The 57,671-nt window shown below is 56.2% G+C and carries 44 protein-coding genes (2 of these 44 running past the window's edge); 18 read left to right on the forward strand and 26 right to left on the reverse strand.

What is annotated here, in order from left to right; translation table 11 throughout:
- The 4 genes from pncB to B3041_RS10695 all read left to right on the forward strand — a co-directional run.
- Positions 1-166, forward strand: partial view of a nicotinate phosphoribosyltransferase gene (gene pncB, locus B3041_RS10680; RefSeq protein WP_292972511.1) — the 3' portion only. 1,040 nt of this gene lie to the left of the window's left edge; the window shows 166 of its 1,206 coding nt (coding positions 1,041-1,206); the start codon falls outside the window, past its left edge; its stop codon occupies positions 164-166.
- 212 nt (positions 167-378) lie between these two features.
- Positions 379-1,779: an asparagine--tRNA ligase gene (gene asnS / locus B3041_RS10685; RefSeq protein ID WP_065649684.1), complete on the forward strand. Its 1,401-nt coding sequence runs from the start codon at positions 379-381 to the stop codon at positions 1,777-1,779.
- Positions 1,780-2,079: 300 nt separating this feature from the next.
- Positions 2,080-3,195 (forward strand): porin OmpC, encoded by a 1,116-nt coding sequence (gene ompC, locus B3041_RS10690; protein ID WP_108569208.1) that lies wholly within the window; start codon positions 2,080-2,082, stop codon positions 3,193-3,195.
- Positions 3,196-3,395: 200 nt separating this feature from the next.
- Positions 3,396-4,586, forward strand: coding sequence for an amino acid aminotransferase (locus tag B3041_RS10695; protein ID WP_065649686.1), 1,191 nt, complete (start codon positions 3,396-3,398; stop codon positions 4,584-4,586).
- Positions 4,587-4,640: 54 nt separating this feature from the next.
- Here B3041_RS10695 and B3041_RS10700 read toward each other — a convergent pair whose 3' ends face one another.
- From B3041_RS10700 to cmoM, 7 genes are all read right to left on the reverse strand, one after another.
- Positions 4,641-5,270: an MBL fold metallo-hydrolase gene (locus tag B3041_RS10700; protein WP_292972251.1), complete on the reverse strand. Its 630-nt coding sequence runs from the start codon at positions 5,268-5,270 to the stop codon at positions 4,641-4,643.
- Between the two features lie 36 nt (positions 5,271-5,306).
- Positions 5,307-5,858, reverse strand: a complete 552-nt coding sequence (locus tag B3041_RS10705) for a YcbK family protein (protein WP_039383591.1) — start codon at positions 5,856-5,858, stop codon at positions 5,307-5,309.
- Between the two features lie 187 nt (positions 5,859-6,045).
- Complete coding sequence (ldtD, locus tag B3041_RS10710) at positions 6,046-7,860, reverse strand: L,D-transpeptidase (RefSeq protein ID WP_065649688.1); 1,815 nt, start codon at positions 7,858-7,860, stop codon at positions 6,046-6,048.
- A gap of 155 nt (positions 7,861-8,015) precedes the next feature.
- Positions 8,016-12,482, reverse strand: a complete 4,467-nt coding sequence (mukB, locus tag B3041_RS10715) for a chromosome partition protein MukB (RefSeq protein ID WP_292972256.1) — start codon at positions 12,480-12,482, stop codon at positions 8,016-8,018.
- On the reverse strand, positions 12,479-13,219 hold the full coding sequence (gene mukE, locus B3041_RS10720; RefSeq protein ID WP_065649690.1) for a chromosome partition protein MukE: 741 nt from the start codon (positions 13,217-13,219) through the stop codon (positions 12,479-12,481). Before mukE ends, mukB begins: the two co-directional genes overlap by 4 nt.
- Positions 13,200-14,522, reverse strand: a complete 1,323-nt coding sequence (gene mukF / locus B3041_RS10725) for a chromosome partition protein MukF (protein WP_065649691.1) — start codon at positions 14,520-14,522, stop codon at positions 13,200-13,202. The genes mukE and mukF overlap by 20 nt, the downstream gene beginning before the upstream one ends.
- An 11-nt stretch (positions 14,523-14,533) precedes the next feature.
- Positions 14,534-15,304, reverse strand: coding sequence for a tRNA uridine 5-oxyacetic acid(34) methyltransferase CmoM (gene cmoM / locus B3041_RS10730; protein WP_292972261.1), 771 nt, complete (start codon positions 15,302-15,304; stop codon positions 14,534-14,536).
- Between the two features lie 124 nt (positions 15,305-15,428).
- Between cmoM and elyC the strand changes: the two genes are divergently transcribed.
- Positions 15,429-16,214 (forward strand): envelope biogenesis factor ElyC, encoded by a 786-nt coding sequence (gene elyC, locus B3041_RS10735; protein WP_065649693.1) that lies wholly within the window; start codon positions 15,429-15,431, stop codon positions 16,212-16,214.
- A 63-nt stretch (positions 16,215-16,277) separates the two neighbouring features.
- On the opposite strand, the gene kdsB is transcribed toward elyC, so the two are convergent.
- From kdsB to serC, 10 genes are all read right to left on the reverse strand, one after another.
- On the reverse strand, positions 16,278-17,027 hold the full coding sequence (gene kdsB, locus B3041_RS10740) for a 3-deoxy-manno-octulosonate cytidylyltransferase (protein ID WP_065649694.1): 750 nt from the start codon (positions 17,025-17,027) through the stop codon (positions 16,278-16,280).
- Positions 17,024-17,206, reverse strand: coding sequence for a Trm112 family protein (locus tag B3041_RS10745; RefSeq protein WP_039383570.1), 183 nt, complete (start codon positions 17,204-17,206; stop codon positions 17,024-17,026). Before B3041_RS10745 ends, kdsB begins: the two co-directional genes overlap by 4 nt.
- A gap of 62 nt (positions 17,207-17,268) precedes the next feature.
- Complete coding sequence (gene lpxK, locus B3041_RS10750; protein WP_065649695.1) at positions 17,269-18,252, reverse strand: tetraacyldisaccharide 4'-kinase; 984 nt, start codon at positions 18,250-18,252, stop codon at positions 17,269-17,271.
- Positions 18,249-19,997: a lipid A ABC transporter ATP-binding protein/permease MsbA gene (msbA, locus tag B3041_RS10755; RefSeq protein WP_065649696.1), complete on the reverse strand. Its 1,749-nt coding sequence runs from the start codon at positions 19,995-19,997 to the stop codon at positions 18,249-18,251. The genes lpxK and msbA overlap by 4 nt, the downstream gene beginning before the upstream one ends.
- A 34-nt stretch (positions 19,998-20,031) precedes the next feature.
- A complete protein-coding gene (locus tag B3041_RS10760) occupies positions 20,032-22,290 on the reverse strand; it encodes a DNA internalization-related competence protein ComEC/Rec2 (protein WP_292972267.1) in 2,259 nt (752 codons plus the stop codon).
- Between the two features lie 202 nt (positions 22,291-22,492).
- Positions 22,493-22,777, reverse strand: coding sequence for an integration host factor subunit beta (gene ihfB, locus B3041_RS10765; protein ID WP_010618275.1), 285 nt, complete (start codon positions 22,775-22,777; stop codon positions 22,493-22,495).
- Between the two features lie 88 nt (positions 22,778-22,865).
- On the reverse strand, positions 22,866-24,539 hold the full coding sequence (gene rpsA, locus B3041_RS10770; protein ID WP_052246478.1) for a 30S ribosomal protein S1: 1,674 nt from the start codon (positions 24,537-24,539) through the stop codon (positions 22,866-22,868).
- Positions 24,540-24,660: 121 nt separating this feature from the next.
- On the reverse strand, positions 24,661-25,341 hold the full coding sequence (cmk, locus tag B3041_RS10775) for a (d)CMP kinase (protein WP_065649698.1): 681 nt from the start codon (positions 25,339-25,341) through the stop codon (positions 24,661-24,663).
- Positions 25,342-25,538: 197 nt separating this feature from the next.
- On the reverse strand, positions 25,539-26,825 hold the full coding sequence (gene aroA / locus B3041_RS10780) for a 3-phosphoshikimate 1-carboxyvinyltransferase (RefSeq protein ID WP_065649699.1): 1,287 nt from the start codon (positions 26,823-26,825) through the stop codon (positions 25,539-25,541).
- A 79-nt stretch (positions 26,826-26,904) separates the two neighbouring features.
- Positions 26,905-27,990: a 3-phosphoserine/phosphohydroxythreonine transaminase gene (gene serC, locus B3041_RS10785; RefSeq protein WP_065649700.1), complete on the reverse strand. Its 1,086-nt coding sequence runs from the start codon at positions 27,988-27,990 to the stop codon at positions 26,905-26,907.
- Between the two features lie 312 nt (positions 27,991-28,302).
- Between serC and ycaO the strand changes: the two genes are divergently transcribed.
- From ycaO to pflA, 4 genes are all read left to right on the forward strand, one after another.
- Positions 28,303-30,066, forward strand: a complete 1,764-nt coding sequence (gene ycaO / locus B3041_RS10790) for a 30S ribosomal protein S12 methylthiotransferase accessory factor YcaO (protein WP_292972285.1) — start codon at positions 28,303-28,305, stop codon at positions 30,064-30,066.
- Between the two features lie 258 nt (positions 30,067-30,324).
- Positions 30,325-31,185: a formate transporter FocA gene (gene focA, locus B3041_RS10795; RefSeq protein ID WP_292972288.1), complete on the forward strand. Its 861-nt coding sequence runs from the start codon at positions 30,325-30,327 to the stop codon at positions 31,183-31,185.
- Between the two features lie 61 nt (positions 31,186-31,246).
- Positions 31,247-33,529, forward strand: coding sequence for a formate C-acetyltransferase (pflB, locus tag B3041_RS10800; protein WP_292972291.1), 2,283 nt, complete (start codon positions 31,247-31,249; stop codon positions 33,527-33,529).
- 147 nt (positions 33,530-33,676) lie between these two features.
- On the forward strand, positions 33,677-34,417 hold the full coding sequence (gene pflA, locus B3041_RS10805; protein WP_292972294.1) for a pyruvate formate lyase 1-activating protein: 741 nt from the start codon (positions 33,677-33,679) through the stop codon (positions 34,415-34,417).
- Positions 34,418-34,459: 42 nt separating this feature from the next.
- Here pflA and B3041_RS10810 read toward each other — a convergent pair whose 3' ends face one another.
- Positions 34,460-35,611, reverse strand: coding sequence for an MFS transporter (locus B3041_RS10810; protein ID WP_292972297.1), 1,152 nt, complete (start codon positions 35,609-35,611; stop codon positions 34,460-34,462).
- Between the two features lie 13 nt (positions 35,612-35,624).
- Between B3041_RS10810 and B3041_RS10815 the strand changes: the two genes are divergently transcribed.
- On the forward strand, positions 35,625-35,753 hold the full coding sequence (locus B3041_RS10815; RefSeq protein ID WP_292972300.1) for a hypothetical protein: 129 nt from the start codon (positions 35,625-35,627) through the stop codon (positions 35,751-35,753).
- 175 nt (positions 35,754-35,928) lie between these two features.
- Here B3041_RS10815 and serS read toward each other — a convergent pair whose 3' ends face one another.
- The 5 genes from serS to lrp all read right to left on the reverse strand — a co-directional run bounded on the left by serS (position 35,929) and on the right by lrp (position 43,613).
- Complete coding sequence (gene serS / locus B3041_RS10820) at positions 35,929-37,221, reverse strand: serine--tRNA ligase (RefSeq protein ID WP_292972302.1); 1,293 nt, start codon at positions 37,219-37,221, stop codon at positions 35,929-35,931.
- Positions 37,222-37,318: 97 nt separating this feature from the next.
- Positions 37,319-38,665 (reverse strand): replication-associated recombination protein A, encoded by a 1,347-nt coding sequence (locus B3041_RS10825; protein WP_292972305.1) that lies wholly within the window; start codon positions 38,663-38,665, stop codon positions 37,319-37,321.
- Between the two features lie 7 nt (positions 38,666-38,672).
- Positions 38,673-39,284 (reverse strand): outer membrane lipoprotein chaperone LolA, encoded by a 612-nt coding sequence (gene lolA, locus B3041_RS10830; protein ID WP_065649708.1) that lies wholly within the window; start codon positions 39,282-39,284, stop codon positions 38,673-38,675.
- 178 nt (positions 39,285-39,462) lie between these two features.
- Positions 39,463-42,999, reverse strand: a complete 3,537-nt coding sequence (locus tag B3041_RS10835; RefSeq protein WP_292972308.1) for a DNA translocase FtsK 4TM domain-containing protein — start codon at positions 42,997-42,999, stop codon at positions 39,463-39,465.
- A 119-nt stretch (positions 43,000-43,118) separates the two neighbouring features.
- On the reverse strand, positions 43,119-43,613 hold the full coding sequence (gene lrp / locus B3041_RS10840; protein WP_006118610.1) for a leucine-responsive transcriptional regulator Lrp: 495 nt from the start codon (positions 43,611-43,613) through the stop codon (positions 43,119-43,121).
- A 519-nt stretch (positions 43,614-44,132) separates the two neighbouring features.
- Here lrp and trxB point away from each other — a divergent pair.
- The 5 genes from trxB (at position 44,133) to infA (ending at position 50,015) form a co-directional block, all read left to right on the forward strand.
- The gene (trxB, locus tag B3041_RS10845) at positions 44,133-45,098 is read left to right on the forward strand and encodes a thioredoxin-disulfide reductase (protein WP_292972327.1); all 966 of its coding nucleotides are present in this window, start codon (positions 44,133-44,135) and stop codon (positions 45,096-45,098) included.
- A 143-nt stretch (positions 45,099-45,241) separates the two neighbouring features.
- Positions 45,242-47,023, forward strand: a complete 1,782-nt coding sequence (gene cydD, locus B3041_RS10850; protein ID WP_292972330.1) for a heme ABC transporter permease/ATP-binding protein CydD — start codon at positions 45,242-45,244, stop codon at positions 47,021-47,023.
- Positions 47,011-48,726, forward strand: a complete 1,716-nt coding sequence (cydC, locus tag B3041_RS10855) for a heme ABC transporter ATP-binding protein/permease CydC (RefSeq protein ID WP_292972333.1) — start codon at positions 47,011-47,013, stop codon at positions 48,724-48,726. The genes cydD and cydC overlap by 13 nt, the downstream gene beginning before the upstream one ends.
- Positions 48,727-48,758: 32 nt before the next feature.
- Positions 48,759-49,451, forward strand: a complete 693-nt coding sequence (aat, locus tag B3041_RS10860; RefSeq protein ID WP_065649713.1) for a leucyl/phenylalanyl-tRNA--protein transferase — start codon at positions 48,759-48,761, stop codon at positions 49,449-49,451.
- A 345-nt stretch (positions 49,452-49,796) separates the two neighbouring features.
- On the forward strand, positions 49,797-50,015 hold the full coding sequence (infA, locus tag B3041_RS10865) for a translation initiation factor IF-1 (protein ID WP_002211347.1): 219 nt from the start codon (positions 49,797-49,799) through the stop codon (positions 50,013-50,015).
- A gap of 88 nt (positions 50,016-50,103) precedes the next feature.
- Here the strand turns inward: infA and clpA are convergent, their stop codons facing one another.
- Together clpA and clpS are read right to left on the reverse strand one after the other, a co-directional pair.
- Positions 50,104-52,383: an ATP-dependent Clp protease ATP-binding subunit ClpA gene (clpA, locus tag B3041_RS10870; protein WP_065649714.1), complete on the reverse strand. Its 2,280-nt coding sequence runs from the start codon at positions 52,381-52,383 to the stop codon at positions 50,104-50,106.
- Between the two features lie 55 nt (positions 52,384-52,438).
- On the reverse strand, positions 52,439-52,759 hold the full coding sequence (gene clpS, locus B3041_RS10875; protein WP_039385772.1) for an ATP-dependent Clp protease adapter ClpS: 321 nt from the start codon (positions 52,757-52,759) through the stop codon (positions 52,439-52,441).
- A 323-nt stretch (positions 52,760-53,082) separates the two neighbouring features.
- On the opposite strand from clpS, the gene cspD reads away from it, so the two are divergent.
- Positions 53,083-53,304: a cold shock-like protein CspD gene (cspD, locus tag B3041_RS10880; protein ID WP_065649715.1), complete on the forward strand. Its 222-nt coding sequence runs from the start codon at positions 53,083-53,085 to the stop codon at positions 53,302-53,304.
- A gap of 75 nt (positions 53,305-53,379) precedes the next feature.
- Here the strand turns inward: cspD and B3041_RS10885 are convergent, their stop codons facing one another.
- On the reverse strand, positions 53,380-55,008 hold the full coding sequence (locus tag B3041_RS10885; RefSeq protein ID WP_292972342.1) for an ATP-dependent nuclease: 1,629 nt from the start codon (positions 55,006-55,008) through the stop codon (positions 53,380-53,382).
- A 141-nt stretch (positions 55,009-55,149) separates the two neighbouring features.
- Here B3041_RS10885 and B3041_RS10890 point away from each other — a divergent pair, with 141 nt between their 5' ends.
- Positions 55,150-56,046, forward strand: a complete 897-nt coding sequence (locus tag B3041_RS10890) for a lysine exporter LysO family protein (protein WP_292972345.1) — start codon at positions 55,150-55,152, stop codon at positions 56,044-56,046.
- A 112-nt stretch (positions 56,047-56,158) separates the two neighbouring features.
- A protein-coding gene (gene poxB / locus B3041_RS10895; protein WP_292972348.1) for a ubiquinone-dependent pyruvate dehydrogenase crosses the window boundary here: on the forward strand, positions 56,159-57,671 show its 5' portion. Its footprint extends 209 nt past the window's final position; the window shows 1,513 of its 1,722 coding nt (coding positions 1-1,513); the start codon lies at positions 56,159-56,161; its stop codon lies beyond the right edge, outside the window.

The following is a 57,671-nucleotide window of genomic DNA, read 5'->3' on the forward strand; positions in this document are numbered from 1 at the left end:
TCCGGGCGTAACGCCGCTTAATATCGTGATCAAACTGGTCAGCTGCAACGGCAAACCGGTGGCTAAACTCTCTGACAGCCCGGGTAAAACGATTTGTCAGGATAAAGCCTTTGTCCGTGCGCTGCGCAAAGCATTTGACCTGCCGCTGGTGAAACGCGCCAGCTGACCTGCCCCGGGCAGGGTCCGCTACCCTGCCCGCCGCCATTAAAATCACTCGCTTCCCGCAATTTTGCTTGTTTCCTGATGGCTCACAAGTAACATAGCAACACCCCTGAACGTGGGAGAATTGGCTGTTTCTGCCAGCACTGTGTGTCACCTGTGACGATAGCAAAGTGCGGCGGGACACCTGTTATTTCATCTATATATAGAGAGATTTTTATGAGCGTAGTGCCTGTAGCGGATGTACTGCACGGCCGGGTCGCGGTTGACAGTGAAGTCACCGTACGCGGCTGGGTGCGTACCCGAAGAGATTCCAAAGCCGGTCTTTCCTTTATCGCCGTTTATGACGGTTCCTGCTTTAATCCCGTTCAGGCTGTCGTCAATAATTCTCTGAATAATTATCAGGATGAAGTGCTGCGTCTGACCACCGGCTGCTCGGTCATTGTCACCGGCACCGTGGTGGAATCACCGGGCCAGGGTCAGGCATTTGAGCTGCAGGCCACCCGTGTTGAAGTGACCGGCTGGGTTGACGATCCCGACACTTATCCGATGGCCGCCAAGCGTCATAGCATTGAATATCTGCGCGAAGTGGCTCATCTGCGCCCGCGTACTAACCTGGTAGGCGCCGTCGCGCGCGTACGTCATACTCTGGCGCAGGCGCTGCATCGCTTTTTCCATGAGAACGGCTATTTCTGGGTTTCCACGCCGCTGATCACCGCGTCAGATACTGAAGGCGCTGGCGAGATGTTCCGCGTATCAACGCTGGATATGGAAAACCTGCCGCGCGATCCGCAGGGCAAGGTGGACTATGACAAAGATTTCTTTGGCAAAGAGGCGTTTCTGACCGTATCGGGTCAGCTGAATGCTGAAACCTACGCCTGTGCGCTGTCAAAAGTCTACACCTTTGGCCCGACGTTCCGTGCGGAAAACTCCAACACCAGCCGCCACCTGGCAGAATTCTGGATGCTGGAGCCGGAAGTGGCGTTTGCCACGCTGGATGACGCTGCAGCGCTGGCTGAAGCGATGCTGAAATATGTCTTTAAAGCGGTACTGAACGAACGTGCCGATGACATGGCGTTCTTTGCTGAGCGCGTGGATAAAGACGCCGTGGCGCGCCTTGAGCGTTTTGTTACCACCGATTTTGCTCAGGTAGACTATACCGATGCGGTTGACATTCTGCTGAAGAGCGGTCAGAGCTTCGAAAACCCGGTTTCATGGGGTGTGGATCTCTCTTCTGAACATGAGCGTTATCTGGCCGAGAAACACTTTAAGGCGCCGGTCGTGGTGAAGAACTACCCGAAAGATATTAAAGCGTTCTACATGCGTATGAATGATGACGGTAAAACCGTGGCGGCAATGGATGTCCTGGCACCGGGCATTGGCGAAATCATTGGCGGATCACAGCGTGAAGAGCGACTGGATGTGCTGGATGCCCGTCTGGCAGAAATGGGGCTGAACAAAGAAGATTACTGGTGGTATCGCGACCTGCGTCGTTACGGCACCGTACCGCATGCCGGCTTTGGTTTAGGGTTTGAACGTTTGATCGCCTATGTCACCGGCGTACAAAATGTAAGGGACGTTATCCCCTTCCCGCGTACCCCACGCAACGCGAATTTCTGATATCTGGTATTAAATATAAGAAATTCATATATATACCGAGGTCGGCACTGCCGGCCTTTTTTTATTTTTGTAAATCTTGAGATATCTCACAAAGTTCCGTAATTATTACAAATTGTCACACAATTTTTCTTTTTGATACTCAATTAGGAGATTTGAATCATTTTCGGGCTAGAAATAGCAACTGCGGAGTGAAAAGATGCGTGCAGACATATGAGACACCAAACTTCTTTCAGGGTTCCTGTAAAGTTTTCCTGACGGCAGTGGCAGGTGTCCAGATAACTCCAATGAGGGTAATAAATAATGATGAAGCGCAACATTCTTGCAGTGGTTATCCCTGCTCTGTTAGCTGCCGGTGCAGCAAATGCAGCAGAAATCTATAACAAAGATGGCAACAAACTGGACCTCTACGGAAAAGTTGACGCACGCCACACATTCTCTGACGACGCTGGCAACGATGGCGACGCCTCTTATGTGCGCTTTGGTTTCAAGGGTGAAACGCAGATTACCGACCAGCTGACCGGTTACGGCCAGTGGGAATACAACATCCAGGCAAACGTTGCTGAATCTCAGGGTACCTCAGGTTCCAAAACCCGTCTGGGCTTTGCCGGTCTGAAATTTGGCGACTACGGCTCATTCGACTACGGTCGTAACTACGGTGTAGGCTACGATCCACTGGCGTGGACCGACGTTCTGCCAGTATTCGGCGGCGACTCTGGCCGTTCTGACAACTTTATGCTGGGTCGTTCTAACGGTCTGGCGACCTACCGCAACAGCAACTTCTTTGGCCTGGTTGATGGCCTGGCGTTCGCTGCGCAGTATCAGGGTAAAAACGACGAAGCTGATACCGGACGCGATATTAGTAATGCGAACGGCGACGGCTGGGGTACTTCTTTAACCTATACCTCTGAGATCGGCGTAGGCATCTCTGCTGCGTACACCTCTTCTGACCGTACCAACGGCCAGCAGGCTAACTTCTACGGTAACGGCAGCGAGAAAGCTGACGCCTGGTCAACCGCGCTGAAATATGACGCGAACAACGTGTACCTGGCTGCGATGTACGGTGAGAGCCGTAACTCAACCTGGATCAGTACTTCTGTTGCTACTCCAGCTGGCGACCTTGATCGTGCAGGCGCAGTAAACAAAGAGCAGAAGTTTGAAGCCGTTGCTCAGTACCAGTTCGACTTCGGTCTGCGTCCATCCCTGGCTTACGTCCAGTCTAAAGGCAAGGACATCGAGACCTGGGGCGATCAGGACCTGTATAAGTACGTTTCAGTGGGTACTTACTACTACTTCAACAAAAACATGTCTACCTATGTTGACTACCAGATCAACCTGATGGATGAAAATGACTTTACCCGCGCAGCTGGCATCACTACTGATGACACCGTTGGCGTAGGCCTGGTTTACCAGTTCTGATCCTGCGGATCAGCACGGTTTAACCACGTAAAACGGAGCCTGATGGCTCCGTTTTTCTTTTCAGTGATCCACCTCGCAATTAGCAGTGCTTATATCCGCCACTGGCACAATTCTTTTTGAGATGGGCGGTTGGCAAGCCCCGCGTCTGACGTTAACCTGATAGCTCATTTCGCTAAAGTTCACCCAAACGGAACTGACTCATGTTTGAATCTATCTCTGCCGCACCTGCCGACCCTATTCTGGGGCTGGCCGATCTGTTTCGCGCTGATGACCGTCCGCATAAAATTAATCTGGGCATTGGCGTATACAAAGATGAAACCGGAAAAACGCCGGTGCTGACCAGCGTGAAAAAAGCTGAGCAGTATCTGCTGGAAAATGAGACGACTAAAAACTATCTGAGCATTGACGGGCTGCCCGACTTCGCCCGCTGCACTCAGGCATTGCTGTTTGGCAACGACAGCCCGCTTATCGCCGCGGGCCGCGCCTGCACGGCGCAGACGCCAGGCGGCACCGGCGCCCTGCGCGTCGCAGCGGATTTTCTTGCCACGCAGACCGGTGTTAAACGCGTCTGGGTGAGCAACCCAAGCTGGCCAAACCACAAAAACGTGTTTAACGCTGCCGGTCTTGAGGTGTGCGAATATCAGTATTACGACGCTGCAAACCATACGCTGGATTTCGATGGCATGCTGGCGGCGCTGCAGCAGGCGCAGGCGGGCGACGTGGTTCTGTTCCACGGCTGCTGCCACAACCCGACCGGCATTGACCCGACCCGCGAGCAGTGGCAGCAACTTGCAGCGCTGTCACAGGAAAAAGGCTGGCTGCCGCTGTTTGACTTTGCCTATCAGGGCTTTGCACGCGGCCTGGATGAAGATGCGGAAGGCCTGCGCATTTTTGCCGCCACCCATCAGGAGCTGCTGGTTGCCAGCTCTTACTCTAAAAACTTTGGCCTCTATAACGAGCGCGTCGGTGCCCTGACGCTGGTGGCGGCCAGCAGCGACACGGCTAAAACCGCGTTCAGCCAGGTAAAATACAGCATTCGTGCCAACTACTCTAATCCGCCGTCGCACGGTGCTGCTGTTGTCGCCACTATCCTCAGCAATGAGGCGCTGCGTACTATCTGGGTGCAGGAGCTGACCGATATGCGTCAGCGCATTCAGCGTATGCGTCAGCTGTTTGTGAACACGCTGGCGGAGAAAGGCGCACGCCAGGATTTCAGCTTCATTATTAAACAGAACGGCATGTTCTCATTCAGCGGTCTGACCAAAGATCAGGTAGTGCGTTTGCGTGACGAATTTGGCGTGTATGCGGTGAACTCAGGTCGCGTCAACGTGGCAGGCATGACGCCGGATAATATGTCGGCGCTGTGTGAAGCGATAGTCGCGGTACTGTAAGCGGAATGCGTGAACAGGCGGCGGGCGAAGTACTCACCCGCCGCTTTTTTATGGCTACTGCAGGAAAGGATTGCTCAGACGCTCACGTCCCAGCGTGGATACCGGCCCGTGCCCGGGCACAAAAGCAGTCCCGTCGCCCAGCGGCAGCAGTTTGGTTTTTATCGCGTTGATCAGATCGCTGTGGCTGCCCTGCGGGAAGTCGGTTCGCCCGACGCCGCCGCTGAAGATCACGTCTCCTGAGATCAGCAGCTTCCCGGCCCGATCAAAAAACACGATGTGCCCCGGCGTATGCCCCGGACAGTGCAGCACCTCCAGCGCCACGTTGCCCAGTTCCACCACCTCACCCTCTTCCAGCCAGCGATCCGGCGTCAGCGGAGCGCACTCCGGCAGACCAAACATCCGGCTCTGCGTGGGCAGATTATCGAGCCAGATCTTGTCCAGCTTATGCGGGCTCGTCACCGGTATCTGAAAATGGGCCGCCAGCTCTGCCGCCGCGCCGGCATGGTCGAGATGGCCATGCGTCAGTAAAATCTGCGCCGGCTTCAGGCCGCGCTCCGCCAGCACCGCTTTGATGGTTTCCGCGTCGCCGCCGGGATCGACCAGGGCTGCAACCCCTGTCTCTTCATCCCAGATCACTGAGCAGTTTTGTGAAAAGGCGGTAACCGGAATAATGTGATAATTCATAACGCTCCATGGCCGGCACACGCAGCGCTGCCGGCGTCAGGACCAGTGCCTTGCAGGCCCGGTATCGATGTGTACGAAGTTGCTGCGTGGATAATATCCTACACCACCCGCGCGCATAGATAACGCCGCTTTACGCACATTGCTCAGGGCAATGCCCTCAATATGGAAATCCATCGCCTGACCTTTGGTGTGGTAGCTATGCTTCGCCACGCCGGGGCCTGATTCACGCAGCATGTTGTTGGTCGACAGCGTGCGGTAGCCTGAAATGAGCTGTACCGGTTTGCGGGTATCCAGCAGCGCCTGCAGCCGATAGAGCTGGTCAAACAGATGCGGATCGATGCTTTTTACTTTATTTGCGCGGTAGTCGCGGAAAAAGTGATTAAGGCGCGCCAGCTCGTCGCGGTCGTAGCTTTTGCCGTTGAAAAACTCGGTTTTGAGGGTTTCACCGGTATGCATGTTGCTGAGCGTCAGAATACGCGGACGTGACGTTGACACAGAGGCCAGCGCTGAACCGGGAAGCAGGGAGAGGCCTGCTGCTGCGCCGCCAAGCAGCAGTAAGCGGCGACGCTGAGAATCGATATTAGCCATGAAACGAGGTTACCTGAATAAAACACAGTGAATGTGTAAAAAGTACACAAGGCCGCACAGTAACGGCAGCGTGGATATCAGTCAACCCGGAATCTGTCTCAGAATGTACAAAACCCGACCAGAAGCAAATTTCTGGCCGGGTCTGGTTTGCGTTTCACGCCCCGACAATCTGGCGAAAATCAGCACGCTACAGCAGGAGCTGCCCCGCTCTGGCCAGTACCTGGCTGCCGGAACGCGCCGTATTATCATAATTGTAAATATCTGTACGATATTGCGCCTGTCCATCATCGCTGACCCAGGCGGTCAGATAGTAAAGATTTACCGGAATACGATGCCGAATCGGCACATAGCGCGTATCACCCTGTTTCAGGGTGCTGGAGATGCGGCTGTCGTTCCAGCCGGCGTCCTGCAGCAGCAGGTTAGCCAGATCGGACGCTTTATTCACGCGTACGCAGCCGGAGCTGAGCGCACGGATATCGCGCTGAAACAGCCCATGATTAGGGGTATCGTGCAGATAGATGGCGTCTGAGCTCGGCATATTAAATTTATAGCGCCCCAGTGAATTGGTGGCGCCCGGCGCCTGACGGATGCGATACGGGAAACTGGCAGCAGAGACCATCTGCCAGTTGATCATGGTCGGATCGATCACTTCAGCGTCAGCGCTCCAGCCCGACAGCAGCGTATAGCCGTGCCGGTAGAGGTAACCGGGATCCTGCTTCACCTTCGGTACAATATCCTGACGCACCAGCGTGGTCGGCACGTTCCATGGTGGATTCAGCACCACATTGTTCAGCGCGCTGCGCATCAGCGGCGTTTTGCGATCGGGTCGCCCGACAATAACCCGCGATGAGAGCACCGTGCTGCCGTTGTTATAATAGGTCAGCGAATAGTTGGGAATATTCACCATTATTCCGTTATGCATATCATCCGGCAGCAGCCGCAGGCGCTGTATGTTCAGCGCCAGCAGTGAGGCGCGCATCTGCGGTGAGACATTCAGCCACTCGCGGGTGCGCGGACCAATTGCCCCGTCATCCGCCAGCCCCTGCCAGTGCTGAAAGCGCTTGACGCCTTCAACCAGTTCAGCGTCATAAACATTGCTGGCTGCAGGAGGCGTATTGGCCAGAATATTTCCTGCCGGCTGCGGCGCCGGCGTCGGGAGATCGGTCACGCTGGTGGCGGACGGACTCACTGCCACCGGCTGGTTGCTTTCACTGACCGGCACGGTGCCCGCCGGTACTGCATCCTCATCAGGCGCAGGGGTGGTGGTGTGACCGGATGCGGTCAGCATACCGGTTCGCTGGAGAATTTCCCGCAGCGCCGGCACATCATCACTGACCTGCCCCGGACGCAGCGTCGCTTTATCGCGCAGCTGCGGCCAGGGACGGTTATCTGTCAGCAGCGTCTTCAGCGCCGCATGCATCGGCTGATACTGCGGATGCTGCGGCTGCAGTGAGGCCACAAACGCGCGGCTGCCGCCTGCGTTGACCGCGTTCTGCCACTGATTGATCGCTGACAGCGACGGCATGGTGAGCCGGTAGGGCACATTGCTGTAAAGCCAGGTTTCACCCTGCGCCGGTACGCCCGCCACAAACTGCAGGTAACCCAGCATGGCATCGCTCAGCACCACATCGCGCGCAAAGCCTTTAATGTCCGGATCGGTCAGCCGCTCAACCCAGCGGCTGAACTGTGGCTGCACGCCTGAAAGCGCGACCTCAGCCAGCTGCTGCTGAAACGCCTGTACCGCATCGCGGTCCTGCCAGAGCGGCGCCATTCCGCGCGCTGCATAAAGACCCGCCAGACCCGGCAGGTAAAAAGGGCGATCGCTGGCACTGAATGCCTGCAGGATCTGCTGCTGGCTGGCCGCCACTGACGTGGTGCCGTGCCCGCCGGCTGTCATGCTGGCGGTTTGTGCAGCCTGCCCTGAGGCCAGCGGCACGCCTGCCAGCACAACGCTAAACACCAGCGCCATGCGATTAAATCTGAACATTTTACTCAGCAACATCCCTGCCCCCTTGTTACCTGAGACGCAGCCTGCCCTGTGCGCTGCGTACAACCTGACTTTCATGATGAGTATATAAAGAAAAAACGGCATTCGCCTCTCAGGGCCAATGCCGTTTACAGATTAACGCTGGTTGCGCGGTTTAACCAGACAGGCGCTTAGCTATTTTGCGTTTCCAGCCCCAGCTCGCTTTGCGCCGTTTTTACCGGTGCCGGATCGGCGGAAAAACCACGCAGACCTACCACGTGGACATGCTCCGTATTGTTAAATACTTTACGAACCAGTTTGTACGTGGTGCCCTTTTCCGGACTGATATTTTCCGGGGCGGCGATCACCAGCTGCATCTCCAGGCGCTCACAGAGTTCAAACAGCGTCGCGATTGAGCGGGCATCCAGACGCGCCGCTTCATCAAGGAACAGCAGGCGGCACGGTGAGATATCTTTGCCGCGCAGACGACGCGACTCCTCTTCCCAGCTCTGCACCACCATTACCAGAATCGACATCCCGGTACCAATCGCCTCGCCGGTTGAGAGCGCCCCGCTTTCCGCACGCAGCCAGCCGTCAGAACCCCGGTTTACCTCCACTTCCATCTCCAGATAGTTGCGGTAATCCAGCAGCTCCTCACCAATGGTCTGCGGCGTACGCTGGCCCATATCGATCTGCGGATTAAGACGCTGATAGAGTTTGGCCAGCGCTTCTGAGAATGTCAGCCGGTTACTGGTAAAGAGATCCTGATGCTGCTCGTGCTCTTCGGAGAGCGTGTCCAGTAGCGTGGCGTGCGTTTCACGTACGTTGACGTTAAGCCGCACGCTTTTCACCTGACCAAAACTCACCGTCTGCAGCCCCTGGTTAAGCTGCCGGATGCGGTTCTGTTCGCGCTGAATAGTCTTGCGAATAATGTTGGCCGCACTGCGTGAGCTGATCGCCAGCGTCTGCTCACGCGCCGTCAGCTCTTCGGTCAGACGGTTGAGTTCAATCTCCATCTGCTCAATCGCCTCGACCGGATCGTCGGTGCGGATAATATCCTGACGGATACGTTCGCGCAGATGCTGATAGACGGCGATAAAGAACTGAATTTTACGCTCCGGACGTTTGGGATCTTCTGACATACGCAGAACATCACGCAGGTGCTCATTATCCGCCACCGCAAGGCGCAGCGCGCCCAGGGCTTTATCGGACATCGAGCGCAGCTCGTCACCGCTCATATAGGCCAGCTCGCGCCGGTGCAGCCGTCGCTCCACGCCGTTGTCTTTCACCAGACGCAGCACGGAGCACCAGCCCGCTTTGGCACTGACCACCTGCTCACGCAGTATGCGGTAATCGCGTTCCAGTTTGCGCAGCTTTTTCTGCAGGCTGTCCATTTCTGCTTCGCAGAACGTCAGCTGTTTTTCCAGCTGGTTACGCCGGGCGCGGTTATGACTGAGCGCGGTATAGAGCTCATCGCGCCGGATACGCGCCCGCTCTTCCGCGCTGGCATCGGCATGAACGCCGATATCCTGCATCTCCTGCTGCAGCTCTTTCAGCATGTCGCGTTTGGCATCGTGCGAACTGCGCAGCGAGGCCAGTACCTGCGAGTATTGCGTCAGCTGCGCCTGATGTTCACGCAGGCGTTCACGGGCGCGGCTGCGCTCACCTTCAGCCTGCTCCAGACGCTGCCGCAGCTTCTCAGAGAGATCGTTGTTGCCGGTCAGCATACCGGCTGAATCGGCATAGCTGAAGTGGGCGCGGCGCTGTACCACTTCCGTCAGCGCAAACGCCTGCTGGCGTGCACTGAGCTGCTGCGCCTGCGCCTGCTGGTAGTCGCGCTGCAGCTGGTCGTGCTGCTGCGGATCGTTCTGCAGCACCGCCACCAGCGACTCCAGCTTGCTGAGTTTGCTGCCGTGCTGGTGCAGGAAGCGTGCCGCCTCCTGCGCCTCTTCGACCCGCTCGCGGATCTCTTCGCAGCGATCCGGCAGGGTGTCATCCAGCAGCAGGTTTACGCGCGGCAGCAGGCGGTTAAGCTGGGCGACGCCGTCGCGCGCCTGTTCAAACTGCGCGCGCTGCTGCTGATTATTACTCTCATGCTGCGCCAGCCCGCGCTCCAGCTCACTGCGCCGGCTATTAAGCTGACGGATTTGCGCTTCCGGATCGTCATCAAACGCAACTGCCAGATGGCTGCCGATAAAGCGGCTGAAAGACTGATGCAGACGCTGCGTTTTCTGTACGTCAAAAGAGAGCGTCGCGTAGCGTTCTGCCAGCCTGTCGCGTTCAATGCCCAGCAGTTCAAGCTGATTTTCACGCGCGGCACGGCCAAACAGCGGCACCTTAGGAAAACGCGAATAGCGCCACTGACGTTCTGCGACTTTCACCACAACGGCCTTATCCAGCTCCTCTACGCTGAATACGCTGTCATCAAAGGATTGCGGATCGCCTTCAATCAGATAGAGATCTTCCGGGCACTCTTCCAGCCCTTCCAGCTGCTCGCGTATCAGCGCGAGATCCGGCACCACGATGGCGTGGCGCGAAGGCCCATAGAGCGCAGAGAAATAGGGTGCATCGTCCAGCGTGACATCGTCATAAATTTCTGACAGCAGCACGCCGCCAAACCGTTCTGCCAGCTGGGTGAGACGCGCATCTTCCGCGCCGCCAGGCTGACTGAGGCGTTCAATCTGCTGCTCAATCTCGCGTTTACGCGCCGCAACTTCATCGCGCTCGACGGTGGTTTCACGCTCGCGCTCCAGCAGCTGCTGCATAAAGGCGGTCACCTGCTGACTGCTGCTCAGCTGCTCACCGGTCTGTTCACTGAGCTGCGTCAGGATTTCCTGAGCGGCCAGCCAGTGCGGTGCGCGGGCCGTCAGCGTTGCGATACGTTCGCGCAGCTGCTCCAGCTCCTGACGCATCTGCATGCGCTGTTCACCAGCTTCTGCAACGGTCGCGCTAAGCTGCTCAATCTGCGCTTCCAGTTCGCGCTGAAGCCCTTCCAGCGCGTCTGCTTCATAATGCTGGCCCTGACGCTTGCAGAACTCTGCCAGCAGGCGTTCAGCCTCATGCTGCTCGCGCAGGCGGCCTTCGGATTCGTTCAGGCGCAGGCGCAGTGACGCCAGCTGGTCAGCATAGTGGCGCTGATTCGCGGCGTCGCGCAGCAGCTGACGGCCCACCTGCCAGGCGTCCTGACGGCTGACATCACCGGCAATACTGGTCACCAGCGCCAGCGCCTGCTCGAACTGGCTGTGCGCGGCTTCCGCCATGCTCAGTTTCTGCTCCAGACGCAGCAGCTGGCTGGTCGCCTCTTCGTCGCGTGCCTGGAACGTCTCCAGCCAGTCAGCGGCGTTATCAATGGTCAGATCCGGCAGCTGACAGCGCGTACGCGCTTTTTCCAGCGCCTGCAGCGCCTGCTGATACTGAATAGAGCGCGTCTGCTGAACATCCAGCGCCTGCTGGAAATCAGCCAGCTGACTTTTCAGCTCATCCACTTCAATCTCTGCCGCTTCGGCGCGCGCCTCATTCTCTTCCTGAAGCTCACGCGCTTCAGCAACGACCTCATTCTGCTCTTCCAGCCGGTAGCTCAGCTCTTCCAGATCGGCATCATAACGCGCGATTTTCTCCTGCTGGCGCATTGCGGTCTGTACCAGATTGAGATGATCGCTGGCCGCCTGATAATCGATCTCCAGATCGCTTTCCGCGGCGCTGTGCTCAGCCAGCTCACGCGCCATTTCCACGTGACGATACTGCTCCGACACCAGCTGATTGCGGCTGCTGAACAGCTCATTACGTAGCTGCAGCGCCCCGTCCAGATGCACACGCCGTTCGTTTGCATGGCGCATATAGTCAGCTGAAACGTAGCTGGTTGCTTCGGAGATCAGATGTTTAAACAGATCGCGATCGGACTGGGTGACGCGAATCGCTTCCAGCGTCATGCGGTTTTCACGCAGTGCCGCTTCCATATCCTGAAACGCTTTACGCACGCCGCCGTTTTCCGGCAGCAGATAGTCGCGCAGCGAACGGGTGATGGCGCTGGAGATACCGCCGTAGAGGGACGCCTCAATCAGCCGGTAGAATTTACTGCGATCGCTGGCAGAACGCAGGCGACGCGGCACCACGCCGAGTTCAAACAGCATCGCGTGATAGTCAGTAATGGAGTTGTACTGACGGAACTGCACCCCTTCCTGCGCCTCAACGCGATCCTTAACCTCGGTCAGCGGCAGCACGCGCGCCTGACGGCTGTTGAGGATCTCGGTCAGCATGTCTGTGGGCAGCGCATCGGCGGGCAGACCATGAATACTGAACGGTTTGATATCCACTTTCTTATCGCGTCCGGCAACCTGCTGCAGACGCACCCCGACCACAACGCGCTGGTGGCGTGAATTGACCACATCCAGCACCGAATAGCAGACGCCGGCGCGCAGCTTGCCGTGAAGCCCCTTGTCGCGGGAGCCTGAAGTAGCACCCGCTTCCGTTGTATTACGGAAGTGCAGCAGGGTTAAATCGGGGATCATCGCCGTAACAAATGCGGCCATGGTGGTGGATTTACCGGCACCGTTACCGCCGGAAAGCGTGGTGACCAGCTCATCGAGATCAAAGGTGCGGGCAAAAAAGCCATTCCAGTTGATCAGTGTCAGCGAACGAAACTTACCGCGTTCAATCATGCCTGCTTCTCCTCCGCGTTATCGGTCGCATCACCTGTGTCCGCATGTTCATTCTCCTGATCCGCCTCATCGGCTGTAGCAGAAACGGCAGCCTCTTCGGGCGTCATCGCTTCACCGACCCGGATCAGACGCAGCTGCGCCTCGCGCGGATCGTCGCCGCTGCGGACGTCAGCACCAAAGCGAAAGACTGATTCCATAATGCGAAATTTGCTGCTGTCGTTACCCATAAACCACACCATCCCCAGGCGGCGCAGACGGCTCAGCGAGGCGCGCATCTTCTCCTGCAGACGGGTGCGATCGAGATCGGAACCGGTCGAACGCTGATTAACCAGCTTGAGCAGCTTGTGTTCATCCGCCAGCGACAGCAGCTCATCATAGAGCTCCTGCTGGGTAAAAATCCCCTCGTTTGCCAGGCGCTCCGGGCTCAGATAGAGATAACAGAGAATTTTGCCTACCATCATATCCAGCTCGGAGAGCACCGAGCGTGGAATCAGCGTGGTTGAGCGCGGCCGCAGATAGAAAAAGCCTTCTGGCGCGCGGATCAGCTCCACGTTATAGCGGGCATAAAACTCTTCGAGATAGTTTTGGTAATCCATCAGAAAAGCGTGATTATCCAGCTCTTCGATACCGATATGCCGGCCCGCGCGCAGCTGACTGTCGAGCGCCGGAAAAAGAGGGTTGGCCAGCGCCAGTGCCAGTTTAACCGGCATCACTTGTTCAATATTTGTCGATGACATGCGCCTGCACCTTGGCTCCGTAATCATTAATGGTCTGCCATTCTGCTGGCAAACCGGCTAAATCTGCTTCAGCAACGCCCAGCCGCACCGCCTGATCGATCACGATACGCGCCAGATCGAAATGGCGCGCACGCGGATATTGCGCAAGGTATTCACGCATGACGGTGGCAAGGTGCAGCGGTTTTTGCTCACGGCGATACACAGCCAGCGCCTCTTCAATCATGGCGGCCAGCTGCTCGCGGATCTCGTTAAACTCTTCATACTCCATTTCCGGCGGAAGCTCGCCCATGACCTCGTCGTTACGCAGCGTCATCTCTTCATCGCGCATATCGAGCAGGCGGTCAGCGCTGGCGTAAGTCAGCATCCACGGCCGATCAAAATAGTTCTGTACCGACTGACGCAGTCGCTGAGCAAAGACCCGGTTCTTATCCATATCAATCGCAGTACGGATAAACTTGTGTACGTGACGGTCATAGCCGATCCAGAGGTCAATCGCCTGCTGGCCCCAGCTGATGATGCGATCGAGTTTGTTCTGCAGGTCATAAACCAGTTTATCGACAAAGCCGAGATCGGGACTGCTCAGCGTGGCATCCTGAATGCGCAGCAGGTTTGCCTGCAGCTTATCGCCTGCGGCCTCCAGCGTATCCTGCAGTTCACGCAGCGTGCCGGAAGTTTCAGAGAGCAGCAGTTCACAGCTGGAGATCGCGGCGCGCCAGTCTTTATTGAGCAGCGCGGCAATATCATTTTTTACCGTCTGCTGCTGCTCATCCATCAGACGCTGCGTCATATCAATGCTGTCAAAAATCTCCGCAACGGAATATTTCAGCGGGGCAAATACGTTGCGGTGCCAGTGAAATTCATCACCATCTTCTTCAGCGGCATCCGCAGCGCGCTTCAGCTCCTGACCCACAATTGAGAGCTGCATCGAGAGACGCAGCGTGGAGAATTCGCGCTGGCGGATATAGTAGTCAGTGATGCCAATTCCCAGCGGCGTCAGGCGGTAGATAGCGTGCCCTTCAGACACTTCGCTGGTAAACCGGTTAATCAGCCGCTGCCGGACCAGATCGTTAATCGCATTGTTCGCACGTACCTGTACGGTTTCATGCGTCTGTTCAAACGCTTTGCTGACGTGACGAAACGCGTCAGTCAGTTCACCTTCACTCATCTCACCGTCCATGCGCTCACCGTTGAGGGTGGCAATGGCCAGCAAAAAGGCCAGACGTTCTACCGGCAGCGCAAGCGAAAAATCGTTTTTGCGTGCCCAGGCCACCAGTTCTGGCACCGTCTGGGAAAAATCGCTCATAGTTGATCCTTTTACCTGGGTTTGCGCGCCGTCACATGGATATAACGCCCTAAGCTTAAAAAGGGCTCCTGACGACAGTAGCGCCGCTCCATTTCAATAATCTCTTCCACGCTCTTACCTGCACCGGGCTGCGGCTTCATGTAGTCACTGAACACACGAATACCGGTGCGCTGTTCAATCACAAAACCGCACTGCGTCAGCCACTGATAAACATCCTGCGGCTCGCGCGGAAAATCGGGCGACAGGGTACGCTTTTTGCGTTTAGTCATGTTGGCGCGCAGGTAGCCGAAATTGCCCAGCGTAAGCGTGCGGAACGTCAGCCCGTGCGCGTTATAAAACATCAGTGAAAGCACGCCGCCCGGCTTCAGTGTCTGCCACAGCGCCTGCAGCACGGCCTGCGGATCGGCGACCCACTCCAGCACCGCGTGAAACAATACCAGATCGACTGGCGTATCCAAATGCTCGCCCACCTGCTGGGCGCTGATTTGCCGAAACTGCATGTTGTGACTGACGCCGGCTTCCTGCGCATGTGCCGCAGCCAGTTTCAGCATCTCAGCGGAGAGATCGCACAGCATAACCTGATGCCCGCGTGCAGCGAGTCCGCTGGAGATTTGCCCCACGCCGCCGCCGGCATCCAGTACTGACAGCGGCCCGGCAGGCAGCGACGGCAGCAGCGCCTCCAGCTCATCCCACAGGATGGCCTGACGCACCAGCCCTTTGCGGGTGCCGTAAATGTTTTGCGAGAATTTATCCGCCAGATCGTCGAAATTACGATCCTGCATGGTGTGCGCTCCGGTTTGCGGCAGTTAACTTGTGCTATTTTGTCACAGGCTCACCAGGAATGAACCTTTCACGCTGCAGTAACTGTCTGGCTGCTGTTTTTTCAGACAAAAGGAGTAAAAAAGGATGTTATTTGCCTTAAAAAAAATCATCGGCGGTTTGCTTCTGCCTTTGCCGCTGCTGTTACTGCTCATGGGTGCCGGACTTTTACTGCTCTGGCTTACGCGCTGGCAGAAAAGCGCCAAAGTTTTACTCTCTGTCAGCTGGCTGCTGCTGCTGCTGCTGAGCCTGCAGCCGGTGGCCGATCGTTTGCTGCTGCCGCTGGAAAACCGCTACCCGACGTGGAACGGAACGGCGCCGGTGGCCTGGATTGTGGTGCTGGGCGGCGGCTATACCTGGAACCCTGACTGGGCACCAGGCTCTAACCTGATAGGCAACAGCCTGCCGCGCGTGACCGAGGGCGTGAGGCAGTGGCGACGTAATCCGCAGGCAAAGATGATCTTTACCGGTGCAGCGGCGGGCCGGAATCCGCGCAGCAACGCAGCGGTTGCTGCCGATGTCGCAATAAGTCTCGGCGTGCCGCGTAACGCCATCATTACGCTTGATTCGCCGAAAGATACCGCCGAAGAGGCGCAGGCGGTGAAACACATTACGGGCAGCAGCGCATTTCTGCTGGTTACCTCTGCAAATCATCTGCCGCGCGCGATGGCTTTTTTCCACCACGCCGGGCTGGCACCGATTCCGGCGCCGGCCAATCAGATGGCGATCGTCTCGCCGCTTAACAGCTGGGAGCGCGCGCTGCCCTCGCCACTCTGGCTGAGCCACAGTGAACGGGCCATCTATGAGACGCTGGGACAGATCTGGCAGCACCTGCGCGGTCAGTCGGGCAGCCGTGACGACGCTGCACCCTGATTTCTGAAAGAGAAAGTATCAGACAGAGCCAGCGGCGTTGCGCCTGCTGGCCTGATAGTGAGATTAGCGCTGCATCGCCGCGCGGACGCGCGCCAGATCGTCTGGTGTATCCACGCCCACGCTCGGAACCGTTGTGGCAACGGCCACATGGATTTTTTCGCCATACCAGAGCACGCGCAGCTGCTCCAGTAGTTCAATCTGCTCCAGCGCACAGGGCTGCCAGGCAACGTAGCGGCGAATAAAGCCGGCGCGATAGGCATAAATGCCAATATGACGCAGCAGCGTATCCCCTGCATGCTCACGCGACTGCGCATACCGCTCGCGATCCCAGGGAATGGTGGCACGCGAAAAATAGAGCGCATAGCCCTGCCGGTCGGTCACTACTTTAACCGCGTTCGGGTTAAACGCCTCATCGGCATCAGCGATTGGCACCGCCAGCGTAGCCATACCGGCCTCTGCCGCAGCGAGGTTCTCTGCCACCTGACGTACGATCCCGGCCGGGATCATCGGTTCATCACCCTGAACGTTAACAATGATAGTGTCATCGTCAAAGTTGCAGGCTTCAATGACCTCCGCCAGCCGCTCGGTACCGGACTGATGATCAGCCCGCGTCATACAGACCTCCCCGCCGGCCGCAGTCACTGCCGCGGCTACTTCAGGATGATCGGTCGCGACAATCACGCGATCGGCTCCTGACTCCCGTGCGCGCTCCATAACGTGCACGACCATGGGCTTACCATGAATATCGACCAGCGGTTTACCCGGCAGACGCGTTGAGGCGTAGCGCGCCGGAATAATGGCAACAAAACTCATGGATGGATCTCTTCAGCCGTCAGCGTCCGCGCTTCGGTTTCCAGCAGCACCGGAATGCCATCCCGGACCGGGAATGCCAGTCCGTCAGGTTTGCAGATAAGTTCCTGCTGCGCCTTATTGAAGTAGAGCTTTCCGTTACACACCGGACAGGCCACAATCTCAAGTAAACGGTGATCCATACTTTTCTCCTTTCAGGATCGGGGTCAGATAGCCAGCATACCATAGCGGTTGCCAGACACTATTACGCGCCGCGGCCCAGCCGGGTGATATCGTCAAGCAGCGGTGCCAGCGCCGCGCCGGAAAGCTGCGCCTCTACCGGCAGATACCACCAGTTGTCGCGCGCAAATCCACGGCACTTCACCGCATCTTTCTCGGTCATCAGCAGACACTGTCCGCTCAGCGTCAGGCCGGCAAGCTCTGGCTCGCTGTAAGCGTGATGATCGGCAAACGCGATCTCCGCCACTGTTTTAACGCCCTGCTGCTGCAGCGTGGCGAAAAAGCGCGGTGGATGACCGATGCCGGCCATCGCCACAATCTCTGGCAATGTACTCAGCGCAGCGGTTTCGCCTGATAACAGATTCACCGCCAGCCCCGGCTGCAGCGTCATGGCAATTTCCGTCCCGGTTGCGTGGCCGCCATTAACGATCACCGCATCCACCTGCTGCAGCCGGTGCGCCCGCTCACGCATGGGTCCGGCGGGTAACCACCAGCCGTTGCCAAAGCGGCGCATACCATCCACCACCACAATTTCGCGATCGCGCTGCAGCGCATAGTGCTGCAGACCATCATCTGTAATGATGATATCCAGCGAATGCGCCGCCAGCAGAGCTTCAATGGCCTGACGGCGCCGGGGCGCTACGGCCACCGGTACGCCGGTGCGCTGCGCAATCAGTACGGGTTCATCCCCTGCTTCTGCCGTTGAGGTTTTCTCTGTTACCAGCAGCGGATAGTGTGCCGCTTTACCGCCGTAACCGCGTGACACCACACCCGGACGCAGACCGCGCGCCTGCAGCGCTTCCACCAGCCAGATCACTACCGGCGTTTTGCCGTTGCCCCCTGCCGTCAGGTTGCCTACCACAATTACCGGACGCGGTGCCCGCCAGCTTTTTTGCCAGCCACGCTGATAGCTCAGGCGAATCAGCCAGGTGATGGCGCCATACAGCAGACTGAATGGCCATAAAAGCAGCCACAGCGGCGAGCGTCCGCTCCAGATGCGTTCAATCATTGACCGAACTGTAACTTATGCAGCTGCGCATAAGCCCCTTTCTCTGCCAGCAGCAGTTCGTGCGTACCGCGTTCAACAATACGGCCATCTTCGACCACAACGATCTCATCCGCTTTTTCAATCGTAGAGAGGCGGTGTGCAATTACCAGCGAGGTCCGGTTTTTCTGCAGCTCATCCAGCGCCGACTGAATGGCGCGTTCTGACTCCGTATCCAGCGCAGATGTCGCCTCATCCAGAATCAGAATCGGGCAGTCACGCAGCAGCGCGCGCGCAATCGCAATACGCTGGCGCTGACCGCCTGAAAGCAGCACGCCGTTTTCACCAATCACCGTATCCAGGCCTTTATCCATTTTGTTAATGAAGTCCATGGCGTGCGCCATGGTGGCGGCCTGTTCAATCTGTGCCCGGCTATAGTCACCGTTGCGCGCATAAGCAATGTTGTTCGCGATGGTGTCATTAAACAGATGCACATTCTGCGATACCAGCGCTACCTGATTACGCAGCGAGCGCAGGGTGTATTCGCGCAGATCGTGCCCATCCAGCAGAATTTCGCCGGAATCGATATCATAAAAGCGCGTCAGCAGGCTGGCCATGGTGGATTTACCCGAGCCGGAACGGCCCACCAGTGCGACCGTTTTACCCGCTGGCAGCGTCAGGTTGATATCACGCAGCGCCGGGATCTCACGCCCCGGGTAGGTAAAGGTCACGTTGCGGAACTCAACGTCGCCTTTAGCTCGCTCAATCGTGCGCGTGCCGTTATCCACTTCCTGCTCACTGTCGAGGATGGAGAACAGCGTCTGGCAGGCTGCCATACCGCGCTGGAACTGAGCGTTGACGTTCGTCAGCGATTTCAGCGGCCGCATCAGGGCAATCATCGAAGAGAAAACCACGGTAATGGTACCGGCGGTCAGCGTTTCCATCACGCTGGGAAAACTGGCGGCATAGAGCACAAATGCCAGCGCCAGGGAGGCGATAAGCTGGATCACCGGATCGGAGATGGAGGAGGCAGATACCAGCTTCATCCCCTGCTGACGCATTTTGTTGCTGACCTGAGAGAAACGTTCCGCTTCCACTTCCTGACCGCCAAAAATCAGCACTTCTTTATGCCCTTTCAGCATCTGTTCTGCGCTGGTAGTGACCTGGCCCATGGTGTTCTGCATGTTTCGGCTGATGTTGCGAAAGCGCTTTGAAACGGTGCGGATAGCGAACGAGACCAGCGGTGCCAGCAGGATCAAAATCAGTGAGAGCTGCCAGCTGTAGTAGAACATCATGATAAACAGGCCGATGATCGAGGCGCCTTCGCGCACCACGGTTACCAGGGCACTGGATGAGGAGGAAGCCACCTGTTCTGAGTCATAGGTGATACGCGACAATAGCGTGCCGGTGGACTGCTGATCAAAGAATGCCACCGGCATTCCCATCATGTGCCCGAACAGACGGCGACGCATATTCATCACTACATTACCGGAGACCCAGGAGATGCAGTAGCTGGAGATATAGCTGGTGACGCCACGTATCAGCATCAGGCCCATAACAGCCAGTGGCATCCACAACAGAACAGATTTGTCCGCTTTACCGAAACCATCATCCAGTAAAGGTTTCAACAGGGAGAGCATTAGGGTGTCGCCTGCCGCATTAAGCACCAGTGCCACGGCGGAGACGATAAGGCCAGCTTTATGCGGCGCAATCATTGGCCAGAGCCGGCGGAATGTCTGCCAGGTTGAGAGATCTTTGTCTTGATGCATTATTTATTCACGCTGTTTGAAATAGCCGCTCATTCTACCTGGAATCATCTTTGACGCCAAACCACTGATGATACCAGCGTGGCTTTATTTGCTCGCGCAGCCCCTGCATCTGCCAGCGACCCTGGCTGACACGAATACGGATTTGCCCAGAGCGTGCAGTATCTGCCCAGAGATAGCCCTGCTCCCGGTAACGCTTTACCACCGACTGAGCCGGCATACGCCAGGCGTTGTAGCGCGCCACTGAAGCCACCGCCGCTTCGCCCGCTATATGTCGCAGAAACAGGGACGTAGAGGAGGTCCGGCTGCCGTGGTGCGGCACCTGAAGCAGTGTAGCCTGCAGCTGACGCTTTTCCAGTGCCGCCAGTTTGCGCTCTCCCGCCTGTTCCAGATCGCCAGTCAGCAGCAGGCTTACGCGGCCATCATCCACCCGCACCACGCACGAATCATTATTGTGCCCGGCTACCGGCAGGGCTGGCGGCCACAAGGCGGTAAAACGCAGGCGTCCCCACTGCCACTGCTGGCCGCGCACGCACGGCAGATGCCCGGGCTCCCCAAGCGCGCTGCGGATTGTCAGCCCAGGCCGGGCGCGTAGCAGCGCGTTCAGCCCGCCACGGTGGTCGAGATGCCGGTGGCTCAGTATGACGCCCTGCAGCGTGCGCCCGGTGTAGTTCAGCCAGGGTAAAATCGTGCGTTCCCCCGCATCGCCCTGCTGCCACGCCGGGCCGGTATCATAGAGTACCACCTCCTTTCCCTGCGTAATCGCGACCGCCAGACCATGACCTATGTCGAGAAAATCGACTTGCCACTCGCTCTGCTCTGCATCGGTACGCCCCAGTAGCAGCGCCAGTAACAGGCTGGCGAAGCGGGCCGACGTGCGGGCAATCAGCCCGCTGCGCCACAGCAGTAATCCTCCCCAGATCACTACGACAGCAGGCAGCGTCTGATGCAGGCTCAGCCAGCCGGCGGGCAGCCACTGGAGGCTCAGTACCAGATAGTCCACCGAACGATCGGCTAACCACCACAGTGGCTGTGCCGCCTGTTGCAGTGGCACAAGCAGCGCCAGCAATAGCAGCGGCACCGTAATAAATGAGATAACCGGCACGGCCAGCAGATTAGCCAGCAGCGCAGTCAGGCCGATGCCCTGAAACAGAAAAATCTGCAGCGGTGCCATCAGAACCATCATACCGAGCTGCAGGTGCAGTAGCTGCAGCGGCAGCCAGCGGCGCTGCGTCCGATAAGGATTTGGCAGCGCAAACCAGCTGAACCAGATAATCAGCGTCGCCACTGCCAGCACTGAGAGCCAGAAGCTTTCCGACAAAACTGCCAGCGGATCGAATACAAGCAGTGCCCCTGCGCATAGCAGCCAGATTTGCCACGCGCTAAGCTGCCAGCCCGCTGCACGTATAGCGCTCCAGAGCGTCAGCGCCAGCATCGCACGCTGCGCGGGCGCATGACTGCCGGCAATCCAGCAGTAGAGAGCAGCGGTCAGCCAGCTGACGATCAGCGGAAACCGCCAGCTGATATGACGGGCAGGTAACGGAAACTGGACGGCGCGTGCCAGCAGCCAGCCAATACTGGCTGCCAGCGCAATATGCATGCCGGAAATGGCCATCAGGTGCGCGGTGCCGGTCTCACGCAGAAGCTGGCGCAGCGGCGCCTGCATCTGCGATCGATCGCCAAACGCCAGCGCCTGCAGAATTGCCGGCTGCTTTAGCTCACCAAACGCAGCCTGATAGCGAGCCACCCGTGTGGCCCGCAGGCTGCAGCGTTCTGAAATCTGCTGCTGATGCATAATACGTCCCTGCAGCGGCATATGATTTGCAACCCGAACGCGCTGCAGATCGTATCCTCCTTCATTCAGGCGACCATGTACTGCTCGCAGCCGCAGCCGCATGTGCCAGCGCTGCCCCACGCACCAGTTTTCTGCTTTACTCACATTGCTGATCTGTACAAAAAGCGGCGGAAACTGCAGCCGTCCGTCAACGCGGATAAGCCTGACCAGCAGCTGATTTTGCTGTGGGTCAGCTGCACTAATAGTGACCGTGGCGTCAACCGGCCGCAGTGTGAGCTGCTCCATTGCATTCAGCAGACTGCGTGCTTCACCCTGTGCCCAGCACGCCACCAGCAGAGACAAACCTGCCAGCGCAGCAGTTTTATGTGGCAGATGCAGCAAAAGAAGAGCGACAACAGTCAGTATGATCAGCGTGGTGCCGGATGGGATCTGCGGCAACAGCAGCAGAGGCAGCGTGGCAAGAATGGCGATCCCTGCGCCGGTGGTCCATGTAATAGGCATATTTCTCTCCGTCAGACAGCACTATAGTGCGGCAGTCAGGAAGAGAGAGGAGGTAGCAAGAAATGAATTTGCGTCAGCGCATCGGCACTTTTTCGGATACGTTGATATAAATTACAGCGCGCCGGGATCGCGCTCGCAAACCGCAGAGAAGCGGCAAAAAAAAACGACACCCGGAGGTGTCGCTTTATGGTTCGGTAACGGCTTAGCCGTAGATATTTGCACGGTCACGCAGTTCTTTGCCTGGTTTGAAGTGGGGAACGTATTTACCTTCCAGTTCCACTTTGTCACCCGTTTTCGGGTTACGACCAGTGCGCGGTGCGCGGTAGTGCAAAGAAAAGCTGCCGAATCCCCGGATTTCGATGCGCTCGCCCTGTGCCAGCGTAGTGGCCATGTGCTCAAGCATCTCTTTGACCGCATCCTCAACGACTTTCGCCGGAATATGAGTATGCTGGCCAGCAAGTCTTTCAATCAGTTCTGACTTGGTCATGAATCCTCCGGTTAATCCCTGTTTGGAAAGGTATGACAGCTTTTACCGAAACCGGACGATAATACTATCGTCCGGTGCTTCGGGTCGATTACTCGCCTTTAGCCGCTTTGAACGCTTCAGCCATTGCGTTAGAGAAGTTGCTTTCATCCTGTTTGGTGTTAACAGTGTTGATAGCTTCTTTCTCATCAGCCTGGTCTTTAGCACGTACAGACAGGCTCACAACGCGGTTCTTACGGTCAACGCCGGTGAATTTAGCTTCAACGTCGTCGCCTACGCTCAGAACCTGAGTCGCGTCTTCGATGCGATCCAGTGAAGCTTCAGAAGCACGCAGGTAACCCTCTACGCCATCAGCTAATTCTACTGTAGCACCTTTCGCGTCAACTGCAGTGACTTTACCGGTCACGATAGCGCCTTTCTTGTTCAGGGTGATGTAGTTGTTGAATGGATCTTCAGCCAACTGCTTCACGCCCAGAGAGATGCGCTCGCGCTCTGCATCAACCTGCAGTACAACGGCAGCGATTTCGTCGCCTTTCTTGTACTCGCGTACGGCTTCTTCGCCGGTAGCGTTCCAGGAGATGTCAGACAGGTGAACCAGACCGTCGATGCCACCGTCCAGGCCGATGAAGATACCGAAGTCAGTGATTGACTTGATTTTACCTTCAACGCGATCGCCTTTGTTGTGGGTCTCTGCGAACTGCTGCCATGGGTTAGATTTGCACTGCTTCAGACCCAGGGAGATACGACGACGCTCTTCGTCGATGTCCAGAACCATAACTTCAACAACATCGCCCACGTTAACAACTTTAGATGGATGAATGTTCTTGTTGGTCCAGTCCATTTCAGAAACGTGTACCAGACCTTCAACGCCTTCTTCGATTTCTACGAAGCAGCCGTAATCAGTCAGGTTGGTTACACGACCGGTCAGGCGAGTGCCTTCCGGATAGCGCTTAGCGATAGCAACCCATGGATCTTCGCCCAGCTGTTTCAGGCCCAGAGATACGCGGGTACGCTCGCGGTCGAACTTCAGCACTTTAACAGTGATTTCGTCGCCCACGTTGACAATTTCGCTTGGATGCTTAACGCGTTTCCATGCCATGTCAGTGATGTGCAGCAGGCCGTCAACGCCACCCAGGTCAACGAATGCGCCGTAGTCAGTGAGGTTCTTAACGATACCTTTGACTTCCATGCCTTCCTGCAGGTTTTCCAGCAGCTGATCGCGCTCAGCGCTGTTTTCAGATTCGATAACAGCACGACGTGAAACCACGACGTTGTTACGTTTCTGATCAAGCTTGATTACTTTGAATTCAAGCTCTTTGCCTTCCAGATGCAGAGTATCGCGAACCGGACGCACGTCAACCAGTGAACCTGGCAGGAACGCACGAATACCGTTCAGCTCAACTGTGAAGCCACCTTTAACTTTGCCGTTGATAACACCGGTAACAGTTTCAGCGTCTTCGTAAGCTTTTTCCAGCGTGATCCAAGCTTCATGACGTTTAGCTTTCTCACGGGACAGCAGGGTTTCACCGAAGCCGTCTTCTACTGCGTCCAGAGCAACGTCAACTTCGTCGCCCACCTGGATTTCCAGTTCGCCAGCTGCGTTCTTGAACTGCTCTGCAGGAATTGCAGATTCAGATTTCAGACCCGCATCAACCAGCACGACGTCTTTGTCGATAGAGACAACAACGCCACGAACAATGGAACCCGGACGGGTTTCGATTTCTTTCAGGGACTCTTCAAAGAGTTGAGCAAAAGATTCAGTCATATTGATAATCTTAGGATTCTTCAATTTAACGTCCACCTGACGTCACTGTCGGATGGGGTTGTTTCACATGCCCGGCACCGGTTCCGTGGTACAGGGTTACAGCAATTCTGTCACCGAAAGATTATACACCCAGTTTTTGCCGGGCGTAATCAAGTGCCTGCTCAATCACCTGCTCAATCGACATGCTGGTTGAATCCAGCACCAGAGCATCAGCGGCAGGCACCAAAGGGGCGATAGCGCGATTACGATCGCGGTCGTCGCGTTCCTTTATCTCGGATAAAAGGCGCTCAAAGTTAACATCAATGCCGCTTTTCTGCAACTGCAGCATACGTCGCTGAGCGCGTTCTTCCGGGCTGGCATCAAGGAAAATCTTCACTGGCGCATCGGGAAAAACCACCGTGCCCATATCGCGCCCGTCGGCAATCAGGCCAGGCTCTTCACGGAAAGCGCGCTGGCGACGCAGCAGCGCTTCGCGCACGCGCGGGAAGGCTGCAACACGTGAAGCGGTATTGCTTACCTCCTGCGTGCGGATCTCGCTGGTCACATCCTCACCTTCCAGCACCACCTGCATTTCGCCGTCAGCCGAAAGAAAACGAACGTCAAGATGGGCGGCCATCGGCACCAGCGCCTCTTCCGATTCAATATCCACCTGGTGATGCAGCGCGGCGAGCGCCAGCACGCGGTAGATCGCGCCAGAGTCGAGCAGATGCCACCGCAATGACTCTGCCATCGCTTTGCATAACGTCCCTTTCCCTGCGCCGCTTGGGCCATCGATAGTAATTACCGGGGCGATTACCGTCATTGTTCTCTCCTGTTACAGCCTGCTTATTAACAGTCCAGGGACTGTCTGAATTGCGCAGTAGTATACGCTGCCTGCAGCCGGTTAGTTACCCCTGCACATCGACAGCGGTGACAGTTTGCGCCTTTTCAGATGATTTTCTGTGCAGAAAGACCAGTGGAGTGCAAAGCGATCCGGCGCACATACGCCGGATCGGGCTATCAGGAAGCGTGGCTGACTTTTGCCAGCTGCCGGAAATAGTCCGGGAAGGTTTTGGCTGTACAGCCTGGATCGAGGATCGTTACCGGCGTATCGGAAAGTGCAACCAGAGAAAAGCACATCGCCATACGGTGATCGTTATAGGTGCCGATATCTGCGTGCTGCAGCTGCGCAGGTGGCGTAATCCGGATAAAATCGTGGCCCTCTTCGACTTCTGCGCCCACTTTACGTAGTTCAGTTGCCATGGCCGCCAGACGATCGGTTTCTTTCACGCGCCAGTTGTAAATATTACGCATCAGCGTAGTGCCCTGTGCAAACAGCGCCGTCGTTGCGATAGTCATCGCTGCGTCCGGGATATGGTTCATGTCCATGTCGATGGCGTTCAGTTCACCGCGTGTACAGGCGATGTAGTTATCCCCCCACTCGATCACCGCGCCCATTTTTTCCAGTACGTCAGCAAAGCGGATATCGCCCTGCACGCTATTACGGCCAATGCCGGTAACCCGTACGGTGCCGCCGCGAATGGCTGCTGCAGCGAGGAAATAGGAAGCTGAAGAGGCGTCCCCTTCCACCAGGTATTCGCCCGGTGACTGATACTGCTGCTGACCTTTAACAATAAACCGCTGATAATGCTGGTTTTCAACTTCTACGCCAAAGCAGCGCATCAGATGCAGCGTGATATCAATATAAGGTTTAGAAACCAGATCGCCTGCGATCGTGATACAGGTATCCTGCTGCGCCAGCGGCGCAGTCATCAGCAGCGCAGTCAGAAACTGGCTGGATACGCTGCCATCAACGCTGACGTCACCGCCGGTGAAACCACCGTTCAGGCGCAGCGGCGGATAATCACGCTGTTCCAGATAATCAATACTGGCCCCACCCTGACGCAGCGCATCGACCAGGTGACCGATAGGACGCTCTTTCATGCGCGGCTCACCGGTTAACACCACGGCGTGGTCGCCCAGGCAGAGTGCAGCAGCCAGCGGGCGCATTGCGGTGCCCGCATTACCAAGAAACAGCTCCAGCGGCTGCTCCGCATGAAGGGCGCCACCGTTGCCTGTAACTTCGCATACGGTGCGGTCAGCGGAAAGCGTGTAGCTGACGCCCAGCGCCTGCAGCGCAGTGAGCATATGTTTTACATCATCGCTGTCAAGCAGGTTAGTCAGGCGCGTCGTGCCGTTAGCCAGCGCGGCCAGCAGCAGTGCACGGTTTGAAACGCTTTTTGAACCCGGCAGGTTGACCGTGCCGTCGATGCGGGCAATCGGTTGAAGAGTCAGGGAGTCCTGCATGTGAAACGAAATCTCCAAAAATACGAAACCCCGTCTGTTGACGGGGTCTGATACCAGACAAGCTGGCGTGAAACACAGATCAGCCGTGACGACGCTCGAACTCTGTCATAAATTCGGTCAGCGCTTTAACGCCTTCCAGCGGCATGGCGTTGTAGATAGATGCACGCATACCGCCTACAACACGGTGGCCCTTCAGCGCATGCAAACCTGCCTTCAGCGACTCTTCCAGGAATAACTTATCCAGTGAGTCATCTGCCAGCTGGAACGGAACATTCATACGTGAGCGGTTTGCGCTGGCAACCTCATTACGATAAAAACTGCTGTTATCAATGGTGCCATAGAGCAGTTCAGCTTTTGCCTGATTCAGCTTATCCATCTCACTGATGCCGCCTTTCTCTTTCAGCCATTTGAAGACCAGACCAGAAAGATACCAGGCGAAAGTAGGCGGCGTATTAAACATTGAGTCGTTTTCTGCCAGCACGCTGTAGTCAAGAATAGAAGGTACGTAGCGCTGGGCTTTGCCCAGCAGATCCTCACGTACTACAACCAGCGTCAGCCCCGCCGGGCCAATATTTTTCTGCGCACCGGCATAAATCAGACCATAGCGGCTGACATCGATAGGCCGGGAGAGAATGGTAGAAGAGAGATCGGCCACCACGGTTTTATTGCCGAAATCGGGCTCTTCATCAATCGCCAGACCATCAATGGTTTCATTAGGGCAGAAATGCACATAAGCGGCATTGTCGCTTAGCTGCCAGTCGCGCATAGGCAGCAGCGCGCGCTTGCCGTCCAGCGTGGTTTTGATATCAATCGCGTTTGGCGTGCAATATTTTTCTGCTTCTTTAATTGCGCTGTGTGCCCAGTAACCGCCATCGATGTAATCAGCCGTGGTCGCCTCACCCAGCAGATTCCCCGGGATCGCCGCAAACTGCGCACGGGCACCACCATGACAGAATAAAACTTTGTAATTGGCCGGGATTTTAAGCAGATCGCGAAAATCCTGTTCCGCCGCTTCTGCCACGGCCATAAACTCTTTACTGCGGTGGCTAATCTCCATCACTGACGTGCCTAAACCATGCCAGTTGGTCAGCTCCTGCTCTGCGCGACGAAGTACTTCCACCGGCAGCATTGCCGGGCCGGAGCTAAAATTGTAAACCTGCGTCATGTCCCCTCACCACTCTCTGCTTGAACGGTTATGAATCTCTCTCCGGTTTTATCATTGCCTCCGGGCGGCTGCAATCATTTATCCGGCCGCGATCACATTTCTGAGGCACACCTGGCCGCAGCTTATATTACAAATGTAACGCACTGCGGGATATTGTGAGGCGGGCTGCACCAGGCCTGCCCGGCCGTGGCCGGCTGTTGGCTCTGTCGGCGTTACGCCGGGAGAAAATGCCGGGGATGATAGCGCCACTGCGGTAAAACCCGTATTATTGCGCGCTTTACGCCCACCTTATCGACTTGAGAGAGCGCCACTATGACGCAAACGTTTATTCCAGGAAAAGATGCCGCGCTGGAAGACTCCATCGCCCGCTTCCAGCAAAAACTGCAGGATCTGGGTTTTAATATTGAAGAGGCTTCATGGCTGAATCCGGTTCCGCACGTCTGGTCCGTACATATTCGCGATCGCGATTGCCCGCTCTGCTTTACCAACGGCAAGGGTGCCAGTAAAAAAGCGGCACTGGCCTCAGCGCTGGGTGAATATTTTGAACGCCTCTCAACCAACTACTTTTTTGCGGATTTCTGGCTGGGTAAAACCATCGCGAACGGCGATTTTGTTCACTATCCGAATGAGAAGTGGTTTGCACTGCCGGATGACGAAAGCCTGCCTGAAGGCATTCTTGATGCACGCCTGCGTCAGTTTTACGATCCGGACGCCAGCCTGAGCGCGGCGGATTTAATCGATCTGCAGTCCGGCAATACCGCGCGCGGCATTTGTGGCCTGCCGTTCACGCGTCAGTCCGATCAGCAGACTGTGTATATCCCGATGAATATTATCGGCAACCTTTATGTCTCCAACGGCATGTCCGCAGGCAATACCGCGAATGAAGCACGCGTACAGGGGCTGTCTGAGGTTTTTGAGCGTCATATTAAAAACCGTATTATCGCTGAATCCATCAGCCTGCCTGAAATTCCGGCTGAGGTGATGCAGCGTTATCCCGATGTAATTGAAGCTATCGGGCGACTGGAAGCGGAAGGCTTTCCTATCTTCGCTTACGACGCCTCCCTGGGCGGCAACTATCCGGTTATCTGCGTAGTGCTGTTCAACCCGGCCAATGGTACCTGCTTTGCCTCATTTGGTGCCCATCCTGACTTTGGCGTGGCGCTGGAACGTACCGTTACTGAACTTCTGCAGGGCCGGGGTCTTAAAGATCTGGATGTCTTTACGCCGCCGACCTTTGACGATGAAGAAGTGGCTGAGCATGCAAACCTGGAGACACACTTTATCGATTCCAGCGGTCTGATCTCCTGGGATATGTTTAAAGATGAAGCAGACTATCCGTTTGTGGACTGGAGCTTTGCCGGCACGACCCAGGAAGAGTTCGCTACGCTGATGGCCATCTTTGCTGCAGAAGATAAAGAAGTTTATATCGCAGATTATGAACATTTGGGCGTGTATGCCTGCCGCATTATCGTACCGGGTATGTCCGACATCTATCCGGCGGAAGATCTGCTGCTGGCTAATAACAATATGGGCGCTTCACTGCGTGAAACGCTGCTGGCACTGCCGGCCAGCGAGTGGCAGCCTGAGGCCTATCTGGCGCTCATTGAACAGCTGGATGAAGAGGGCCATGATGACTTCACCCGCGTGCGTGAGCTGCTGGGTCTTGCAACCGGCAAAGATAATGGCTGGTATACACTGCGTATCGGCGAGCTGAAAGCGATGCTGGCGCTGGCGGGAGGCGATCTCGATCAGGCGCTGATCTGGACGGAGTGGACCATGGAGTTCAACCAGTCAATTTTCAGCGCAGAGCGTGCTAATTATTATCGCTGTCTGCAGACGCTGCTGCTGCTGGCTATGGAAGATGAGCGCGATCCGGTGCAGTATCATCGTGCGTTTGTCCGGATGTATGGTCAGGCGGCGGTTGACGCCGCGTCTGCTGCCCTTAGCGGTGAAGCGCCATTTTATGGTCTGCAGGCCATCGATGAAGATCTGCATGCGCTACCTGCTCATCAGGCGCTGCTGGCGGCGTATGAAAAACTGCAGGCGGCAAAACGCCGCTACTGGTCCGCGGTGTAAGCACTGCGTGGGAATTGTTTACTGACGTCAGTGAAACAGGTATGGCCAGACGGCTGTACCTGTTTTTTTTACCGCGCTACACCTGCCATTAAAATAAATCTGCATATTTTAAAATTATTTTATTTATTTAAATTCAATAGCTTGAATGAATTTAATGCTATTCCCTCTTCCTTCTCCTGACTAAAGATGATCCATATCAAGTCCGCTGCTTACCGGCTTTGTTAGCATCTCCTCAGACCTGTTACGGAGAGCGTAAGCGTGAAAGCTGACAATCCCTTTAATGCTTTATTGCCTGCGGCAATGGCTAAAGTTGCTGAAGAGGCGGGCGTCTATAAAGCAACTAAACATCCCCTTACGACCTTTTTTCTTGCCATTACCGCCGGCGTCTTTATCTCGATCGCCTTTGTGTTCTATATCACCGCGACCACTGGCAGCACACTGCTGCCGTGGGGCGTGGCCAGACTCATAGGGGGCATCTGCTTTTCGCTGGGTCTGATGCTGGTGGTGGTATGCGGTGCCGATCTCTTTACCTCAACTGTTCTTATTGTCGTGGCCAAAGCCAGCGGGCGTATCAGCTGGCTGCAGCTGGCCCGCCACTGGCTGAATGTCTACGTCGGCAACCTGTGCGGTGCGCTCTTTTTCGTCATGCTGATCTGGCTGGCCAGTGAGCATATGGTGGCTGGGGGTGCGTGGGGACTTAATCTGCTGCAAACCGCCGATCACAAGATGCATCACAGCTTTGCAGAGGCCGTAGCACTGGGCACGCTGGCTAATCTGCTGGTCTGTCTGGCCGTCTGGATGAGCTATTCCGGACGCAGCCTGACTGACAAGATGATTGCCATGATTCTGCCGGTGGCGATGTTTGTTGCCAGCGGCTTTGAACACAGCATCGCCAATATGTTTCTGATCCCGATGGCCATCCTGATCCGCGATTTTGCCGCACCGGAGTTCTGGCAGCTGACCGGTACCACTGCCGCTCAATTTCCGGCACTCAATTTCAGCGATTTTATTTTCAACAATCTGATCCCGGTCACGCTCGGCAATATTATCGGCGGCGGTGTACTGGTTGGATTGACTTACTGGGTTATCTATCTGCGCGGTTCTGCGCCGGCAGCGTAATTGTGTCCGGGGGCAGCAATGCGTCCGGCAAGAGAGTCTCCTTAAACAAGGCAGGTATATCATGTCCGAACTGAATGAAAAAATGGCAACAGCCTGGGAAGGATTCAAGGCCGGGGAGTGGCAAAGCTGCGTTAACGTACGCGACTTTATCCAGAATAACTATACGCCGTATGAAGGCGACGAATCGTTTCTCGCCGGTGCCACCCCCGCGACAACGGCACTGTGGAACCGCGTACTGGAAGGGATCAAAATCGAGAACCGTACGCATGCGCCGGTAGATTTTGATACCGATCTGGCCTCCACCATTACCTCGCATGATGCAGGCTATATCGACAAATCTCTGGAAACTATCGTTGGTCTGCAGACTGACGCGCCACTGAAACGTGCCATTATTCCGTTTGGTGGCATCAAAATGGTGGAAGGCTCCTGTAAAGTTTATGGACGTGAGCTCGATCCGGCGCTAAAAAAAATCTTTACGGATTATCGTAAAACCCATAACCAGGGCGTATTTGACGTCTATACGCCGGATATTCTGCGCTGCCGTAAATCAGGCGTACTGACCGGGCTGCCTGACGCCTACGGCCGTGGTCGTATTATTGGTGATTACCGTCGCGTTGCGCTCTACGGCATTGACTATCTGATGCAGGACAAAGTCGCGCAGTTCACGTCGCTGCAGCACGATATGGAAAACGGCGTGGATCTGGAAGCCACCATTCGCCTGCGCGAAGAGATCGCTGAACAGCACCGTGCGCTGGGCCAGATCAAAGCGATGGCGGCAAAATATGGCTGTGATATCTCTCTGCCGGCCACCATCGCGCGGGAAGCGGTACAGTGGACCTATTTTGGTTATCTGGCGGCCGTAAAATCGCAAAACGGCGCCGCAATGTCATTTGGTCGCGTATCTACTTTCCTGGATATTTATATTGAACGCGATATGCAGGCTGGCAGGCTCACTGAAGAGCAGGCGCAGGAGCTGATTGACCATCTGGTCATGAAACTGCGCATGGTGCGTTTCCTGCGCACGCCGGAATATGACGAGCTGTTCTCAGGCGATCCTATCTGGGCGACAGAATCACTCGCCGGAATGGGCGTCGACGGACGCACGCTGGTGACTAAAACCACGTTCCGCTTCCTGAATACGCTCTACACCATGGGCCCCTCCCCTGAGCCTAACATGACCATTCTCTGGTCCGAAAAGCTGCCGCTCAACTTTAAAAAATATGCGGCTAAAGTCTCCATCGATACCTCGTCACTGCAGTATGAAAATGATGACCTGATGCGTCCTGACTTTGATAATGACGACTACGCTATCGCCTGCTGCGTCAGTCCGATGATTGTCGGCAAACAGATGCAGTTCTTCGGCGCGCGTGCCAACTTGGCCAAAACGCTGCTGTACGCCATCAATGGCGGGATGGATGAAAAACTCAAAATGCAGGTCGGGCCAAAAGAGGCGCCTATTACCGATGAAGTGCTCGACTTTGAGACAGTCATGGCACGCATGGATCACTTTATGGACTGGCTGGCGCAGCAGTATGTCACCGCGCTGAACATCATCCACTATATGCACGATAAATATAGCTATGAAGCTGCGCTGATGGCACTGCACGATCGCGACGTTTATCGCACCATGGCATGCGGGATTGCCGGGCTCTCAGTGGCAGCGGACTCTCTCTCTGCCATCAAGTATGCCCGGGTGAAACCCATACGTGATGCTGACGGGCTGGCCACCGACTTTGACATTGAGGGCGATTATCCGCAGTTCGGTAATAATGACCCGCGCGTCGACGATCTGGCCTGCGATCTGGTTGAACGCTTTATGAAAAAGATTCAGCAGCTCCGGACCTATCGCAACGCCGTACCAACCCAGTCCGTGCTGACCATTACCTCAAACGTGGTATATGGCAAAAAGACCGGTAATACTCCGGATGGTCGCCGCGCCGGTGCGCCGTTCGGCCCGGGTGCCAATCCGATGCACGGACGCGATCAGAAAGGGGCCGTAGCCTCGCTGACCTCAGTGGCTAAATTGCCGTTTGCCTATGCAAAAGATGGCATCTCCTACACCTTCTCCATCGTGCCCAATGCGCTCGGCAAAGATGATGAGGTGCGGAAATCAAACCTTGCGGGCCTGATGGATGGTTATTTCCATCATGAAGCGGACCTGGAAGGCGGCCAGCATCTGAATGTCAACGTCATGAATCGCGATATGCTGCTGGACGCGATGGCGCATCCGGAAAATTATCCGCAGCTCACCATACGCGTTTCGGGTTATGCAGTGCGCTTCAATTCGCTGACCCGTGAGCAGCAGCAGGATGTAATCACCCGCACCTTTACTGCCTCACTCTGATGATAAACAGGGCTCCCTGACAGGGGCCCTGTTTCAGAGTCCGTTTTGGCAGCGTGCTGACGCGGGCACGCTGGCAAAACTGACTTCCCTGCTGAGCGCAACAAAGATTGCGTTGCCTGAAACAGGCTAATCCGGAGAACCATCGCTATGTCTGCTGTCGGTCGTATTCACTCTATTGAATCCTGCGGAACCGTTGACGGTCCCGGCATTCGTTTCATCACATTTTTCCAGGGCTGCCTGATGCGCTGTCTCTACTGCCATAACCGCGACACATGGGATACCCACGGCGGCAAAACGGTGACGGTTGATGAGCTGATGCAGGATGTGCTTGCCTACCGTCATTTTATAACGGCGTCCGGCGGAGGGGTAACTGCCTCCGGCGGCGAGGCGATCCTGCAGGCGGAGTTTGTGCGTGACTGGTTCCGCGCCTGTAAACAGGCGGGCATTCACACCTGCCTCGATACCAACGGTTTTGTGCGGCGCTATGAGCCGGTAATCGATGAGCTGCTGGAAGTAACCGACCTGGTGATGCTGGATCTGAAACAGATTAATGATGAGATCCATGAAATTCTGGCCGGCGTTTCTAATCATCGCACGCTCGATTTTGCCCGCTATCTGCAGAAAATCAATAAACGCACCTGGATCCGCTATGTGGTGGTGCCGGGCTATTCAGATGACGATGACTCCGTGCACCGGCTCGGCCGGTTTACTGCGGAGATGCAGAATGTGGAAAAAATAGAGCTGCTTCCCTATCACGAGCTGGGCAAGCATAAATGGCAGGCTATGGGGGAAACGTATCAGCTGGAGGGCGTCAGGCCGCCAGCAAAAGAGACGATGGAGCGCATCAAAGGAATTCTGGCGGGCTACGGCCACAACGTCATGTATTAAAAACCAGAGAGAGCGGCATGCTCTCTCTGATGTTTGAACCTGTCAGGCGTGCGCCACCGGCGTCGCATGATGATCGGCTTTGCGCAGCAGCATGACCAGATAGACCAGCGCCACCGCAGCGATCATTACAAACAGCAGCTGGTCAGAGTAATGCTGCATCAGCATTGAGGTCATTGCCGGTCCCACCAGGCTGCCTACGGTATAACTGAACAGCAGCGCCTGATTCATCGCCACCAGTTCGTGGTGTGCAACGGTCTCACAGGCCCATGACATGGCAACCGGGTAGAGCGTAAAGCCTGCCAGCCCGAGCACAAACAGCGCCGGCGCCATTGCCGTATCACCCAGCATCGCCATGGCGCCGAGGATCACAACAAACACCTGCACGCGCAGGACCATCAGACGGCCAAAGCGATCGGCCAGACGCCCGACAGGCCACTGTCCGATAATACCGGAACTCACCAGCAGCGCCATCCAGTAGCCTACTGAAGCATCGCTCATACCGCGATGCGACAGATAGAGCGGCATCAGACCATAGAGTGATCCCAGTACAATGCCGGAAATAATGCAGCCGTTGATCCCGAGGCGTGAACTGCGGCGGCGCAGCATGCTCCAGATGCGGGTGGTGGAGGCCTCTTCGCTCTCCGCTACCATACTCACCTGTACAAAAAGCAGTGGCAGTATCGCGCAGACAATCAGCGCCGTCACCCAGGGGATAACGTGCAGCAGTTCAGTGGAGACGCTGCTGACCAGCAGCTGCCCGGCCACCGTACCGAGATAATAGACAATCATATAGGCAGCCAGCAGCTGACCGCGGTTACGCACCGTACCGCTGCAGAGCAGCGCGCTTTCCACTACCACCCAGATCAGCGCACAGCCTACGCCAGCGCTGAAGCGCAGCAGCGTCCAGCTGGAGAACCCTTCCAGCAGTACCATTCCCATCGTCGCCAGAGCAAACAGCACGCTGGCAAAATAGAAGCAGCGATTAAAACCGTAGCGCGCAATCAGCCAGCCAGCCAGCAGCGTGCCCGCCAGATTGCCGGTGTAATAGGCGGAACTCGCCATGCCTACCTGCCAGGTAGGCAGCTGCTCATGAGCAAGCCAGAGCGGCACCAGCGTATTAAGCACAGCGATAGAAACCGTCATCAGCATTAAGCCGCAGAGCAGCAGCAGGACGGGGCGCGACCAGGTAAGCATAAGGATAAAACCAATGGAAAGAAGCGAGAATTGCGCGCAGTTTGCCACTGGAAAACGGAAAGTCAACGAAGAGAAAAAAGGCACCGCACAATTTGCTGCTGAACAATTTATTTTTTTTATCTTCAGGCGGTTAGAAGCATAATAAACAAAGCCGGATTAAAATCTATCACTATGAATTTACAGATTTTTAGCGCTTAACTGCCGGCGTTCTTCGATAACGTTTATTTGTGATAACTTTGCAGGGAAAAGGCATTGCTGCGAACGATATTGCCCATAAAAAAACCCGGCCAGCGCCGGGTTCTTTAATCAGGGTACGATCAGCCAATATACTCCAGACCGCCCATATAAGGACGCAGCACGTCCGGAACGGCAATCCGGCCATCGGCCTGCTGATAGTTTTCCAGTACTGCAACCAGCGTACGACCTACCGCCAGTCCCGATCCGTTCAGCGTATGCAGCAGGCGCGGCTTTTTATCACTTTTGCTGCGGCAGCGTGCCTGCATACGACGCGCCTGGAAATCCCACATGTTGGAGCAGGAGGAGATTTCACGGTAGGTATCCTGCGCCGGCAGCCAGACTTCGAGATCGTAGGTTTTCACTGCGCCAAAGCCCATATCACCGGTGCAGAGCAGCACTTTACGGTAGGGAAGATTAAGCAGTTGCAGCACTTTCTCCGCATGTCCGGTCAGCGCTTCAAGTGCATCCATAGAGGTTTCCGGCGCAACGATCTGCACCATCTCAACTTTGTCGAACTGGTGCATACGGATCAGCCCGCGCGTATCACGCCCGTACGAACCTGCCTCAGAGCGGAAACATGGCGTATGCGCCGTCAGCCTGATTGGCAGACTCTCTTCTTCGACGATTTCATCACGCACCAGATTAGTCAGCGGCACTTCAGCGGTAGGGATCAGCGCATAGTTACTGCTGCCCGCCTCTTCACCCAGCGGTTTGGTGTGAAACAGGTCTTCGCCAAATTTTGGCAGCTGCCCGGTGCCATACAGCGTATCGTGGTTAACCAGATACGGCACATAGGTTTCCAGGTAGCCGTGCTCCTGCGTGTGCAGATCGATCATAAACTGACTCAGGGCGCGATGCAGGCGGGCAATCTGCCCCTGCATTACGATAAAGCGGGAACCGGTCAGTTTAACGGCGGCGGCAAAATCCAGCCCCCTGACCGATTCACCCAGCTCCACGTGATCTTTAACCGGGAAGTCAAACTGGCGCGGCTCCCCCCAGCGACTGATTTCCAGGTTCTCACTGTCATCTTTACCCAGAGGAACGTCATCAGCCGGGAGGTTTGGCAGCGCCAGCGCAAAATCGCGGATCGCATTTTGCAGCACATCCAGTTCAGCTTTAGCCGCATCCAGACGTTCACTCAGCGTATTCACTTCCTGACGCAGCGGCTCGATATCTTCCCCACGGGCTTTTGCCTGACCGATGGATTTGGATCGGGCATTACGCTCAGCCTGCAGATTTTCTGTCTCTACCTGCAGTACTTTACGACGCTCTTCTAAGGAGCGCAGCGTATCCACATCCAGTTTAAATCCCCGGCGTGCCAGTTTTTCTGCGACTGCGTCTGGCTCGTTACGCAGCAGATTGGGATCGAGCATGCTTATCCTGTGTAATAAATGGTTAATTGAAAAAAAGAGGGGTTGCATCCCACTGGAATGCAATGAATTCCTTGCTCACCTTACCGTAACGCGTTTATCAGCGGTAGCGTTTTATCGGGCTATTTTGATCCTGCTCAGCCAGCCAGGCGAGTTTTTCACCGATCTTCCCTTCCAGTCCGCGCGGCACAGGATGGTAATAACGGACGTCGCGCATTTCCGGCGGAAAAAAGACTTCGCCGGCCGCATAAGCGTTGGGCTCGTCATGCGCATAGCGATAGCTTTTGCCCAGCCCCATCTCTTTCATCAGTTTTGTCGGCGCATTACGCAGATGGTCCGGCACATCATAGTCTGGATGCTCGCGCGCATCGCGCAGCGCCGCTTTGAAAGCCGTGTACACTGCGTTGCTTTTCGGCGCACACGCCAGATAGACAATCGCCTGCGCAATCGCGCGCTCGCCTTCTGCCGGCCCGACGCGCGTAAAGCAGTCCCAGGCTGAGATGGCTACCTGCATTGCACGCGGATCGGCATTGCCGACATCTTCCGAGGCGATAGCCAGCAGGCGCCGTGCGACGTAGAGCGGATCCCCGCCTGCGGTTATGATTCTGGCATACCAGTAGAGCGCCGCGTCGGGCGCAGAGCCGCGCACCGATTTGTGCAGCGCCGAGATAAGATCGTAAAAGCGATCGCCCTGATTATCAAAGCGCGCCGCGCGCTCGCCGGCGACTTCAGTGAGCAACTGCGGCGTCAGCTCCCGTTTACCCTCTGCGTTAACATCTGCCATATCCGCCATCATTTCCAGCGTATTAAGCGCCCGGCGTGCATCACCGCTTACCAGTTCGGCGATCATCCGGCGAGTGGCATCAGGCAGCACAATGTCGCTGTCGCCATAACCACGGGTGTTATCCTCCATCGCCTGCGTCAGCACCTGCTCAATATCTTCTGTGGTCAGTGATTTGAGCAGATAAACGCGCGCGCGCGACAGCAGCGCAGAATTGAGTTCAAACGAAGGATTTTCCGTAGTCGCGCCAATAAACGTAATGGTGCCGTCTTCAATGTGCGGTAGAAAAGCATCCTGCTGGCTTTTGTTAAAGCGATGGACCTCATCCACAAACAGGATAGTACGCCGGCCGGCATGGCGGTTTTGCCGGGCACGTTCAATCGCTTCACGAATATCCTTTACGCCGGACGTCACCGCTGAAATGCGTTCCACATCAGCGTTGCCGTAGTGCGCGATGATCTCCGCCAGCGTGGTTTTTCCGGTGCCCGGCGGGCCCCACAGGATCATTGAGTGCAGCTGTCCGGCTTCAATCGCCCGCGGCAGCGGTTTACCCGGGGCCAGCAGATGCTGCTGGCCGATATACTGCTGAAGCGTGGCGGGCCGCATTCTGGCGGCCAGCGGTTTAAACGCATTTGAAGGGGCAAAATCCAGAGAGAGATTACTCAACTCAACCTCACTGACGCTGGTCGTCTACCGTTACCCCTTTTGGTGGCGTAAAGGTAAATTTATCGGGACTGATGGCACCATTTTTCTGGCTCTTCAGCTGGTAGCTGCTGCGCTGGCCATCCTGCTCAATCGCGCTGAACTGATTGATGGTGCCCGATGATGAGACGTTGATGGTGAACTGCTTCAGATTGCCGTCGCTGTTTTTTGGCGTCAGCTCAAAGCTGTCCCCCTGCTGTTTGATATTGTACTGCTGCCAGTCGCTGGGCTGATTGCGCGCGATAAGCATAAAGGGCGTATTGCTGGTGGCATTCTGCAACAGGCTGACGCTGGCCTGTTCGACAAACGGGTTATAGAACCACAGGTTTTTACCGTCAGAAACAATAACGCTCTCATCTGGTGCCGTCATATGCCAGTTAAACAGGCTGGGACGCTTAACCCATAACTCCCCTTCACCATCCTGAACATTAGCGCCGCTGCCGTCGGTCACTTTCTGACTAAAACTGGCATGGAAGCTGTTTACTTTGTTCAGGCGCTGCTGCAGATCGCCAGAGGCATCTGCCAGTGCAGATGCTGAAACAAAACCGGCCAGCAGGCCACAGGCAATAACGCGTAATTTCATCTGATTCGATTCCTTATTCACTGTTCCTGATACTCACTGCTATTAAACGTAGTTGCCGTATTGTCTCTTCGACAGAAGAAAAAGCCGAAAGGTCCCAAAGATATGGAGATTGCGCAACAGATAAACAATGGGCCAGTTAATAACTGGCCCATGAGGAAAATAGTGCTGTCAGCCGGCGTTACATTTCATGTGGTGGCGGTGAAAGCACCTCGCGGTTACCGTTATGGCCCGGCTCAGAAACAATACCCTGTGCTTCCATCTGCTCAATGATACGTGCCGCACGGTTGTAGCCGATGCGGAACTGACGCTGCACGCCAGAGATAGAGGCACGACGTTTCTCAACCACAAAGGAGACAGCCTGATCGAATAGCGGATCGAGCTCTTCATCACCATCCATACCCCCTGCGCCGCCTTCGCTCTCCTCACCCGCTGTGATGCTGTCAATATACTGCGGGCGTCCGCGCGCTTTCCAGTCCTGCACAACAGCATGAACTTCCTGATCGCGCACGAATGCGCCATGCACGCGTACCGGCATCGAAGAGTTAGGCGGCATGTAGAGCATATCACCCATTCCCAGCAGCGACTCTGCGCCGCCCTGATCGAGAATAGTACGCGAGTCAATTTTACTTGATACCGTAAAAGCGATACGGGTAGGAATGTTGGCTTTAATCAGACCGGTAATAACGTCAACCGACGGACGCTGAGTTGCCAGCACCAGGTGAATACCGGCAGCACGCGCTTTTTGCGCCAGGCGCGCTATCAGCTCTTCTACCTTTTTACCCACGGCCATCATCAGGTCGGCAAATTCATCTACCAGCACCACGATGTAAGGCAGTTTCTCCAGCACGGGCGGTGTCATGTCCATGCTGTCTCCCGGCTTCCAGAACGGATCCGGAATCGGACGGCCCATCGCCGCAGCCTGCTCGATTTTTTCGTTATAACCGGCAAGGTTACGTACGCCCAGTGCAGACATCAGTTTGTAGCGACGCTCCATCTCTACCACGCTCCAGCGCAGCGCGTTAGCCGCGTCTTTCATGTCGGTTACCACCTCGGTAAGCAGATGTGGGATCCCTTCATAAACTGACAGCTCAAGCATTTTCGGGTCGATCATAATAAAGCGCACTTCTTCCGGTGTCGCTTTATAGAGCATGCTGATGATCATGGTGTTAACGCCAACCGACTTACCGGAACCGGTGGTACCGGCTACCAGCAGGTGTGGCATTTTTGCCAGATCGGCAACAACAGGCTGTCCGGAAATATCTTTACCCAGCACCACTGACAGAGGAGAGGGGTTATCGCGGAATTTGTCGCAATCCAGCACTTCACGCAGATAGACTGTCTGGCGATGTTTGTTCGGCAGCTCAAGCCCGACATAAGGTTTACCGGGGATGACCTCCACCACGCGCACCGCCACGGCTGACAGCGAACGCGCCAGATCGCGGGAGAGGTTAGAGATCCTTGCTGCTTTAACGCCCGGAGCCAGGTCGAGTTCAAAACGGGTGATCACCGGGCCCGGAGAGATCCCTACCACTTCAGCTTTTACCCGATAGTCCGCCAGGCGTGCTTCTACCAGACGCGCCGTCTGTTCCAGCGCAAACATATCCACGGGCTCTTCTTCTTCCGGCGGAGCTGTCAGCAGCTCAAGTACCGGAAGCGGCGTCGAAGGTTTCTCCAGTGGTCGTTCATGACGCACCAGGAAAGGGTGAAACAGACTATCCTGCGCCGGAGTAGCCGGTGCGACTGCAGGCTCTGGCTCTGCTGCAAATCCTGTGCTGCCCGCTTCACTGTATGAAGGCGGTGGAACGGGTTGTGCGGGCACAGCCGGTTCCGCTACCGGCACGGCGGGCTGCTGCCATTGAACCGCTGGTTCCGCTGCCGGTGCAACTGGCTGCTGCTGCACCGCCGGTTCCGCTGCCGGTACAGCTGGCTGCTGCCACTGAATAGCGGGTTCCGCTGCTGGTACGGCTGGCTGCTGCCGCGGCGCCACAGGTTCTGCTGCCGGTACGGCTGGCTGCTGCCACTGCGCTTCAGGTTCCGGCGTGGCCGCGATAGTAAACAGCGGTTCGCTCGGCGTATCATCAACCAGATCTTTCATGGGTGAGAAGTCAAAAGCAGCCGAGGTATCCAGATTAAACACCGGCGCTTTTTCTTCCTGTGGCGCGCTATAGCGCTGCTGCTGCTGTGCCGCAAACTGGCTTGCCAGCTGCGCCTGATGCTGCGCCTCCTGATCATCCTCTTCAGTATGCGACTCCCAGCTTTCACCATAGCGCTGCTGCTGCTGTGACTGAAATGCATCACGCAACTGCGCTTCCTGAAGCGCAGCGTCTTCTTCATACTGCGGCTGATGCAGCGTGGCACTCACATCCGGCTGCTGCTGCTCTGCTTCTTCACGCGCTTTCTCTTCTGCCATACGCTGTGAAGGCAGTTTAATCCCATAAGAGGCAAGTTCACGTCGGGTCGGCAGTTTAACTTTGTTGGGTCGCGGCAGCTCCGGACCAATACCCTGCTTTACCTGCGGGTTACGATCGCGCTCAGGCACAATGTCAAAAACAGGCGACAGCGACTCTTCCGCACGCTGTACGGCAGCAGTGGCAGCACCTGTGGCCGCAGCGGCCGTAAATGCAGGGGCAACAGCAGAAAAGCGATCGGCACTTTGCCAGTCGCCCATGCGCGGGCCATCTTCATCCTGTACAGCAGGTGACGCGACAGGCTCTTCCGGCAGTTCAAAATGATAGAGGGGTGGCGTCTGCGATGCTGGCGTAGCTGCAACAACCGGTTGAGATGCGACCGGTTGCGGCACCGCAGCCTGTGTAGCCGCTGGCTCAACCGCCAGTACAGGTTCTGCTACAGGAGCCGAAGCGGGCGGTGCCTGCCGGGCAGCTTCACTCACTGCAGACAGTGCTGCAGCGGTTGCGCTGGACGCTTTGGCCAGCAGGGGTTCACTGGCCAGCTCAGCAGCAAGTGCAGGCGCGGGCGCAGGCGTTCGCGGCGCAGCCAGCAGCACGTCCTCTTCGTCAGCAGCCTGAAGCGCTACAGCCGGACGCGCTGGAACATCCGCGTCCTCATCATACTCCTCTTCTTCCCAGCGATCGTCATGACGAGAGCGGTTACTGGCGAACGTCAGCACGCCCATTACCACGCTCCCGATTTTTTCAGCGATAGCGAGCCATGACCAGCCAGTATAGAGTGTGATACCTGCAGCCCAGATACAGAGCAGCGTCAGCGTGCCGGTTGCTCCATGAAGCCACGGTGCCATAGCATTGCTGACCAGACTGCCGATAACACCGCCTGAGGCGAAGTACCAGATATCATCCACATTCAGTGCTGCCAGGCCACAGGTAGTCACCACCAGCGCCAGCACGCCTATCAGACGTAATCCAACGGCAAAATAGTCGATATAATCCTGCCGATCGCGCTGACGAAAAGTGATCCAGCACAGGCCCAGGATAACGGGTGGAATGGCATAAGCCATCACGCCGAAGATAAACAGCAAAGTATCTGCCAGCCAGGCGCCAACGCTACCCCCGATATTATGGATAGGTTCATGCCATGCGGTCTGAGACCAGCTGGGATCGGAAGGGTTAAAACTCACCAGTGACACCATCAGATAGATGGCGAACAGGGCTACAAGGATGAGCAACGCCTCGAGCAGACGACGTCCACTGCTCAGCGGTTGTAACGAAACATCTTTATCTTCTGTGTATTCCTGGCTCAAGAGAACTCTCCAGGTGCCTGTAAAATAAGAAGGCAACAGCGCCGGAAGAGCCCGACGCTGGTCCTGTATGAATTCACAGGAGTGTACCTAAATCCTGCACGCTTTGCACCTTCCCTGCGTTAGCGGGTTTTAATGACCAGCCGGTTACTCTGTTTAACCTCTTCCATCACGACATAGGTACGGGTGTCGTTTACGCCTGGCAGGCGCAGCAAGGTTTCTCCCAGCAGTTTGCGATAGGCAGACATATCAGGCACGCGGGTTTTCAGCAGATAGTCAAAGTCACCGGAAACGAGGTGACACTCTTGAGTTTCCTCAAGTTTTTGCACTGCGGCGTTAAATTGCTCAAACACGTCAGGGGCACCGCGATTCAGAGTAATCTCAACAAACACCAGCAGGGATGCATCAAGATAGTGGGGGTTGAGCTGCGCGGTGTAGCCCAGGATAAAGCCCTGTCGCTCCAGACGGCGAACACGCTCAAGGCATGGCGTTGGCGAAAGGCCTACGCGCTTGGAAAGCTCAACATTGGAGATACGGCCATCTTTTTGCAGTTCATTCAGGATATTTCTGTCGATACGATCCAGATCTTTTCCGGGGCGCTTTTTATTGTCTACCATTATTATTGTCTCTCTTAATTCCTTCCCTATGCCTGCCACACCCTGAAAAATGCGTATTTCAGAGCCTTACTGAATTGAAGACCATAAGCCTGTGCAGTCACGCACCATCCGTATGACGCATGCTGTCTGTCCACATCATGCGTCATTACCAATGTCAGGCTGAGATTTTCTGACGCCGCCGCGCAAAACAGTGATGAATTACCATTCTGAACCGTCAGAGACTCTCTGCTTCTTCCAATGTTTTCGCAAATGCGCAGGCGATTGTCAAAGTAAAACATCTAAATTCAGTACAAGATGCCAGATACCGTGCTGGAGCCCTGTTTTTAAATGATATTTTCAGGGCAGTGATGTCCTTTATTTACTCAGAATGCACTCTTTTAGCGCAACGCTGCAGCAAAGATACGTTTCATCGTCTACGCCGCTTGCAGCAATTGCTAACAAAATGGTGCAAAGCTTTTTTTGCTGTCCTAATTTCCCTACAATCAAAATCACTGTTGTCAGAAACACACTGAGGAATGCATGAGTACGGCCAAACACAGCAAACTGCTTATCCTGGGCTCAGGCCCAGCCGGTTATACCGCTGCAGTTTATGCGGCACGCGCTAACCTGAATCCGGTGCTGGTTACCGGTCTGGAAAAGGGCGGCCAGCTTACGACGACCACCGAAGTTGAAAACTGGCCAGGCGACCCGCACGACCTGACCGGGCCGTCGCTGATGGAGCGTATGCATGCGCATGCCGAAAAATTCAATACTGAAATCCTGTTCGATCATATTCATACCGTTGATCTGCAGCAGCGCCCTTTTCGCCTGACCGGTGACAGCGGCGAATATACGGCGGACGCTCTGATTATTGCGACGGGCGCATCGGCACGCTATCTGGGTCTGCCTTCTGAAGAGGCGTTTAAGGGCCGGGGCGTCTCTGCCTGTGCAACCTGCGACGGATTTTTCTATCGCAACCAGAAAGTTGCGGTAATCGGCGGAGGCAATACTGCTGTTGAAGAGGCGCTGTACCTTGCCAACATCGCGGCTGAGGTGCACCTGATCCACCGCCGTGACACCTTCCGCGCAGAGAAGATTCTGATCGACCGGCTGATGGAAAAAGTGCGCAGTGGCAATATTGTGCTGCATACGCATCGTACGCTGGAAGAAGTGACCGGTGACCAGATGGGTGTGACGGGCGTGAAGCTGCTGGCAACTAACGGTGAGCCTGCAGAATCACTTGAGGTAGCAGGCCTGTTTGTGGCGATTGGTCATAGCCCAAACACTGCCATTTTCGAGGGCCAGCTGGCACTGGAGAATGGCTACATTAAAGTACAGTCCGGCCTGCACGGTAACGCGACCCAAACCAGTATTCCGGGCGTCTTTGCCGCAGGTGATGTCATGGATCATACCTATCGTCAGGCGATTACATCAGCCGGCACCGGCTGTATGGCTGCGCTGGATGCAGAGCGCTATCTGGATGGTCTGGTTAAAAACGATCGGTAAGTTGTTAATAATCTGATCATAATTATATGAAGGCGACCTGTTCAGGTCGCCTTTTTTATATACAGCGTGCTAAAGTGCTGCCGATCGCAATAACCTGATACTTTATCCGGGTTTCGCCCTGATTCAGAAGAGCAGACGACAGTATGAACAGATCACGGCAACAGACAGTGCTGAGCTGGTTACGGCAGCAGCGAGCTTCTGGCGCAAATGCCCTGCGGCTGGCTGCACTATGCGGTTTTGCCTCCGCAATCATCCTTATTACGCAGGCGTGGCTGATGGCTACGCTACTGTACCAGCTAATCGTGTCTCATCAGCCCCGTTCGGCGCTGGTTGCTCAGTTTCTGCTATTGCTGCTCTGTTTTCTGTTGCGCGCCGGTTTTAACTATGGACGGGAGATGGCGGGCTTCCGCGCCGGTCTTGCTATCCGGCGGGCGCTGCGGCGGCAACTGCTTGATCGTCTTGATGCGCTTGGGCCTGCCTGGATACAGGGCAAACCTGCGGGCAGTTGGTCAACGCTGCTGCTTGAACAGATTGAGCAAATGCAGGATTACTATGCACGCTATCTGCCACAAATGACGCTGGCAGTGGTTATTCCCTGTGCGGTTCTGATTGCCATATTTCCCGTCAACTGGGCTGCAGGGTTGATTCTGCTGGTTACCGCACCGCTGATCCCGCTGTTTATGGCGCTGGTTGGCATGGGTGCAGCGGATGCCAGCCGGCGTAACTTTCTCGCGCTATCGCGGCTGAGCGGTGATTTTTACGACCGTCTGCGCGGGCGCGAAACGCTGCGTTTGTTCCACCGTGCGGCGGCTGAAGAAAAGGCTATTGCTGCCAGCACCGATAGTTTTCGTCAGCGGACGATGGAAGTGCTGCGTCTCGCGTTTCTCTCCTCAGCGGTACTGGAGTTTTTTGCCTCGCTGGCCATTGCCGTTGTTGCCGTCTACTTTGGCTTCTCTTACCTTGGCGAATTTGATTTCGGTCATTACGGTGCCGGCGTAACGCTGTTCGCCGGCTTTCTTGCGCTGATCCTTGCACCGGAGTTTTTCCAGCCGCTGCGCGATCTGGGCACCTTTTATCACGCTAAAGCGCAGGCGACAGGCGCGGCAGATGCGCTGGAAACGTTCCTGCATGCGTCGCCGGACGTTCCGCAACCGGAGGCGGTTCGTCCATGGTGTGAAAACGCCCCTCTGACGCTGACCGCAGAAAATCTGGTGGTGATGAGTGCCAGCGGCCATGCGCTGACGCAGCCGCTTAATTTCACTTTGCACGCAGGCTGCCGGGTTGCACTGGTTGGTGAAAGCGGCGCAGGTAAAACCGTGCTGATGAATGCGCTGCTTGGTTTCCTGCCCTGGCAGGGGACGCTGCGGGCTAACGGCGTGGATCTGCGCTATATCGAGCGTGCAAGCTGGCAGCGACAACTTGCCTGGGTGGGGCAAAACCCACAGCTGCCCGCAGGAACGCTGCGCGATAACCTGATGCCGGAGCAATCCGCTGATGAGAGCAGGCTGCAGGCTGTATTGGCACAGGCAGGCGTGAGCGACTTTCTGGCTGGCCTCCCGCTGGGGCTGGATACGCCGACCGGCGATGATGGGGTCGGACTTTCCGTCGGTCAGGCACAGCGGATTGCGGTTGCCCGTGCGCTGCTGAAGCCGGCAAAACTGCTGCTGCTGGATGAGCCCGGTTCAGGTCTGGATAGTACCAGTGAATACCATGTGATGCAGGCGCTTAACCAGGCGGCACGGCAGCAGACGACGCTGATGATCACGCATCAGCTGCACGATCTGGCGCAGTGGGATGCGGTGTGGGTTATGCAGCAGGGTGCACTGGTACAGCAGGGAAGCTGGCAGCAGCTCAGCACTCAGCCCGGGCTGCTGCAGGAGATGATACGGCAACGTCAGCAGGAGGATTCACTGTGCGTTCATTAATGCCTTTTTTGCGTCTGTTCCGGCAGCATCCCTGGCGCCTGGGATTAGGGATCGCGCTGGCTATCTTTACCCTGCTGGCCAGTGTGAGCCTGCTTACGCTCTCCGGCTGGTTTCTTGCTGCCTCCTCGCTGGCAGGTATGGCCGGGCTCTACACCTTCAACTATATGCTGCCGGCAGCAGGCGTGCGCGGTGCCGCGATTATACGTACCGCAGCGCGTTATTTTGAGCGTCTTGTCAGTCATGATGCCACCTTTCGGGTGCTGCAGCATCTGCGTGTATATACTTTCAGGCGCCTGATGGCACTGGCGCCTGAGCAGCTGTCGCGCTTTCGCCACGGCGAGCTGCTGAACCGCTTTGTCAGCGATGTTGATACGCTCGACCATCTCTATCTGCGCGTTATTTCGCCTCTGGCCGGTGCAGCGGTGGTTATTATCGTTGTAACCGGCGGTCTGTCCCTGCTCAACCTGCCCCTGGCGCTGATTTTAGGGGGCAGCATGCTGCTGACCCTGCTGATACTGCCCGCCGCGTTCTGCTATTTTGGTCAGACTGCCGGCGCGCGCATCGCCCGTTCGCAGGCGAGCTGGCGCCTGCAGCTTGCCTGCTGGCTCATGGCACAGGCTGAACTGCAGATCTATGGTGCGGCAACGGCCTGGCGTCAGCGGCTGGACAGTGAAGAGCGGCAGTGGCAGCACGCGCAGCAACAGCAGCATCACCTGCAGGCGTTTGCACAGAGCCTGCTGCTGCTGATAGCCGGTCTGACCGTAACGCTGCTGCTGTGGATTTCAGCTGACACTGTCGGGGGCGCAACGATTGCGCTGTTTCTGTTTTGCGGTCTGGCGGCGTTTGAAGCGCTGGCGCCGGTTGCCGGCGCGTTTCTGCCGCTGGCGCAGGTCAGCAGCGCCGCACAGCGCGTGCAGGAAATCATTGACCAGCCGCCGGCCATCCATTTTCCGCCGCGTATGCAGGACGCAGGGCCGGAAATGCGTCTGGTACTGGATGACATCTCATTTAGCTATCCGCAACGCCCGGAGCCGGTATTACAGCATTTTTCACTGCGGCTGCAGCCGGGCGAACGTATTGCCCTGCTCGGCCCGACCGGCTGTGGCAAATCGACCCTGCTGGCGCTTATCACCCGCAGCCGGGAAGCCACCGCGGGTCATATCTCTCTTAATGATATTCCGCTCTCAGAGTGGGATGAGCGCAGCCTGCGGCAGCGTATCAGCGTGGTAACACAGCGCGTGCATCTTTTCAGCCAGACGCTGCGCGATAACCTGTTACTGGCGCGCCCGGCGGCCAGCGATAGCGAGCTGACTGCCGCGCTGGTTCAGGCTGGACTCGGCTTTCTGGCCGAGCAGCCTGACGGACTGGATAGCTGGATGGGTGAAGGCGGCAGGCCGCTGTCCGGCGGCGAACTGCGGCGCCTGGCCATCGCGCGTGCCCTGCTGCATAACGGCGACCTCTGGCTGCTGGATGAGCCTACCGAAGGGCTGGATGCCACGACTGAGCAGCAGATCCTGCAGTTACTGCTGCGGGTCAGCGAGGGTAAGACGCTGATCGTGGTAACCCATCGCCTGCAGGGCCTGGAAAGGATGGACCGCATCTGCGTGATGGATCAGGGCACCATTGTGGAATCGGGTTCGCATGACGAATTAATCTCAAAAGCGGGTCGCTACTGGCGTTTCCGGCAACGCTTTGCGTTATAGTCTGGAGATGACGCTTTTGGGTAGCTGATGCCATGAGACTGGTACAACTTTCACGTGATTCACTGCACTTTCCACCGCCGGAAATGGCGCTGCGCGAACCAAACGGTTTGCTGGCTATGGGCGGAGATCTCTCGCCTGCGCGTTTGATTAATGCGTACCAGCACGGTATTTTTCCCTGGTTTTCGCCCGGCGACCCGATCCTCTGGTGGTCGCCCGATCCGCGAGCCGTGCTGATGCCAGATGCGTTTCATCTCAGCCGGAGCATGGCGCGTTTTCACCGGCGCTCTCCCTATCGCGTTACCATGAATCACGCGTTTGCGCAGGTGCTTGAAGGCTGCGCCACCGGGCGTCAGGAGGGAACGTGGATCACCTTCGAAGTCAAACGTGCCTGGCTGCGGCTATATGAGCTGGGCCATGCGCACTCTATCGAAGTGTGGCATGAAAATAGCCTGGCTGGCGGCATGTATGGTCTGGCGCTCGGACAGATGTTTTGCGGAGAATCGATGTTCAGCCGACAGGAAAACGCGTCTAAAACCGCGTTATGGGTCTTTTCACAACACTTCCGTGCCCACCAGGGAAAACTCATTGATTGCCAGGTGCTGAATCCCCACACCGCATCACTTGGGGCAACAGAAATCCCGCGTGCTGACTATCTGCAGGCGCTAAAAAAACTGGCGTGGCAGCCGGTTGCTGAGGGATGCTGGCAAACACAGACCCTTTTTTAGCCCTGCCCGCAGATGTTTTGCACACAAATCTACATAAAAGTGATACAATAAGCGAGTTTGGTATGTCGTCCGCGCTTCGCTGTGGCGAGCCGGAATTGCCAGGCTGGGAATCTCACCTGTTCCTGAAACTGTTTCATCCGTGCCCGCCGGGCCGGTTGCTGCAGATTCTTAGCCCGCTAATCCCCCGCAGACGTCAACAACACCCGAATTTATCCGTACTGCACGCGCTATAGCGCGACGCACGGCGAAGCGTTGGCAAAAACAGCCAACGTTTCTTTACATAAATCATGGAATTCGGCATTATCTTGCCGGTTCAACAGTTTGGTAGTTCACCCAGAGGATTCGATGGCCAAAGAAGACAATATTGAAATGCAGGGTACCGTACTGGATACGTTACCTAACACCATGTTCCGCGTAGAGCTTGAAAACGGGCACGTGGTTACCGCTCATATCTCCGGTAAAATGCGCAAAAACTATATCCGCATCCTGACGGGTGACAAAGTCACTGTTGAGTTGACCCCGTACGACCTGAGCAAAGGCCGCATTGTCTTCCGCAGTCGCTAAGCTGCTGCACACGTCGCGGGCTGGTTAAGTTTCCAGCCGCAAAAAAAGGCCGGATAATTATCCGGCCTTTTGTTTTCCTGGTCAGGCGTTAGTGCACAGTCCCTTCCGTTTTACGCTTTTCAGCGCTCAGGAAGTGATAAGTAAGCTGGTTTTTATCTTTATCCAGCCCCACCGACACCGAGCCTCCATCCACCAGTGAACCAAACAGCAGTTCATTGGCCAGCGGTTTTTTCAGGCTTTCCTGCACTGTACGCGCCATCGGACGCGCACCCATTGCTTTATCGTAGCCTTTTTCTGCCAGCCAGTCGCGCGCGTCATCGCTCACTTCCAGTGAAACACCTTTTGCGTCCAGCTGCGCCTGCAGTTCAACAATAAACTTATCGACTACCTGATGGATCACCTCAGCAGAGAGATGACGGAACCAGATAATGTTGTCGAGACGGTTGCGGAACTCTGGCGTAAAGATCTTTTTAATCTCTTCCATCGCATCCGTACTGTTATCCTGCTGAATCAGGCCGATCGACTTACGTTCGGTTTCGCGTACGCCAGCATTGGTGGTCATGACCAGCACCACATTGCGGAAGTCCGCTTTACGCCCGTTGTTGTCGGTCAGCATACCGTTATCCATAACCTGCAGCAGCAGGTTGAAGACATCCGGGTGCGCTTTCTCAATTTCATCCAGCAGCACAACCGCGTGCGGATGCTTGATAACCGCATCCGTTAACAGACCACCCTGGTCAAAGCCCACGTAGCCTGGAGGTGCACCAATCAGGCGGCTGACCGTATGGCGCTCCATGTATTCCGACATATCGAAACGCAGCAGCTCAATGCCCAGCGCTTTAGCCAGCTGTACGGTGACTTCTGTTTTACCTACCCCGGTCGGGCCGGCGAACAGGAAAGAGCCTACCGGCTTGCGATCCTGACCCAGGCCAGCGCGGCTCATTTTAATCGCTTCGGTCAGCGCCTCAATTGCATTATCCTGACCAAATACCAGCATTTTCAGGCGGTCGCCCAGATTTTTCAGCGTATCACGATCGGTGGCCGACACGCTCTGTTCCGGAATACGTGCAATTCGCGCCACTACCGATTCAATGTCAGAGACATTAACGGTTTTCTTACGCTTGCTCACCGGCACCAGACGTGCCCGCGCACCCGCTTCATCAATCACATCAATCGCCTTATCCGGCAGATGACGGTCGTTGATATATTTCACCGCCAGTTCGACTGCTGCGCGCACGGCCTTAGCGGTATAACGCACGTCGTGATGCGCTTCATATTTCGGCTTCAGTCCGTTGAGGATCTGCACGGTCTCTTCAACCGAGGGTTCAGTAATATCAATTTTCTGGAAGCGGCGCGCCAGTGCGCGATCTTTCTCGAAAATATTGCTGAACTCCTGATAAGTTGTGGAACCCATCACGCGGATTTTGCCGCTGGAGAGCAGTGGCTTAATCAGGTTAGCGGCATCCACCTGCCCGCCCGACGCCGCACCGGCACCGATGATGGTATGAATTTCATCAATAAACAGGATGCTGTTGTTATCCTGTTCCAGCTGTTTGAGCAGCGCTTTAAACCGCTTTTCAAAATCGCCGCGATATTTGGTGCCCGCCAGCAGAGAGCCGATATCCAGTGAATAGATAGTGCACTCTTTCATTACTTCCGGTACGTCACCCTGCACAATACGCCAGGCGAGCCCTTCGGCAATAGCGGTTTTACCCACGCCGGATTCACCCACCAGCAGCGGATTGTTTTTACGCCGGCGACACAGCACCTGCACGGCGCGCTCCAGCTCTTTGTCGCGACCAATAAGCGGGTCAATGCCGCCAACGCGAGCAAGCTGATTAAGATTGGTGGTGAAGTTTTCCATACGCTCCTCCCCGCCTGCCTGCTCTTCATTGACCGGATTATCCGCATTACTCTGCGACTGACCGGGCTCATCTTTACGCGTGCCATGAGAGATGAAATTCACCACATCAAGACGGCTGATTTCATGTTTGCGCAGCAGATATGCCGCCTGCGACTCCTGCTCGCTGAAAATAGCGACCAGGACGTTAGCGCCTGCTACTTCACTGCGACCGGAAGACTGAACGTGGAACACCGCACGCTGCAGTACGCGCTGGAAGCTGAGCGTAGGTTGCGTATCGCGCTCCGCTTCGCCTGCCGGCAGCACCGGTGTGGTTTGTTCGATGAAGGCTTCGAGTTCCTGACGCAGAGCCACAATATCCACCGTACAGGCTTCCAGTGCCTCTCTGGCCGACGGGTTGCTGAGCAGCGCCAGCAACAGATGTTCGACGGTCATAAACTCGTGACGGTGCTCGCGCGCTCTGGCGAAAGCCATGTTTAAACTGAGTTCCAGTTCTTGATTGAGCATTTGGCACCTCCCCCAATTATCGCTCTGACTGCCTGTTTCCTATATGGAGACAGGTTCAGGCTTTTTCCAGCGTACACAGCAAAGGATGTTGATTCTCTCTGGCATAGTTGTTCACCTGCGCAGCTTTTGTTTCTGCTACTTCAGCGGTGAAAACACCGCAGACTGCCTTTCCATGATAGTGAACTTTCAGCATCAGTTGCGTGGCGCGTTCAATATCATAAGAAAAGAACTTTTGCAGAACGTCAATAACAAATTCCATAGGTGTATAATCGTCATTATTCAGGATGACTTTATACATTGAAGGCGGCTTTAACCCTTCACGTACTTTGTCTTCGGCCAGGTGTTCAAAATTAAGCCAGTCGTTTGTGTTTGCCATAATCATCCATTGGAATTCTGCGTTGCGGTCATGCATTTTAGCCTGCAGTAACCTGAAGTTTAACACGTCTGTCAAGACGGGTTTGCTATCGCTGCTATCGGTACGAAAAGCAGATGCGCGACCTGTATCACAAAATTCTCAATAGCGTTAACTGCCTCAAATTTTGATGAATTTCTGCCCACGCATCCGGGCCGATTGCTTGACGATAAGGTCCGTTTCTCTACATTCTACATGCACAAGCTGACTGAGTTTTAAACAACCTCGACTCACAGCTGCGATGACCTCACCTACTTATCAGAATGTCTTGCGAGGGAAGTAAAAGCATGGAGACGGGTACTGTTAAATGGTTCAACAACGCCAAGGGCTTCGGCTTTATTTGTCCGGTTGGCGGTGGCGATGACATCTTTGCGCACTACTCTACCATTCAGATGGAGGGTTACAGAACGCTTAAAGCGGGTCAGCACGTTCAGTTTGACGTTCACGAAGGACCAAAAGGCAACCATGCCAGTCTGATTGTTCCCTGTGAGGCGGCGTTGCTTTCCTGACCTGTGCAGCGCGGTTATTGTGACCACTCCGCACCTGAAATGCCAGCCGGTAACGCTGGCATTTTACTTTTCCCTCTACCCTGCACGCCGCTGTGCCAGCAGTTTTACCTGACTAAACAGCTCCCTGAACAGCGACGGGATGGCCTGCGGGCCGCGCTCACCGGCCGCCAGCGCCACGGCGATAGCCAGCTCAGGCTTGGAGCTATGATGGATCGCCTGAGTAATAATACGCCGTGGCGTCATCGCAATGTTTAACGGCAGGTGCGCCATTTGGTGATAGACCGCGCGAAATCCGTGCTGATAGAGGAAATGTTCAATGTCGGCTGCCGGAAACTGCGTCAGATGCACCTCCGCCTTTTCGTGGATCAGCAGCTGGCTGCGGGTTGTCGCCGCATATTTCTTTCCTGCCTCATCGCCATCGGTCAACACATGCCAGGCAATTCCCATACGCCGGGCAAACTTCAGCAGCGGCTTCAGGCCGGCCTGGGCAAACTCGATCACCCGGATCCCTTCTGCTGCAAAATGATCGCCCTGCTGCCGCGCCAGTTCGTTAACGATCCATACCTCAGTCTCGCCCTCCACCAGTAACCAGCAGCGGGCAAACAGTGCAGCAGGTCGATTGACGCGAATATGAAACGCGATACGCCGGTGATCCTCCGCGCTCAGTCCCGCTTCACCAATACGCCATGCCACCACGCGGCTCGCTTCGCGCACCAGACGACAGAGATTTTCCAGCGGCGTCTGGGAGACCAGTTCACCTGAATTAGTGGTAACCAGTCGCTGTAGCGGCAGCAGCGTCAGTAAATTCCAGGTCACTGAAAGCATTATCGGATGCAGCCGCGTTTCAGGATCTTCGACCAGCAGAACAGGCTGTGCGCCGGCTGGCAGCGCACTGCTGCCAGGGAGCAGTGCCAGCAGCCGCAGCTGCACCTCGCGACGATGCTCAGCACTGGCCCCTGCCAGCAGCCGGTTAAGCGCATCCAGCGCCTGCCAGCCTGCGCTGCCATCGCGCAGCTCCGGTGCCATTCGTGGGTGACTGACGCCGGGTTGCTGAACAAGAAAATAGTGCGCCATAAGCTGCTGCATTGTCTGTACGCCCTGCCGCAGTACCTCATCGCTCAGTGCCTGCCCGCCAGCTGCGCGATTAAGCTGCTGTAATACCGCCTGCAGCGCCTGCAGACCCGGATCCCGCCCGTCACCGCCGGGTTCGCGCGTCCGGTGACGCTGACCGAACCGCGCGTCGCGTAAACGCAGCACCGGATGATGCTGCCGCAGCCAGCCTATCGCCGCCTTTGTCGGCTCCTGCGCCAGCAGCTGATTATGCACGTCGATAAAGCGCCAGCTGCTTTTTACGCCGTCCGCTTTACAGGTGGCCCGCAGACTGAAGCGCAGATAATATCCCTGCTCATCGCGCTGCCAGAAAGGCTGCAGCAGGGTATTTTCCCGCTCTGCTTCGCTGGCGCGAAAGCGCACCACTATCTGTAATGTGCGCCAGCGTGCCGCCGGATTTGCAGGCGGAAAATGGAAATCGTCTTCACTGAGGGCCGCCTGCCCGCCGGACGGATCCAGCATAAGTGAAAACGCATCAAGCAGGCTTGACTTGCCCCAGGCGTTTTCGCCGATCAGAAGATTCGTCATGGTAAGCGGCAGCGAGAGCTGATTAATGCCACGAAAGCCGCTGATATCAATATGATCCAGAATCATGGGATTATCCTGTTCAGAGATTGCCTGAGCATGGTGTACGGTTGCACAGGGGTCAAGGCGCAGATTATCGGCAAAGGGTGATTTACAGCGTGTGCTTTTTTGATTAGCGTGGCGTCCTTTTCCCACGGACGGATGTTCGCTATGTATGGTCTGATGATTATTTTGCTGCCGCTGATTGCCGGTTATTTGCTGCATCTGCAGCAGCCAGCACTGTTACGCACGGTGGCGCGGTTGCTGAGTGCGCTGGTCTATATCATTCTGTTTTTCATGGGTGTAAGCCTGGCATTTCTGGATAACCTCAGCGCGAATTTGCTCACCATCTTCTACACCGCTTTTATCTGTACCCTCTCGATTCTCGCCTGTTCGCTGCTGGCATTCTGGCTGCTTGAGCAGCGTCTGCCGTGGCGGCATCCGCATAAAGCGCAGGCGCTGCCCTCGCGTCTTGCGATGGCACTGGATTCACTCAAACTCTGTGGCTCGGTGCTGGGCGGGTTTCTGCTCGGACTGTCGCAATGGGCTCCGCTGCGCCATGCGGCCACCGTCAGCGAATATGCCCTGATCCTGATGCTGTTTCTGGTGGGCGTTCAGCTGCGCAGCAGCGGCATGACGCTGCGGCAGATTACGCTTAACCGGCGTGGTGCGCTGGTGGCGGGCGTGTCACTGGCTGGGGCGCTCGCCGGAGGCGCGCTGGCCGCTGTCTGCCTTGGATTGCCGCTGAAAACCGGCCTCGCGCTGGCCAGCGGCTTTGGCTGGTATTCCCTTTCCGGCATTCTGATGACGGACGCGTTTGGTCCGGTTATCGGCAGCGCGGCGTTCTTTAACGACCTGCTGCGTGAACTGATCACAATTATGCTGATCCCGCTGCTTATCACCCGGCATCGCAGCATGACGCTGGGCCTGAGCGGCGCCACCTCCATGGATTTTACCCTGCCAATTCTGCAGCGCGCCGGCGGCATGGAGATTGTTCCTGCGGCCATTGTGCACGGGTTTATCATGAGCCTGCTCGCGCCGGTGCTGATCGCTTTTTTTTCCGCCTGACCGGTCTGCAGCGCACTTTTTCACGGCAGGCGTGCAGCGGCGTCGTCTACGCTTTCTGACGGAAAGATTTTTGCCATCAGCATAGATGGCCCCCATCAGAAAGGAGCAAACGATGAAACAAACTGTGGCCGCCCTGCTGGCACACACGCTGGAGAGCGCGGGCGTAAAACGTATCTGGGGTGTAACCGGTGATTCGCTTAACGGCCTGAGCGACAGCCTGAACCGCATGGGCACCATTGAATGGATGCCGACGCGGCATGAAGAGGTCGCCGCGTTTGCCGCCGGTGCGGAAGCGCAAATCAGCGGCGAACTGGCGGTCTGCGCCGGCTCCTGCGGTCCTGGTAACCTGCACCTGATTAACGGGTTGTTTGACTGTCATCGTAACAATGTGCCGGTACTGGCCATTGCTGCTCATATCCCTTCCAGCGAAATCGGCAGCGGCTATTTTCAGGAGACGCACCCGCAGGAGCTGTTTCGTGAATGCAGCCACTACTGTGAGCTGGTTTCTAATCCTGAGCAGCTGCCGCAGGTGCTGGGCATTGCCATGCGCAAAGCGATCCTCAACCGCGGCGTCTCTGTGATCGTACTACCGGGTGACGTGGCGCTGCAGCCCGCCCCGAAGAGTGCGCGCAGCGAATGGTATCCGCCGCAGCTGCCGCAGGTTGTGCCCGCCGCAGCGGAGCTTGCCACCCTGGCGGAAACGCTCAACGGCGCAGGCAATATTACGCTGATGTGCGGCAGCGGCTGCGCCGGTGCCCATGCTGAAGTTGTCGCCCTGGCGGAACGGCTTAAGGCGCCGGTAGTGCATGCGCTGCGTGGCAAAGAATATATTGAATATGACAACCCGTACGATGTTGGCATGACCGGGCTGATTGGTTTCTCTTCCGGCTATCACGCCATGATGAATGCCGACACCCTGATCCTGCTCGGCACGAAATTCCCCTATCGTGCCTTCTACCCTGCCAGCGCGCGTATCATTCAGATCGATATCAACCCCGGCAGCCTGGGCGCGCACAACCACGTGGATATGCCGCTGGTGGGTGATGTTAAAGCCACGATCCAGGCACTGCTGCCGCAGCTTGAGGTGCATGACGATCGCCATCACCTTGACCGTGCGCTGGAGCACTACGCTGACGCCCGCAAGAGCCTTGACGATCTGGCAACCGCAAACGACAACCAGGCGATCCATCCCCAGTATCTGGCACAGCAGATCAGCCGCTACGCCGCTGACGATGCCATCTTTACCTGCGACGTCGGCACGCCCACCGTCTGGGCGGCACGTTACCTGCAGATGAACGGTAAGCGACGCCTGCTGGGATCGTTTAATCACGGCTCTATGGCCAATGCGATGCCGCAGGCGCTGGGTGCCCAGGCTATCGACAGAGAGCGTCAGGTGGTGGCGCTGTGCGGCGACGGGGGCTTCAGTATGCTGATGGGAGACTTTATCTCGGTAGCGCAGCTGAAACTGCCGGTGAAGCTGGTGATTTTCAACAACAGCGTGCTGGGTTTTGTGGCAATGGAGATGAAAGCAGGCGGTTACCTTACCGACGGCACCGACCTGGAAAATCCTGATTTTGCTGCGATTGCCGCCGCCTGCGGCATCAAAGGTATCCGGGTTGAAAAAG

This window comes from Pantoea sp. UBA4549 (genome assembly GCF_002387285.1).
Lineage (GTDB): Bacteria > Pseudomonadota > Gammaproteobacteria > Enterobacterales > Enterobacteriaceae > Pantoea > Pantoea borealis.

Coding starts and splice junctions, on each gene's coding strand:
- asnS (WP_065649684.1), top strand. CDS start 379: ATGAGCGTAGTGCCTGTAGCGGATGTACTGCACGGCCGGGTCGCGGTT.
- ompC (WP_108569208.1), top strand. CDS start 2,080: ATGATGAAGCGCAACATTCTTGCAGTGGTTATCCCTGCTCTGTTAGCT.
- B3041_RS10695 (WP_065649686.1), top strand. CDS start 3,396: ATGTTTGAATCTATCTCTGCCGCACCTGCCGACCCTATTCTGGGGCTG.
- B3041_RS10700 (WP_292972251.1), bottom strand. CDS start 5,270: ATGAATTATCACATTATTCCGGTTACCGCCTTTTCACAAAACTGCTCA.
- B3041_RS10705 (WP_039383591.1), bottom strand. CDS start 5,858: ATGGCTAATATCGATTCTCAGCGTCGCCGCTTACTGCTGCTTGGCGGC.
- ldtD (WP_065649688.1), bottom strand. CDS start 7,860: ATGTTGCTGAGTAAAATGTTCAGATTTAATCGCATGGCGCTGGTGTTT.
- mukB (WP_292972256.1), bottom strand. CDS start 12,482: ATGATTGAACGCGGTAAGTTTCGTTCGCTGACACTGATCAACTGGAAT.
- mukE (WP_065649690.1), bottom strand. CDS start 13,219: ATGTCATCGACAAATATTGAACAAGTGATGCCGGTTAAACTGGCACTG.
- mukF (WP_065649691.1), bottom strand. CDS start 14,522: ATGAGCGATTTTTCCCAGACGGTGCCAGAACTGGTGGCCTGGGCACGC.
- cmoM (WP_292972261.1), bottom strand. CDS start 15,304: ATGCAGGATCGTAATTTCGACGATCTGGCGGATAAATTCTCGCAAAAC.
- elyC (WP_065649693.1), top strand. CDS start 15,429: ATGTTATTTGCCTTAAAAAAAATCATCGGCGGTTTGCTTCTGCCTTTG.
- kdsB (WP_065649694.1), bottom strand. CDS start 17,027: ATGAGTTTTGTTGCCATTATTCCGGCGCGCTACGCCTCAACGCGTCTG.
- B3041_RS10745 (WP_039383570.1), bottom strand. CDS start 17,206: ATGGATCACCGTTTACTTGAGATTGTGGCCTGTCCGGTGTGTAACGGA.
- lpxK (WP_065649695.1), bottom strand. CDS start 18,252: ATGATTGAACGCATCTGGAGCGGACGCTCGCCGCTGTGGCTGCTTTTA.
- msbA (WP_065649696.1), bottom strand. CDS start 19,997: ATGCATCAAGACAAAGATCTCTCAACCTGGCAGACATTCCGCCGGCTC.
- B3041_RS10760 (WP_292972267.1), bottom strand. CDS start 22,290: ATGCCTATTACATGGACCACCGGCGCAGGGATCGCCATTCTTGCCACG.
- ihfB (WP_010618275.1), bottom strand. CDS start 22,777: ATGACCAAGTCAGAACTGATTGAAAGACTTGCTGGCCAGCATACTCAT.
- rpsA (WP_052246478.1), bottom strand. CDS start 24,539: ATGACTGAATCTTTTGCTCAACTCTTTGAAGAGTCCCTGAAAGAAATC.
- cmk (WP_065649698.1), bottom strand. CDS start 25,341: ATGACGGTAATCGCCCCGGTAATTACTATCGATGGCCCAAGCGGCGCA.
- aroA (WP_065649699.1), bottom strand. CDS start 26,825: ATGCAGGACTCCCTGACTCTTCAACCGATTGCCCGCATCGACGGCACG.
- serC (WP_065649700.1), bottom strand. CDS start 27,990: ATGACGCAGGTTTACAATTTTAGCTCCGGCCCGGCAATGCTGCCGGTG.
- ycaO (WP_292972285.1), top strand. CDS start 28,303: ATGACGCAAACGTTTATTCCAGGAAAAGATGCCGCGCTGGAAGACTCC.
- pflB (WP_292972291.1), top strand. CDS start 31,247: ATGTCCGAACTGAATGAAAAAATGGCAACAGCCTGGGAAGGATTCAAG.
- pflA (WP_292972294.1), top strand. CDS start 33,677: ATGTCTGCTGTCGGTCGTATTCACTCTATTGAATCCTGCGGAACCGTT.
- B3041_RS10810 (WP_292972297.1), bottom strand. CDS start 35,611: ATGCTTACCTGGTCGCGCCCCGTCCTGCTGCTGCTCTGCGGCTTAATG.
- B3041_RS10815 (WP_292972300.1), top strand. CDS start 35,625: ATGGAAAGAAGCGAGAATTGCGCGCAGTTTGCCACTGGAAAACGGAAA.
- serS (WP_292972302.1), bottom strand. CDS start 37,221: ATGCTCGATCCCAATCTGCTGCGTAACGAGCCAGACGCAGTCGCAGAA.
- lolA (WP_065649708.1), bottom strand. CDS start 39,284: ATGAAATTACGCGTTATTGCCTGTGGCCTGCTGGCCGGTTTTGTTTCA.
- lrp (WP_006118610.1), bottom strand. CDS start 43,613: ATGGTAGACAATAAAAAGCGCCCCGGAAAAGATCTGGATCGTATCGAC.
- trxB (WP_292972327.1), top strand. CDS start 44,133: ATGAGTACGGCCAAACACAGCAAACTGCTTATCCTGGGCTCAGGCCCA.
- cydD (WP_292972330.1), top strand. CDS start 45,242: ATGAACAGATCACGGCAACAGACAGTGCTGAGCTGGTTACGGCAGCAG.
- aat (WP_065649713.1), top strand. CDS start 48,759: ATGAGACTGGTACAACTTTCACGTGATTCACTGCACTTTCCACCGCCG.
- infA (WP_002211347.1), top strand. CDS start 49,797: ATGGCCAAAGAAGACAATATTGAAATGCAGGGTACCGTACTGGATACG.
- clpA (WP_065649714.1), bottom strand. CDS start 52,383: ATGCTCAATCAAGAACTGGAACTCAGTTTAAACATGGCTTTCGCCAGA.
- clpS (WP_039385772.1), bottom strand. CDS start 52,759: ATGGCAAACACAAACGACTGGCTTAATTTTGAACACCTGGCCGAAGAC.
- cspD (WP_065649715.1), top strand. CDS start 53,083: ATGGAGACGGGTACTGTTAAATGGTTCAACAACGCCAAGGGCTTCGGC.
- B3041_RS10885 (WP_292972342.1), bottom strand. CDS start 55,008: ATGATTCTGGATCATATTGATATCAGCGGCTTTCGTGGCATTAATCAG.
- B3041_RS10890 (WP_292972345.1), top strand. CDS start 55,150: ATGTATGGTCTGATGATTATTTTGCTGCCGCTGATTGCCGGTTATTTG.